The sequence below is a fragment of the uncultured Lutibacter sp. genome (assembly GCF_947495725.1).
GTDB lineage: Bacteria > Bacteroidota > Bacteroidia > Flavobacteriales > Flavobacteriaceae > Lutibacter.
The window spans coordinates 115,344-171,818 of record NZ_CANLZZ010000004.1 but is presented as its reverse complement, the minus strand read 5'-3'; the positions used below and the strand labels follow the sequence as shown (position 1 = coordinate 171,818).

Below are 56,475 nucleotides of genomic sequence, written 5' to 3'. Positions count from 1 at the left end.
TGGTGCAGATACAGATAACTGGATGTGGCCTCGCCATACAGGAGATTTTTCTATGTTTCGTATTTATGCCGATGCAAATAATCGCCCAGCAAAGTATTCAAAAGATAATGTTCCTTACAAACCAAATCATTACTTACCAATTTCTTTAGATGGAGTTGAAGAAAATGACTTTACCTTGGTTTTTGGATTCCCAGGTCGTACAAATGAGTATTTACCGGCAGTTGGAGTTAATCAAATTGCAAATGTTATAAATCCTGCTAAAATTGAGATTAGAGATACCGCATTAAAAGTTGTTGATTCTTATATGCGTAAGGATCCTGAGATTAAAATTAAATACGCTTCTAAATTTGCTTCTATTGCAAATTATTGGAAAAAGTGGATTGGGGAAAGCCAAGGAATTAACAATACCAATGCAATTGAAAAAAAGAGAGAATTAGAAGCCGAATTCTCTAAAATAGTTAAGGAAAAAGACTTAGTTGGATATTCAACTCTTCTTTCTGATTTTGAAAAATTATATAAAGAAATCGAAAGTGTTTCTTTGGCTCGAGATTATTGGATTGAAGTTGCTTATAGAAATGTTGAATTGTTAAGTATTACTTTTAGCTTATATCAATTAGAGCAGGCCTATTTAGGAGGTGGAAATAATGCTTTTGAAGGTAATAAAGCAGGGGTTTTGGCATCATTACAAGGTAAATTTAAAAATTACAGTGCACAAGTAGATAAGCCAGTATTTGAAAAATTAGTTGCTTTATATGCTAAAAAATCTCCAAAAGAGTTTTTACCATCAACTATGGTTAATGTAGATTTTTCAACTTTAGCAAATAACATTTATAGTACGTCCAAATTAACAACTTTTGAAGGAGTAGAAGAATTATTTAAGGGGTCTTCAGAAGAGGTAATTAAAAAATTAAACGAGGATAGTGCATATATTTTTGGAAAAGAATTGCACAATGCATTTTATAAAAAAATTGAACCTACTTATCAGCAAATTAATTTAAAATTGGCAGCTGTTCAAAAAAAGTATATGAAAGCTCTAATGGATGTTTTTCCAAACAAAAGATTTTTTCCAGATGCAAACAGTACTTTAAGAGTAAATTATGGAATGGTTAAAGGGTACAATCCAAAAGATGGTGTTACTTATAATACAACTACTTATTTAAAAGGAGTAATGGAAAAACATAAACCTGGGGATTATGAATTTGATGTTCCACAAAAATTACAAGATTTATATAAATCTAAAGATTACGGACAGTATGGTGAAAATGGAAAAATGCCCGTAAACATTTTAACTACAAATCATATGACTGGTGGAAATTCTGGTAGTCCTGTTGTGGATGCAAATGGTAATATGATTGGCTTAGCTTTCGATACTACTTGGGAAGGAACAATGAGTGATTTGCATTATGATGCGGATATTGTTAGAAGTATTATGGTTGATGTGCGTTATGTGTTATTTATTATTGATAAATATGCAGGAGCTAAAAACCTTATTGAAGAAATGAAATTAGTGCATCCGAAAAAATAAGATGTAAAAAATAAAATAAAAAAAACTCCAAAATAAAATTTGGAGTTTTTTTTTATTAAATAAAGTTATTTAAAAATTTAAGCTAATATTCCAGCTATAGTTTTCTTTTGGAGCTAAAGTTAATAACCCATCTTTATTATTAACGCTATTTGGTGCGCAAGTCATTGGTTCAATAGCTATACAATCTCTAGTGTCAGGTGTATAAAACTGTAAAAAACTGTTTGGAGTTTTTGAAGAAAAGTCAATATTTATATCATATTCATCCGTTTTAAAAGAAACGTTTGATTCTTTTGTAATAAAACAGTCATCTAAAAAAGTATCGCCTAATTCAAGAGGAGTTTTAAATTTTAATGGAGTTTCTTGTTTTGGAATCATTTGTTCGTCAACAACATATTGATTATCGGCATTAAAGTTTATAACACTTGTTCCTAAATTTTTCGCATTAAAATATGGATGCCATCCAATTCCATAAGGGAAAGAAGTTTTCCCTATATTTAATACATTAAAATCAATAGACATATTTGAGTTTGAAAAACTATAAGTTATTTCTATTTCATAAGGAAAAGGAAAACCTTCACTTGTTCCATTGTCTGAATAACTAAAAGTTACACTTGCATTTTTTTCAGAAACTTTTTGTGACTTTACAGAAAAACTTTTGTTAAAAATATGACCGTGAAGTCTGTTGTTTAAATTAGTTTCATTTACTTCTAATAGGTAATCTTTATTTTCAAAAGAATACTTTCCGTCTTTTACTCTGTTTGGAAACGGAAATAAAAAAGAGGAATTAAACTTGGTTTTGTATAAATCTAAACCAGCTTGGTCATTTGTTATTCCATCAATAATTGAAACATTGTTAACAGAAAGTTCTTGAATTGCTGCCCCAAGATTTGGATAAATTATACTTTTCAGGTTTAAATTTTCATTAGAAATTACTACTTGATTTAATAGAGGATTTTCGTTTTTGGTAGTTTTAATACTATACATTATCGTTTGAGTTTGTTTTTTTTTGTAATCGTTTAGCATCTTTTAGGCATTTATTTAGCATCCATTCTAACTGTCCGTTAGTAGATCGAAATTCATCAGCAGCCCATTTCTCAATAGCTTTGAGCATATCTTCATTTATTCGTAATGCAAATGCTTTTTTCTTTGCCATATTTATTTTAGATCGTTTACAAAGGTCGTAATTATATTTGAAAAATCCGTCATAATTGGTAGTTCAGGATTGTTGTAGGATTTCATATTTTCTGATAAATCGCCTTTAATTTCTTTAAAAATGTGATTCATATGTTCAATCACTTCAAGTTTTGAGTTTTTTGCTGATTTGTGCAGTAATTCAGCATCTTTTATGCTAATTTGTATGTCGTTGCTGCCATTTACAATTAATACGGGGATATTAAGCTTTTCAATTTCAATTATTGGATTGTATTTTATCCAAGAAACTAAAAATGGTTGTACCGATTTATTAAATAAGGCACTAAGCATTATGTTATATTCATTAACCGTTTTTCCTTTTTTTAGTTTTTCTAAAATTCTTGAAGTTTCGTCCTCAAGATTTGGAGCTTGTTTTGCTATTTGTTCAAGTATAATTTTATCAATTGTTCTTCCTGCACCAGCTAATGAGATAAACGCATCGGCATTAATTGCCGAAGCAATCATTCCAACCAAACTTCCTTGGCTATGACCAGCTACAATTACATTAGAGAATTTATTTTCATTTTTAAAATATTGAAGTACAGCTTTTGTTTCATTAATTAAATGTTCAAAGCGTAAGGAGTTTACCTTATTTATTTCTTCTTTTTTATTAGAAACTACACTTTTGTCATACCTATAACTTGAAATATTTTTTTCCGCTAAGGCCTTTGCTAAAAATTTCAAAGAATTATTATTTGTTGCAAAACTATTTCCATTTCTATCTGTTGGTCCAGATCCAGGAATAATAATCACCAAAGGTGTTTTGCTTTTGGAATTAACGGTTAAAAGAGTGCCGTTTAGAGTAGATTTACCTGAATTAATGGTCAATTCATTCTCCATATAATTTTGTCCAAATACAGAAGCGGAAATAAATAATAGTATATATGCTAATACTCTAATCATTATGTTGGTTTTTATAATAACGTAAAGCTTGTTCAGCTTTTTCTTTTAATTGGGTTCCAAAAAGAATTTTTTTTCCTGATTTTAATTCAATTTGAATACCTATATTTCCTGAAACGTTAAAAGCTGTTCCTCTTTTTTTGAAAAATATTCCACCTTTAAAACCCCATCCACCATATTCTAAAATTGGATTGTATTTACGAACGTATATTTTCTCAATATCATTCCAAGGAATCTGTTGAGGTTTTATGTGAATAGGAAAAAATTGATATGTAATTCCAGTTTCATCTATTCTAGTTTTTAATTTGAATAGAAATATAAGTGAAATAACTAAAATTACAACTCCAATACCTAAAACAGCACCTAAGTTAGCCTGAATACTTTTATCTACTTTTAGGTTCCATTCTTTTACAATTGCCATTATTGGAAGAATTGTACTAATTAATAAAATTACTAGTATCCAAGTTTGGGTAAATTTTTGTGATTCTTCAAAAACACGCATTAAATTCTATCTTAATGATTTAGAGTTCCTGTATTTACAATTGGAGTTGTGTCTTTATCGGAACACAGCACAACCATTAAATTACTAACCATTGCAGCTTTTCGTTCTTCATCTAAATCAACAATATTGTTGTGTCCTAGTTTGTCAATTGCCATTTCAACCATGCTTACAGCTCCTTCTACAATTTTATGACGTGCCGCAATTATGGCTGTTGCTTGTTGACGTTTTAACATAGCGTTTGCTATTTCCTGAGCATAAGCTAAATAACCTATTCGAGCTTCTAATACTTCAATTCCTGCCATATCTAATCTTTCAGAAAGTTCTTCTTCAAGAGCTTCACTAACTTCATTTACACTTGCGCGTAATGTTATTTCTTCATCTTTACCATCATCCTCAAAGTTATCATATGGATAAAGACTGGCTAATTTTCTTACGGCAGCATCCGATTGAACACGCACAAAATTCTCGTAATTATCAACATCAAAAGCAGCTTTATAGGTATCTTTTACTTTCCAAACCAAAATGGTACTAATCATTATTGGATTACCAAGTTTGTCGTTAACTTTAACTCTTTCACTATCAAAATTACTTGCTCTTAAAGAAATACCTCTCTTTTTGTAAAAGGGATTTGCCCAATAAAAGCCATTTTCTTTTACAGTTCCAATATATTTTCCAAATAATAGTAGAACCTTTGAAGTATTTGGGTTTACTAAAAAGAAACCTGGGATTGTTATTACAGCTAGAACAATTGAACCTAGTATGAGCCATGTAAGTTCTTTAAAAATGCCGGTAATTATGCCCGCTATAAACAAAGCGACTAGAAATAGCATAAAATAGCCGTTTGAAACTTTTATTAATTTTTCTTGAGTCATATGAAATTATTTAAAGTGATATTAAAATGATATCATAAAGATATAAAATAATTTTAATTGAGCAAATTTTTATGATATCATTTATTTTTTACCTTTGCCAAAAGTTCAATAAATGAAATACCCAAAGAAGATTTATATCGTAATTGCTTTCCTATTTACTTTTTCGTTAATACATAGCGGAAATCCAGAATGGGGATTAACTGGGCATAGAGCAATTGGTGAAATTGCTAATGATTATTTAAAAGGAAAAACAAAACGAAAAATAGCTAAACTATTAAATGGTCAAAGTTTGGCTTTGATATCAACATTTGGTGATGATATTAAATCGGATAAACGCTATGGAGAGTTCTATACTTGGCATTATGTAAATATGCCATTTGGAGTTAAATATGAAGATGCTGAGAAAAATCCAAAAGGCGATTTAGTTACAGGTATTAAAAAATGTCAAGAGGTTATTTTAAGTAAAACATCCAGTACTGAAGATAAAGTTTTCTATTTAAAGTTATTGGTTCATTTTATAGGTGACTTACATCAACCAATGCATGTAGGACGATCTGAAGATAAAGGAGGAAATACAATTCAGGTGCAATGGTTTGATAATGGTACAAATTTACACTCGGTTTGGGATTCTAAAATGCTTACTCATTATAACATGACATATTCGGAATTAGCTCAAAATACCGATGTTATTTCAAAAAAGCAGGTGAATTATTTACAAACAGGAAGTATTGAAGATTGGGTTAATGAAACTCAACAACTTGCAATTAAAGTATATGGTTCGGCTAAAGTAGGAGAAAATTTACGTTATAATTATATGTATGAAAATTTTGAGTTGGTAAGATCTCAGTTGCATAAAGGAGGAATTCGATTGGCAAAAGTACTTAACGACTTATTTGCCTAATAAATAAAATATTACTTGTTGTAAGTATTCCAGCGTCTTTTTTCTCGTTCTAAAAGTGATTTAAATTTATTTGGAATTTCAATTTTTAAATGAATTGGAGCCATTGTTTTCGGATGTAAAAAAATAATTTCAGTTGCGCTTAAAAACAACCCTTTGCCTTTATGAATAGTGTCTTTATTTCCATATAATTTATCACCCAAAATTGAATGTCCAATTGATGATAAATGAATTCTAATTTGATGAGTTCTACCAGTTTTAGGAAAAACCTTTAAGCAGGTTAAATTTTTATATTTTAAAGATTTAATAATTGATATTATTTCGAAATTTGTTATTGCAGTTTTATTTTCTATTGACGAATTTATAATACCACTTTTATTTATTTCTCCAATTGCAATTGTGCTATACGTTTTTTGTATGGACTGATTGCTAAACTGTTTACCCAATTCAATTTGAGCATTTTTTGTTTTTGCAACAAGTAAAATTCCCGATGTTTGATTGTCTAATCTATGAACTGGAGTTGGTACGGCTAATGCGTCGGGTAAATTACTTTCTTTTAAATTAAAAGTTAAAGCATTGCTAATTGTTTTAAAAGCATTTCCACTAACAGTAATTCCGGCAGGTTTATTTATTGCTGCAATATGTTCATCTTCATAAACAATCTCTAATCTGTATTTGTAAACTTTGTGTTTCTTTTTCGGATCGTCTAGTAATTCTAAAATTTGTCCTGGTTGTATCCAAGAATACGTGTGCCCAATAGCGCCATTCAATAATATTCTTTCAGCCTTTATTGCTTTTTTTATACCGCTTTTTGACGGAATGAATAAAGCAAAAACTTTTGTTGCATATTCTTGTAGTCTTATTTTTTGAGTTCCATTTGGAACGGTATGTGAATTAATTATTTTGATTTTTATTTTTTTTTGAAAAGTAAGTTATTATTATAAAGGTATTAAAATTAACCTTCATTGTTTTTAACAACGTTATAATAAATCTTTGGATTTAAGTATTTCGATAATTTCGGTATAATCAAATGCTAGTTTAAGCCTAGTAGCTTGTTCGTAAGAAAACCAATTATAATCGCTAACTTCTTCTTCCTGAATTTTAATTTCTCCAGACCAATTACCTAAAAACCGATAAAATTCTCTTTGTTGCCAAACACCAGTTTTAATAATTTCTGTTGGAGAAAAATGTAAGTTACATTCTTCTTTTACTTCTCTAATTACATTTTGTTCAGCGGTTTCACCTTTTTCTGCTCTTCCACCTGGACATCCCCAAAAACCAGGATAGCGATCGGTATAGTTGGAGCGTTGTAATAAAAGTATTTTTTTTCTTTGTAAAATTATTCCAGAAGCTGCAAGAACCATTTTTTTATATTATTGTTGAATGATTCCAATAGTGGCAGTTTGCCCAGTTGTTAAATTCCATTCTTTAGAAGAAATTAAATTGCCATTTGCATCATATACCGCTAACTCTGCAGTATTTGGACCAGATAATCCTTGATTTAAAGCTTGAAAATCGATTCTATTATAACCTTTTTCTAAATCTATATAATACACATAGTAATTAGATTTTAAACCAATATTATCACTAACAATTTGCTCATTTAGGTAAATTCTTATTCTGTCACCATCTATGGCGCTATAATCTCTACATTCAATTTTTACCGATTTTGTACTGCTTGTTATTGTACCTAAACTAAAATTACTTTTAAGCTTAGCGTGAGTAATGTCCTTACCTTTCCAATATTTTTTACCAATTATATCATTATTTTCGGGTAATGTTTCCATTAAAAACGTGCTATTTGAATTGGATTTGTTGGTGTTTAAGTTTTTATTAATGACATCGATATCTAATTTTTTATCTATTCGAAGGTCTATATTTTGATTAGATGCTGGTTTAAAAGATTTTGCTTGTAATTGATTTGTACTTTTAGTAGTGTTAATTTCATTATCTATTCTTTTTATTTTAGGCGTGTCCGTTTGTGCAAAAACAGCAATAGAAGCGCTGAAAAATAACAAAAGACTAATAAATATTTTTAATGAAATGTTCATACTTAGATTTTAACTAATTTACTTGCAAAAAAAATGCCAATGTTATAAATAGTTGGTTTTTGCGTAAAAATACTAAAAAAAAGCCTTAACAATTGTTAAGGCTTTTCTAAATATATAAGTTTTAAATTTATTTTATCATTTCAAAACTACGTTTTATAAAAGTAGTTAAATCCTCACCTTCAAGTAAGCCTTGCGAAAGTTTAGCTAAATCAAAGGCTTGTTGAATTAAGCGCTCTTGTTTCTTTTTAGTTTTAGTGTTTAAAATTTCACCAACTAGGTCATTGTTAGTATTTACAACTAAATTAAACATATCAGGGAAGTTACCCACTCCCATCATTCCTCCACCACCTGAAGCTTGCATTTCTTTCATTCTACGCATAAATTCTGGTTGTGTAATCATAAACGGATTAGCATTAGAATCCATTGCTTCTAATTGAACGGTGTAAGTTTCCTTAGGAATAGCTTCTTCAATTATTGGTTTTAATTTATCTTTTTCTTCATCAGAAAGTTTACTAATTTTATCTTCGTCCTTTTTAATCAAATTGTCAATATGATCAGAATCTACACGAACAAATTGAATATTTTCTTTACTTCCTTCAAGTTTTTGAATTAAGTGAGAAACAATAGGAGAATCTAATAAAAGTACCTCATATCCTTTTTCTTTTGCAGCCTCAATATAACTGTGCTGTGTCTTTTCATCAGAAGCATATAAAATTACAAGTTTATCATCTTTGTCTGTTTGAGCGGGCTTTATTTTCTCTTCTAATTCAGAAAAAGTAAAATAAGTTTTGTCAACAGTAGGGTACAATGCAAATTTGTCAGATTTTTCGAAGAATTTTTCTTCTGAAAGCATTCCATACTCAATAATAACTTTAATATCATTCCATTTAGCTTCGAAACCTTCACGGTCATTTTTAAACAAGCTAATTAATTTATCTGCAACTTTACGTGTAATGTAACTTGATATCTTTTTAACGGCTCCATCAGCTTGTAAATACGAACGAGAAACATTTAAAGGAATATCTGGAGAGTCTATTACACCACGTAACATTTGTAAAAAGTCTGGTACAATTCCTTCAACATTATCAGTTACAAAAACTTGGTTTTGGTATAATTGAATTTTGTCTTTAGTTGGGTCTACACTTTTACTAAGTTTAGGGAAATATAAAATTCCTGTTAAGTTAAAAGGATAATCAACATTTAAATGAATGTTAAACAAAGGCTCCTCAAACTGCATAGGATACATTTCTCTGTAAAATGCTTTATAATCTTCATCATTTAGTTCAGTTGGATTTTTTGTCCAAGCTGGGTTCGGATTATTTACAATATTATCAACTGTAATTTTTTCAGGTTCTGCGCCTTCCTCAGCTCCCTCAGGTAATGGTAAAGTTTCTTCCTTTGTTCCAAATTTAATTGGAATAGGCATAAATTTGTTATACTTATTTAAAAGCTCTGTAATTTTGTTGTCTTCTAAAAACTCTAAAGAATCATCATCAATATGTAATACAATTTCAGTTCCTCTTTCCGTTCTATCTGTTTCTTCTAAAGTGTATTGTGGGCTTCCATCACATTCCCATCTTACAGCTTTTGAACCTTCAACAAATGATTTTGTGAATATTTCAACTTTTTCCGCTACCATAAATGAAGAGTAGAAACCTAAACCAAAGTGTCCAATAATTCCTGAATCTTCAACTTTATCTTTGTATTTTTCAACAAATTCTTCTGCTCCAGAAAAAGCTACTTGGTTAATGTATTTTTCAACTTCTTCACCAGTCATCCCAATTCCTTGGTCAATAATTCTAATTTCCTTTTTTTCTTTATCAACTTTAATTTCAAGTATAGGGTTTCCAATATCTCCTTTAACTTCACCTAAAGTAGATAAATGTTTTAATTTTAAAGTTGCATCTGTTGCATTCGATATTAATTCACGTAAAAATATTTCGTGATCAGAATACAAGAATTTTTTAATAATAGGAAAAATATTTTCAGCAGTTACATTAATATTTCCAGTTGCCATATTTTATATTTTTTTTAGTTTATTATTTAATGCTTTTATCTTGTCAAATAGAATACCAAACTTGTATCTGTGACATTATGACATATTCAAAGTGAAATTATGTTCCTTTTTACTATTTTTAGCTTTTAAACACTAAATATGAATAACGAGGAATTTATTACCATAGAAGGTTTTAAGCATATAAGACATCAACAAGAAGTATTTTCTGAGGAAGAAATGATTCAACGTTCAAAAAAATATTTCACATATAATAATAAAAGAAGATCTATTAGAGATTTTTCTAATAAAGCTGTTCCGTTAGAAGTAATTGAAAACATTATTAAAACAGCTTCAACTGCACCTTCAGGAGCAAATAAACAACCTTGGACTTTTTGTGTTGTTAAAAGTGCTGAAATTAAAAGTAAAATTAGAAAAGCGGCCGAGGAAGAAGAGCGAAAAAGCTACGCTGAGCGAATGAGTGAAAGTTGGTTAAATGATTTAAAACATTTGGGAACGGATGCTAATAAACCGTTTTTAGAAAAAGCTCCTTATTTAATTATTGTTTTTAAGCGAGCTTATGAAATAGATAAAAATGGTGAAAAACATCAGAATTATTATGTTAATGAATCTGTTGGACTTGCTTGTGGAATGTTAATTGCAGCAATTCATAATGCGGGTTTAGCTACTTTAACTCATACACCTAGCCCAATGCGATTTTTAGAAAAAATATTAGAAAGACCAAAAAATGAACGGGCGTTTTTGTTGTTACCTGTGGGTTATGAGGCTAATAAAGTTTTTGTGCCCGATATTAAGAGAAAGGGAATCAATGAAATAATGGAACTTTATTAAATTAAGTTAAATGTAACTACTAAGCTAACTTTATTGTTGTACAACAGTCATTATTTTAGTAAGTTTGAGATAGTTTAAATTAAATATAATAGTATGTATAATTCTAAAATAACAGGGCTGGGGTATTATGTGCCGGATAACATTGTTACAAATGATGATTTATCAAAGATTATGGATACCAATGATGAGTGGATTCAAGAACGTACCGGTATAAAAGAACGCAGATGGATTAAAGAAGGAAGTGATGATACATCGGCCGTTATGGGAGCAAAGGCATCAAGAATTGCAATTGAAAGAGCTGGGTTAACAGCTGAAGATATTGATTTTATTGTTTTTGCAACATTAAGTCCTGATTATTATTTTCCTGGTTGCGGTGTGCAAATACAAGACATGCTGGGATTAAGAACAGTTGGGGCCGTTGATATTAGAAATCAATGTTCAGGATTTGTTTATGCGATGTCTGTTGCAGATCAATTTATAAAAACAGGAATGTATAAAAATATTTTGGTTATTGGATCGGAATATCATTCTGGAGGTTTAGATAAAACCACTAGAGGAAGAAGTGTTTCTGTAATATTTGGAGACGGGGCAGGAGCGGCTGTTTTATCTAGAACGGAAGATAATTCGAAAGGAATTTTATCGAGTCATTTACACTCTGAAGGAAAACACGCCGAAGAACTAACTGTTATTGCACCAAGCATTAGACATTGGGTTCCTGAAATTTTAAAAGAAAATGACGAAAATGATGAGTCTTATTTCCCTTATATGAATGGTACTTTTGTTTTTAAACATGCAGTTGTTCGTTTTTCTCAAGCAATTAATGAAGGGTTGCAAGCTAATAATTTAAAAGTTTCGGATATTGACATGTTAATACCGCATCAAGCAAATTTGCGTATTGCACAATTTATTCAAAAGAAGTTTAATTTATCAGACGATCAATTGTTTAATAATATTCAAAAGTATGGAAATACTACGGCAGCTTCTGTAATAATAGCATTAACTGAGGCTTGGGAAAAAGGTAAAATTAAAGAAAACGATTTGGTTGTATTAGCAGCCTTTGGAAGTGGTTTTACTTGGGGAAGTGTTATAATGAGATGGTAGTGAAAAAAATATATGTTAAAAAAAGCCTCTAAAATACTTTTTAGAGGCTTTTTTTAGCATAGAATAATTAATTTATGAATAAAAAAACTTTAGTATTAGGAGCGTCAACAAATCCAAATCGATATTCAAATATAGCTGTAAAAAAATTAGTAAACAATGGAATTAATGTTGTTGCAATTGGTAAAAAGAAAGGAAAAATAGGGGATGTTGAAATTTTAAATTTTAAAAAGAAATTTGAAAGTATAGATACAGTTACCATGTATTTGAATAAGCACAATCAAATTGAATATTATAAGTACATTTTAAAGTTAAATCCAAAAAGAGTAATTTTTAATCCTGGAACCGAAAACGAATATTTCGAAAATTTACTACGTCAAAATAACATTTATTTTGAGCACAGTTGTACGTTAGTGTTATTAAGTATTGGTAAATATTAGAATATTTCAAAAACCTTTCCCGTTTCAGCTAAATATGTGTTTTCAAAAATTTCCTGAGCTTCTGTTTTAAAATCTTCAATGTTTTTATATCTACCACTGTAATGGCCTATAATTAATTGCTTAACCTTGGCTTGTTTTGCAATACTAGCTGCTTGGGAAGCAGTAGCATGTTTTGTTGTGTATGCTAAAGACTCTTTATCTTTTAAAAATGTAGATTCATGATAAAGGCAATTGACCTCTTTAATAATATCTATAATTGGCGGGAAATACGAAGTATCACTACAAAAAGCATAACTTTTGGGTGTGTTAGGTTCTAATGTAAGCTCGTTGTTTTTAATTATATTTCCGTTATTTAAAATAAAATCTTTTCCGTTTTTTAGGTTTTGATAATCACAAATTTCAATTTCGTCAACGTTTTTAATTGTACTCATATTAAGTTTTCTTTCACCAACCTTTTCTTTGAATAAAAAACCATTGGTGTACACTCTATGATCTAACGGAATAGTAAATACCTCAACTTTTGAATCTTCAAAAATTAATTCACTTTTTTTAGAAGAAAGTTCATGAAAAATTAGAGGATATTGGGTCCAAGAATTCGATATTTTTAATTGAAGGGTAATTGCCTCTTTTATGCCAATTGGTCCATAAACGTGTAGCTCAGACTCTCTATTTAATAGCCTAAAAGTTGAAATTAAACCAACTAGACCAAAAAAATGATCTCCGTGTAAATGAGAAATAAAGATGTGTTTTATTTTTGAAAACTTAATTCCAAATCTCCTTAACTGAACTTGAGTCCCTTCACCACAATCTATTAAAAAATTATGATTTTTTATCTCAAGAAATTGAGCCGTTGGATTTGCATTTACTCGAGGAGTGGCTGAATGGCAGCCCAAAATTGTGAGTTTTAAACTCATCTAATTACAAGTCTTTTAGAAATATTTTCGGAACCGGATTGTAAGGAGTATATATACATTCCGTTAGGTAAATCGTTGCGGTTAAATAAAACCGAATTTCTGCCCGGTCTTGCTTCAAATTTTTCAAGATAAACAGTTTTTCCTACTAAATTTTTAATTGAAAATTCAATAGATTGAGATTTTGAAGAAACAAAATTAATATTAGTTCTTGAAGTAAACGGATTTGGATATGCTGATACAGAAATTAACGTAGAAGTTGATTTGCTATTTTTAATAACATTATTTGTATTTTCTTTTTGCTGCGCAAAAGAAATAGTAAAAATAAATAAAAATGATATTAAAAGTAGTTTTTTCATCAATAAGCAATATTCTTTTTAAAATCCTAATTCTCGTTCAATAGCGTCCATTTCCAAAATATCCAACGCTTCTTTAAATGTTGGCACAATATTTAATTCATCTGGAATTTCATCTATATTTATTCCTGTACAAATAATCACAAAACTTGTGCCGTTTTCTTTATGAGTTGAACTTATATTCAAAAATAATAATAATTCTTCAATTTTAGTGTTAATAATTTCTGAAAAGTCTAAAATTAAATGTTCACCTTTAAAATTATGGTACTCATTCTCAACATTTTTTAGAAATAATTCTAAAGATGCATCTACTGGTTTTATTAAAATAAATTTTTTGTCTTTTGTAATTTTCATTTAATTATGTCTTTCAATTTGTTCAGCCAATAAATAAATAACGGCCATTCTAACTGCAACACCATTCTCAACCTGATTTAAAATAATAGATTGGTCTGCATCTGCAACATCGCTTGTAATTTCTACACCACGATTAATTGGTCCTGGATGCATGATAACAATTTTCTTGCCAATTGAATCTAAAAGTTTTTTATTAATTCCAAATAACTGAGCATATTCTCTTGTTGATGGAAAATAGTTAATTGCCATTCGTTCGTTTTGTACTCGTAAAACATTGGCAACATCACACCATTCTAATGCTTTTCTAATGTTGTATTCTACGCTTACACCTAATTCTTCAATATATTTTGGTATTAAGGTTTTTGGACCACAAACTTTTACTTCGGCACCTTGTAATTTTAGGGCATAAATATTTGAAAGGGCAACTCTAGAGTGTAATATATCTCCTACAATAACAACTTTTTTGCCTGCTACTGTTCCTAGTTTTTCTCTTATAGAATAAGAGTCTAATAGTGCTTGTGTAGGGTGTTCGTGTGTTCCATCTCCGGCATTTACAATTTTAGCATCTACATGTTTCGATAAAAAATCACAAGCGCCAACGTTTGGATGACGCATAACAATTAAATCAACTTTCATAGATAATATATTGTTGGCAGTATCTATAAGGGTTTCACCTTTTTTCACTGAAGATTGACTGGCAGAAAAATTAATTACATCTGCAGATAATCTTTTTTCAGCTAATTCAAACGAAAGTTTTGTTCTTGTGCTGTTTTCAAAAAACAAATTAGCTATGGTTATATCTCTTAATGAAGGAACTTTTTTAATTGGACGATTGATTACTTCTTTAAAATGATCAGCTGTTTTAAAAATTAAATCAATATCAGCCTTTTTTAAATGTTTTATTCCTAGAAGATGTTGTACGCTTAACTGACTCATGATTTAATTATTTGTTATATACACGGCGTCTTCTCCGTTGTTTTCTTTCCAATTTACGGTAACTCTTTCTTTATTTATTACATCAACTTGTCTACCTCTATAATCTGGCTGAATTGGTAGATGTCTACTAAATCTTCTGTCAATTAATACAAGAAGTTCAATATCTGAAGGTCTTCCAAATGATTGAATAGCAGTTAGTGCAGCTCTAATACTTCTTCCAGAGTATAAAACGTCATCAATAAAAACTATATTTTTATTTTCTACGGTAAAATTGATATTCGTTTTATTAGCTTCTAGGGGTTCACCGCGCCTTCTAAAATCATCTCTATAAAAAGTGATATCTAATTGCCCTAAATTTATAGACTTGATATTATAATCGTTCTTTAAAATAGAAACCAATCTTTCTGCTAAATAAATACCTCGTGGCTGAATGCCAATAAGTACGGTGTTTTTGAAATCATCATGGTTTTCAATTAGCTGACAAGCTAATCGATGTAAAATAATGTGAATTTCTTTGGAGTTAAGTAGATTTTTTTTGCTCATTGCAATACCAAACATTGTTTGGAATACAAATATAAACCATTTTGTTAATTAATTTGTTAAAAACATTTAGAAGTTATTATTAAAGAAAGCTTTTGTTCTTGTATTTTTATTTTCATAGAAATTATTTATTCTTGATATATGTCGCTAACTCCAAAAGAAAATAATTTACCGCTTTCAAAATTCGAATCAATGCTAAAAACTAATAGTGTTTATTTTTTCGATTCTATTGAATTTGAGGAGATTATACATTATTATATTGATTCAGGAAAAATATCTTTAGCCAAAAAAGCAATTAAACTTGGGTTAACTCAACATCCAAATTCTGTTTTAATGAAATTACTTAAGGCAGAATTATTGATTTTTGATAATAAATTAGATGAAGCTTCTTGTCTGTTAAAAGAGATTCAAGCAATTGAGCCAACAAATGAAGAGGTTTATATTCAACAAGCAAGTATTTATTCTAAGTTTGATGATCACGAAAAAGCTATAAATGCATTAAAAATTGCATTGGTGTATACGGATGATCAAGTAGATGTTTTATCGATGATAGGAATGGAATATTTATATCTTGATAATTTTGATGATGCAAGGTTAAATTTTGCTAAATGTCTTGAAGTTGATTTTGAAGATTACTCTTCGTTGTATAATGTTATTTATTGTTTTGACATGCAAAATAAGCATCAAGATGCAATAACATATTTAAATAATTATATTAATAAAGATCCTTATAGTGAGGTTGCTTGGCATCAATTAGGAAGACAATATTTTATTGTTGAAAACTTTGAACAAGCCTTAAGAGCTTTTGATTATGCTGTATTAATTGACGAATGTTTTGTTGGAGGGTATTTAGAAAAAGCCAAAACATTAGAGCAGCTTAATAAATTTGAAGAAGCTATTGAAAACTATAAAACAACAATAGACTTAGATGATCCAACTTCATTTGTTTTTCTTAGAATTGGAGAATGTTATGAAAAACTTAATGAAACAACCTTAGCAATTCAATTTTATAAAAAAGCGGTACACGAAGATCCATTGTTAGATAAAGGTTGGTTAGCAATAACCGAATTAACAATTAAAAATAAAAGTTTTAACAAAGCATTATTTTATATTAATAAGGCAATAGAAATTGATGATAAAAATACATTGTATTGGAGAAAATATGCTGAAATTAATTTAAAATTAAATAGGTTTGAAGAATCGGTTGAGGCATTTCAAAATTGTATTGTTTTAAAAGATTATGATATTGCAATTTGGGTAGGTTTAAGTGACGTATTATGTTACCTGGGCGATTATGAAGGTGCACTAATTAACTTGTTAAAAGCCAAAACTTATTTCAATGATTTTTCAGAAATTGAATACAGATTGGCCAGTATCTATTTTAAGTTTAATGAGTTTGAAAAAGGAGAAAAACATTTAACCACAGCTTTGGCAATAGATTTTGATTACCATCATTTAATAAAAGAATTATTTCCAGAAGTATATGCAATAAAAGAAGTGATTGATATCATAGCTAATTATAAAAATTCTTCATTATAAAATATTACATTTGTCTTCAAAGAAATTGAGATAAATGCAACAAAGAAATTTTACAAATTATTTAATTATAGCACTTAAAGGTATGGCTATGGGAGCTGCAGATGTAGTTCCAGGAGTTTCAGGAGGAACCATTGCCTTTATTTCTGGAATTTATGAAGAATTGTTAGGTTCAATTAGCGCAATAAATTTTTCAGCTTTAAAATTATTAAGAAAGAAAGGATTAAAAGTTTTTTGGAAATCCATAAATGGAAATTTTTTACTTTCACTGTTATTAGGAGTTTTTATAAGTATTATTTCTTTAGCAAAACTAATTTCTTGGTTGTTAGAAAATAAGCCAATTTTAGTTTGGTCGTTCTTTTTTGGTTTGGTTTTAGCAAGTATTTTATTTATAGGAAAACAAATTACAAAATGGAATTTAATAACTATTTTACTTTTTGTAATTGGAGCTTCTTTAGCATATTATATTACAACATTACAGCCGTTGATTTCCGAAAATACATCTCCTTACTTTTTATTTGTTGCAGGTGCAATTGCAATATGCGCTATGATATTACCGGGTATTTCCGGTTCATTTATTTTAGTTTTATTAGGAGCCTATAAACCAGTTTTAGACGCAATTCATAATAGAGATTATAAAGTGTTGATTATTTTAGCATCGGGTGCGGTAATTGGTTTATTAACGTTTTCAAAAGTATTAAAATGGTTGTTTCAACATTATAAAAACTTTACCCTAGCAGTTTTAACAGGTTTTATTTTAGGATCTTTAAATAAAATTTGGCCTTGGAAAGAGACCTTAACTTGGCGCGTAAATTCTCACGGAGTTAAAGTGCCCTTTAATGAACAAAGTATATTGCCATTTTCTTATAACGGTGATTCTCAACTAACAATGGCAATTGTGTTGGCTGCAATTGGATTTGCATTAATAATTTTTTTAGAAAAAGTAGCTCAGTTGTCTGAGAAAAAATAGTTATGGCTAAGGAGCGTACCTTATTAGATAAATTTTTCCTTTTTTTAAAAGGACTTTCAATGGGAGCCGCTAATAAAGTTCCTGGAGTATCTGGTGGTGCCGTTTCATTTGTTTTAGGTTTTTATGAAGAAATGATTTATTCATTTCAAAAAATAAACTATAAAGCATTTTTGCTATTAATAAACGGAAGGTTTAAGAGTTTTTATAAATATACAAATGCTACTTTTTTATTATTGGTTTTTGGAGGTAGCACTTTTAGTTATTTTAGTGTTTCATTAGTTTTAGATTTTTTATTAGAAAGATATGAATTGTATGTTTGGAGTTCTTTTTTTGGAATGATTTTAGGTTCTATATATTATATCTCTAAAGAATTTAACGATTGGAGAACAAGAAATGTAGTTTCAATGATTATTGGCGTTGCATTAGGAATAGCAATTAGTTTTATGAACCCAGCTAAGGAAAATGATAACCTCTGGTTTGTATTTGCTTGTGGAATTATAGGTGTTTCTGGAATGACCTTACCTGGTTTGTCGGGTTCATTTATATTAATTTTATTGGGAAATTATGTTTTGCTTTTAGTCGATTCCGTTACAGTTTTGTTTAAAACACTAACAGAAGTTTTTTCTGGTGATTTTGGATTTTTAGAAAATGAAGAGCAATTAAGATATCTTAAAATCATTGCAACATTTACAGGAGGTTCAGCGTTTGGTTTAGTAATTACATCACATATTTTAGGATATGTCTTAAAACGATGGCATCAAATAGTAACCGCAGTTATTATAGGTTTTATTACAGGATCATTAGGTATGGTTTGGCCTTGGAAAAAAGAAGTATACAAAATAATAGATGGTAAGGTTTTATTAGATGTAAACGGCGAAAAAGTAATTCAAAATTTTACTAGGTATTTTCCAAACTTTTCAATTTCTGAAACTTGGATAGCTTTGTTTTTTGTTTTATTGGGTGTAGGTATAATATTGTTAATAGATAAATATGGTGAAGACCGTAAAGAATTTTTAGATGAGCAAATTTAAATTTGGATTATTAGGGAAAAACATTTCGTATTCATTTTCTAGAAAATATTTTTCTGAAAAGTTTGAAAAATTAGGATTAACAAAACTAAAATATGTAAATTTTGATATTCCAGAAATTGAGGAATTTCCCTTTTTATATTACCAACAGGAAGAGGATTTTGGAGGTATAAATGTAACCATTCCGTATAAACAAGCTGTTATGCGATATATGTCTGAAATTGATGAAGATGCCAAAAAAATAGGAGCGGTTAATACCATTAAATTTACAGATGATTATAAGTTAATTGGTTATAATACAGATTTTTACGGGTTTCAAAAATCAATTGAACCTTTATTAAAACCACACCATAAAAAGGCTTTAATATTAGGTACTGGAGGTGCATCAAAAGCGGTTGCATATGCTTTCAAAAAATTAAATATTGAAGTGAGATTTGTTTCAAGAAGATTATCAGATGATAATTTTTTATACTCTCAGTTAAATAAAGATATTTTGAACGAATATACAATTATTGTTAATTGTTCACCCGTTGGTACATTCCCTAATGTAGATGAAGCTCCAGATATTCCATATGAATTTATAAGCGATAAACATTTATTTTATGACCTAATTTATAACCCTGAGGAAACAAAATTCTTACAACTTGGAAAAAGCAAAGGGGCAATAATAAAAAATGGCTTAGAGATGTTAGAACTTCAAGCTGAAAAGTCATGGGAGATATGGAATTCCTAGAAAAAATGGGATTTTGAACGCAACTTTTTTATAGATAGAGCATCTATTATAAAATGGTATTTTAAGTAATACTATATTAAATTATTAATGAATATAATTATTGAACCTTAAACATTTTGATATGTTAGACGAAGAGAAAAAAGTACCAGTACAAGAAAATAATTCAACTCCAAAAACAACTGAATCTATTGATCAAACGGAATCTATTGAACAAGTAAAAGAAGAAATTCAAACAGAAAATAATAATACAAATTCAAATGAAGCCGTTGATGAAATTGAAAACCAATTAGCAGAAAGCGAGGAGCAAACAAATCATCCAGAGGATGAAGTGGCAGATTTTAAAGATTTGTCATTGGAAGAATTAGTTGAAGTATTAGGGAAGCTCGTTAAAGAGGGGCAGGTTCAAAGTATAAATAATAATGTCAACAAAATAAAAGACATTTTTAATGTAAAATTCGGAAAATTATTAAAAGAAGAAAAAGAGAAGTTTTTAGCTGAGGGAGGTAATGTAATAGATTTTCAATACAACAACCCAGTTAAATCTACTTATAATAGTATTCTTTATGATTTTAAAACCAAAAGGAATGAGTTTTATGCAAATCAAGATGCTAAACTAAAATCTAATTTAGAGGAGAAATTAGAATTAATAGAAATATTAAAAGACTTAATAGATAATGCAGATGGAGCAACAATGTATGCGAAGTTTAAGGAAATTCAATCTAAATGGGTTGAAATAGGTCCTATTCCAAGAGCAAAATATAACGACACTTGGCGCACATATCACCATCATGTAGAACGTTTTTATGATTTATTGCATTTAAGTAATGATTTAAGAGACCTAGATTTTAGACATAATTTAGAGGAGAAAATAAAACTTGTTGAAAGAGCTGAAGCACTTGCAAATATTGATGATGTAAATGTTGCATTTAAAGAATTACAAGTATTACATAAACTTTGGAAAGAAGATGTTGGTCCTGTGGCAAGAGAACACAGAGAAGAAATTTGGAATAAATTTAGTGATGCTACAAAAAAAGTACATGATAGAAGACACGAATTTTTTAAAGATATGCGTTCAAAATATGAAGGTAATATTGATAAAAAAATAGAAGTTATAAAAGCAATTGAGGCTATTGATGTTTCAAAAAATGAATCGCGTTCTGATTGGCAAAAAAGTATAAAAGTAATTGAAGAATTAAGAGATAAATTTTTTAAAATAGGAGAAGTACCTAGATCTAAAAGTGATGAAATTTGGAAAAGATTTAAAGATGCAACTAGGAGCTTTAATGTACAAAAAAATAAGTATTTTAAAGAAGTCAAAAAAGAACATTTTGATAATTTAAATAAAAAGAAATTATTAATTGAACAAGCAGAATCTCTTAAAGATAGTGAGGATTGGGATATGACAACCGAGGTGATGAAAAAGATACAAGCCGATTGGAAAAAAATTGGACATGTACCTAGAAAATATTCAGATAAACTTTGGAAAGAATTTAAAAGTGCTTGTAACCATTATTTTGATAGGTTACATAACAAACAAGATGAAGGTAATAAGGAACAAATAGAAGTTTTAAATAAAAAGAAAGAATTTTTAAATGAAATTAAAGCAGCTATAGAAAACCAAGAGGAAATTACTTTTGAAACAATAAATGAATATGTTAATAATTGGAGAGCGTTGGGTGCGGTTCCTTACGAAATGAGACATATTGAAGGTAAGTTTAATAAACTTTTAGATAAGATTGCAGAAAATAGTAGCATTGAAAAGAAAGATGTAGAAATGCTTAAATTTGAAAATTTAGTTAGTGGATATCTGGAGCAAAAGAATTATAGAAAATTAGATTCTGAGCAGTTATTTATTAGAAAGAAAATAGATGAAACCGTTCGAGAAATTCAACAATTAGAAAATAATTTAGGGTTTATTTCAAATGTTTCAGAAGATAATCCTTTAGTGAAAAATGTAAGAAGCCAAATTAATGTTTATAAAGATAAATTAGAAGTTTGGAAATCAAAATTGGAGTATTTAAAACAATTAGAAAACTAAAAAAAAAGCCTGCATTTGCAGGCTTTTTTTATTCGTATTTTAAGTAAGTGGCGACTTCTATTTTAACTTCGCTCCAAGTTTTAGAAATACCATCTTCTCCCGTATGTAAAGCTTCACAAACCTTGTTTAAAGCCGTTAATGCTGCCTGTGCTTGCCAATTGTCTAAATCCATAACAGCTTCTAAAGTCACCATTTGATCACTATTAACAAAAGTTATTGGTAAAGATTGTGTAATACCGTTCATAGCTATATCTACTGTGCCAGAGGTTTCATTTTTAATATGAATTGTTCCAGTAATATTTTGGGTGTCTACCATAGTTCCAAAAAAGAAATTTTTCAATTTTTTATCTCTAATAGTATCTTTTGTAAATAAACTACTAACGGGTATACTAAATTTTAAGTTATTTAAAGCTTCTAAAGAAGTTTTTGCGCTTAAATTAGCTTCTAAAATATTTAATTTGGTAAATTGTCCTTTCACAGGAACTTTTCCGGTAGTCTTATAAGCAATCCAATTAATAGTTGTAGTTTTTGGTTCAACAGTATACACTTTTTCTTTTGTGTCCAATTTAGGTTTCTTCGTTTCTTTACAAGAAATTGATAAGCCTAATACTAATATAAGACTTAAATAGAAATAATATTTTTTCATTTTTTTATAAATATTTAGTTACTAGTTTTATATATTCTAATTTTGCTTCTTCTTCACTTAAATGATTCAATTGAAACCAAGCGTTTAATTTAAAAGCATTTCTTAATTGAACATCTCCGGTTGGTTCTTCGTAATTATTACCTTTTGTAGCTTGTTTATAATAGGCATAAAATTGAAGCATAATGTCTGGGGCAAGCTTTATTTTTGTATTAGATGCTTTTAAATAAGCTTCTTCAAATTCTTCGTTTATATCTTTAGTCATTAAATAAAATTTAGTTTAATAATTAAAGCGAGGCAATAATTTGTTCTCCTCCTTTAACGGTGTCATTTAATTTTACTTCAATTTTTGTGTTTAAAGGTAAAAATACATCTACTCTCGATCCAAATTTAATAAATCCTGCGTCCGCGCCTTGAATTACATTCATATCTACATTTGCGTAATTAACAATTCGCTTTGCAAGTGCTCCTGCTATTTGTCTATAAAGAACTTCTCCAAATGTATTGTTTTCAATTACAATTGTTGTTCTTTCGTTTTCTTCAGATGCTTTTGGATGCCAAGCAACCAAAAATTTACCGGGATGATATTTACTAAATTTTACAATTCCACTTAATGGGTATCTTGTAACGTGCACATTTAATGGAGACATAAAAATTGACACTTGTAACCTCTTATCTTTGAAATATTCCTTTTCAAATACTTCTTCTATAACAACAACTTTCCCGTCAACAGGCGCAATAATTGTGTTATCATTAATGTCAGTTTTACGTTTTGGATTTCTGAAAAATTGTAATATAATAATATAAAGTATTAATATTACAATTGACAAAAGTTTATTTAGCCAATTAATAGATATTAAATTATCTATTAATATGATGCTTAAACCTGCAACAATTGTCGAAATTAAAATTATTTTATAACCTTCTTTATGAAACATAGCTATTGAATAAATTGTAAATAAATAAAAATAAATGGAGCTGCAAAAATAACGCTATCAAATCTATCTAAAAATCCTCCATGTCCAGGTATAAAGTTACTGCTATCTTTTACTCCAGCTTGTCTTTTAAACATAGATTCAATTAAATCTCCCAATACACCAAATATACTAACTATTCCAGCAATTACAATCCATTGTGTTTTAGACATTCCAATAAATTGGTTTGCAATTATAAAACTAACAATAAAAGTAAATATCATTCCGCCTATAAAACCTTCAATTGTTTTATTTGGAGATATACGTTCTAAAAGTTTATGTTTTCCAAAGCTTTTACCAATTAAAAAAGCAAATGTGTCATTTGTCCAAATTAAAATAAAAACCCCTAATATTGTTGTGTTTATATAATTGAATGAAGAATTTAAAAAGGGTATTTGAACCATCATTGTAAATGGAACAACTATATAAATTATAGATAAAAATATTTTACCTAAATGGCTTATTACTTCTTCTTTCTTGGCGAAAAGTATTGATGCAAAAGTGATGAAAATCGATAAAAATAAAGCCAATCCAACGTACTCGAAAATAATTTTTGACGGAATATCTTCTACATTTAAAATGTTACCAAAAACAAAAAGTAGTATTCCAATTAGGTGTGGAAAAACACTTTTTAGATCAATCATTTTCTTAAATTCATAAAGACAAAAAAGCATTAAAATAAAGAAAAGAGATATAAATGTAATTTTACTGTATAAAATCGAGAAGATTAAAATACTGACAAAAATAAGACCTGAAAATGTACGTTTTAAAAGTTTCCCCATAAATTATAAATCTTCGAAAAGCAGTAAATATAAGTTTTTCGTATTTGTATTGCCATAACTCATAAAAGTATCATCATTTGAGTTGAGGTCAAAACTTTTTATAGCACTTATATTACTTGGAATATTGCCTTGGTATCGGGTTTTAATTCCTGTTAAGCTTTCGCCTTTTGATTTTACTAGCTGACTTGTGGTGGCATAAACAATAAAATTTTCTGACAAATCACAAATTTTATGTTCTTTTATTTGATTTGATGAAAATAAAATACTCCCATTTTCGGCAATTAAATGTTCACAACCTAAAAAAATAGGAGCGTTTTGAGAAAACGAATTCTCTACTTTTAGATTCATTGGTTTTATTAATTTTAGTAAATCATTATCATTACAGATAATAGTCTCCCAAGAATTTTCGCCTATAATATTTGTTAAATTTATAATCACATCTTCTAAAGATGTGCAATACAAAAACTTACCTTTATTTTTGATGAAATTTTTTACAAAAATTTGATCTAAAGGTAAGTTCTTATTTTCATTTAAATGCTCTTCTGAAACTTTTGGCTTAGAAGTTTTAAATAATTTTTTGAATAAACTCATTTTTTATTTGAATAAATTCAAAATTAGGAAAATTTATTAATTTAATCCTCTGTTTTTAACGAATTTTCTATACTAGGAGTTTCTTCACGGGTGTCTTCTTTTTTATCAGCCAATTCAGCTTCTGTTTCAAAAGGTCTTTTTCCAAATATTACTTCTAAATTATTTTTAAATATTACTTCTTTTTCTAGTAATACTTCTGCCAGCGTTATAAGCTTATCTTTGTTTTCAGTTAAGATTTTTATCGCTCTTTGATATTGAGTTTCAATAATTTCAGAAATTTCTTTATCAATTGTTTCTGCAGTTTGCTCACTATAAGGTTTTGTAAAATTATAATCTCCTTGGCCCGATGAATCGTAATATGTAATATTTCCAATTTTATCGTTCAATCCATAAATGGTAACCATAGCTCTTGCCTGTCTAGTAACCTTTTCAAGATCGTTTAATGCACCAGTTGAAATTTTATTAAACATTATTTTTTCTGCAGCTCTTCCTGCTAATGTTGCGCACATTTCGTCTAACATTTGTTCGGATTGTACAATTTGTCTTTCCTCAGGCAAATACCAAGCAGCACCTAATGATTGTCCTCTAGGAACAATGGTAACTTTTACTAAGGGAGCAGCGTGTTCAAGCATCCAACTGGCAGTTGCATGTCCAGCTTCATGAAACGCTATAGTTTTCTTTTCTTTTGGGGAAATAATTTTGTTTTTCTTTTCAAGACCACCAACAATTCTGTCAACAGCATCTAAGAAATCTTGATGATGAACAGCTTTTTTACTTTGGCGAGCGGCAATTAGAGCTGCTTCATTACATAAATTAGCAATGTCTGCACCAGAGAATCCTGGAGTTTGTTGCGATAGAAAATCTATATCAACATCCTTATGCAATTTTAAAGGTTTAATATGAACTTTGAAAATTTCAGCACGTTCTTTAATATCTGGCAAATCAACATATATTTGTCTGTCAAATCGTCCAGCTCTCATTAAAGCTTTGTCTAAAACATCTGCTCTGTTTGTTGCCGCAAGAACAATTACATTGGTGTCGGTTCCAAAACCATCCATTTCAGTTAATAATTGATTCAAAGTGTTCTCACGTTCATCATTTCCACCTGTCATATTATTTTTTCCACGTGCACGTCCAATAGCATCAATTTCATCGATAAATATTATTGAAGGTGATTTTTGTTGTGCTTGTTTAAATAAGTCTCTAACACGAGATGCTCCAACACCTACAAACATTTCAACAAAATCAGATCCTGATAATGAGAAAAATGGTACACCTGCTTCACCTGCAACAGCCTTTGCTAATAATGTTTTTCCAGTTCCAGGAGGACCAACTAATAGAGCTCCTTTAGGAATTTTTCCACCAAGTGAAGTGTATTTATCAGGACTTTTTAAGAAATCAACTATTTCTTGTACCTCTTCTTTTGCGCCCTCTAAGCCGGCTACATCTTTAAAAGATGTTTTAACTTTTTGATTTTCATCAAATAATTTGGCTTTAGATTTTCCAATGCTAAAAATTTGACCTCCACCGCCAGAGCCTCCTCCAGACATTCTTCTCATAAAGTAAATCCATAATCCTATTAAAAAGATAAATGGAAGATATACAAATAATTGGTCTAATAAGTTGGTTTTTTCAACATTAGCTGTGTCAAAATCTAAACTGTTAAGTTCCTTTTGTTCACTTAATTCTTTTTCAAAATTTTGAAGATCACCAAAATCATAATAATACATTGGTGCGTTGGCCGAATATAAAGAACCTTTATTTTTCTTATGAGTTTCTTTTTCTAAGGCCTCATTTTTTATATAAATATTAGCAATATCTCTATTAACAATAATAATTTTGTCGATATCATTGTCAGTTAAGATTGTTTTAAATTCATTTTGACTTAAATTTTTAGTGGAAAGACTTTCACTATTTAAAATTTGATAGCCAATAAACAACACTAAAAGAATCCCATAAATCCAATAAAAATTGAATTTTGGAGCTTTAATGTTTTTATTATTTGGTGTGTTTTTCTTTTCTTGGCTCATTTATTTATTGTTTCAATAAGTTGAAATATTTTTTAATTTGAAGAAGGTATTAAAGTAATTTTTGCATCTCCCCAAAGGCTTTCGATATCGTAAAATTCACGAATATGTTTTTGGAAAACATGAACAACAACATTTACATAATCGATTAAAACCCATTCAGAATTGTCTTCTCCTTCAACGTGCCAAGGTTTTTCTTGGCTTAATTTTCCAACTTGTTTTTGGATAATACCTGAAATGGCATTTACGTGTGTATTTGAGGTTCCTGTTGCGATTATAAAATAATCACAAACTGTATTTTCAATTTCTCTTAAATCTAATATTTGTACATCAACTCCTTTAATTTCATCTATCGCTTTTATAATTACAGCAATTAATTCGTCAGCACTTACATGTTTTTTTGTCATTAACTTTTTTATTTGGGTACAAAGTTATTGTTTTTTTATCATAAATTATGAATTGAGTAACTTTGTTAACTATTTTAAAACTCATATGAATATTATCAAAATTAATGCCATTGATTCTACCAACTTATACCTTAAAAAGTTAGTATCAAAAAGTCTGCTTCAAAACTATACTGTAATAGTAACACCTAATCAAACAGAAGGTAGAGGTCAAATGGGAACAAGTTGGGTTTCTGGAGAGGGTAAAAACCTGACATTTAGCTTGTTGGTAAATATTGATAGTTTCGAAATAAACAAACAGTTTTACCTAAGTATGGCAGTTGCACTAGGTATATTTGATGTGTTAAAAACAGATTGCAAGACAACTTTTCATATAAAATGGCCAAACGACATATTGGCAGTAAAAGACAAAGTAGCCGGAGTCTTGATTGAAAACATAATTGGAGGCTCACATATTAAACATTCTATAGTTGGTATTGGACTAAACGTTAATCAAGAAATATTCCCAAAAGAGTTAATAAATGTTTCATCGTTAAAATTAAATTGCGGTAAAAATTATGATTTGGATTTGCTACTTACCAAAATTGTAGAATCCATTAAATATTTTGTTGAGTTTATTAAAAACAAAGACTTTACAAAGCTTAAAAGTTTGTATTTAAGTTATTTATATAAATTAAATAAACCAGCAATGTTTGAAGATAATTTGGGTAATGTTTTTTTAGGGAAAATAATTGATGTAACTCAATCGGGAAGATTAGTAGTAGAATTGCCTGATGAAAAAACTCGCAAATTTAATCTTAAAGAAATCAAATTTGCGAATAGATAAGTTGTAATTATTTATAGGTTACTTGCGTTTTCGGTTAACGTATTAATAAATTTTTGAAGAGGACTTTTTACCATCATTGCCATCATTGGGTTAAAATCACCTTCAAAAAGTAATTGCAAATCACATGTGTTTTCGGTTACTTCATTAATTAAGGCATTTAATGAAAAATTTAATTTACTACTTGCCGCTCCTAAAACAATGCTATCAAATTCGTTCTTCTCTTTTATTACCAATCTAATTTCAGGCATTCCTTTTAAACTGAAAATAAAAGATTCACCATCAACTTCAAATTTATCGGTATTTTCTGGCATTAATTGCTCAAAATTATTAAGGTCTAATAAAAATTCAAAAAGTTCTTTTTGAGATTTATTAATAACTGATTTTTTAGTTTCTAAATTCATAATAAAATTATTGATTCCATTTATCTGGATTCTCTCTCCATTCTTTAAGAGTAGATAATTGTTTTTCAGTGATATAGCTAGAGTCTAAACATTGTTCTAACAAGTGGTTATAATCACTTAATGTTGTTAAATTAACACCTGCTTTATCAAAATTTTCATCCGCAATTTTGAAGCCGTAGTTAAATATTGCAACCATTCCCTTTACAATAGCACCTTCTTCCTTTAAAGCTTTAACCGCATTTAAACTACTTTTTCCAGTGCTAATTAAATCTTCAATAACAACAACATTTTTGTTTTTTTCTAATAAGCCTTCTACTTGATTTTTTCTACCATGCGATTTTGGTTCAGGTCGAACATAAATAAAAGGAACGTTTAAATGTTGTGCTACCAAAACACCAATGGCAATAGCACCAGTTGCTACTCCTGCAATTACATCAGGCTTACCATATTCTTTTTCAATAATGTCAGCTAAGTTTTCTCTCAAATAATTTCTTATTTTTGGAAAAGAAAGCGTAGTTCTGTTATCGCAATAAATTGGCGATTTCCAACCGGAAGCCCAGGTAAAGGGCTCATTAGGTTGTAACTTAATTGCTTTTATTTGTAATAAAAGTTCGGCAGTTTTTTTTGCTGTATCTTTGTTCATAATCATAATGCAAATGTATAAAGTTTTTATTAATGACAATCCTATTATTTTTACTGAAAACAATAATATATCAACAAAATTAAGAGTAAAAAATTTTGAAAATGTTGATATTATTGAATTAGTAAATGAATTATTTGTTTTAAAAAACAACGGTGTATGCCTTATTTGCAAGGATTTAAAAACCTGTTGGAGGGAGTTTAAGAGCAATTTCAAAATTCAAAAAGCTGCAGGAGGAAAGGTGTTAAATCCAAAAAATGAAACCTTGTTTATATACCGATTTGATAGATGGGATTTACCTAAAGGAAAATTGGAAAAGGGAGAAAGCATCAGTCAATGTGCCATTAGAGAAGTTGAAGAAGAATGTGGGGTTTCAGAGTTAACAATTGAAGAAAAATTAAAAACCACCTACCATATATTTCAAAGAAAAGGGAAAACAATATTAAAAATTAGTCATTGGTTTTTAATGAAAACGGAGTTTAATGGTACATTAATTCCTCAAGAAGAAGAAGGAATTAAAAGAGTAGTTTTTAAAAAAGAAAATGAAATTGAAGAAGCTTTAAATAATACTTATGGTAACATTAAACTATTGTTTTAATAAGTAAATTTCTATTCAACAAATCTTTTATTTCGTTATTTGTAACGTTTTCGTAACTCATTCAGTTAAATTTCAATCAACTAGTAAAAAGCGTTATATTTGCAGCTTTTGAAAAATAACTACTTATGACTGAATTTATTAGAAAAAGAGTATCAAATGTTAGAGATGATATATTTTCTGGAATAACAGTAGCTTTGGCTTTGGTTCCAGAAGCAGTAGCTTTTGCTTTTGTGGCAGGAGTGGATCCACTTGTTGGTTTGTATGCTGCATTTATGGTTGGTTTAATAACCTCCATTTTTGGTGGTAGACCAGGTATGATTTCTGGAGCAACAGGTGCTTTAGCTGTTGTAATGGTAAGTTTGGTTTCAGAAGGAAATGCAATGGGAGCGCCAGAAGAAAATTTAGGTTTGTATTATTTATTTGCAACTGTAATTTTAATGGGAATTTTTCAAATGCTTGCTGGAGTTTTAAAACTTGGAAAATTTGTTAGATTAATTCCGCACCCTGTAATGATGGGATTTGTAAACGGTTTAGCAATTGTTATATTTCTGTCTCAACTAGGAATGTTTAAAAAAACAATCAATGGAGAAAAAACTTGGTTGCAAGGAAATCAATTATACCTAATGATTGGTTTGGTTGCTTTAACTATGTTAATAATGTGGGGTTTACCAAAAATTAAGCAAGCAAAAAAACTACCAGAAGCTTTAATTGCCATATTAGTTGTAAGTTTTTTAGCTATTTTCTTGAATTTTGATGTTGCTACTGTTGGATCGTTTATTAAAGATGGAGGCGGAGAAGGTTTAAAAGGTGGTTTACCTACTTTAACTTTAGAAACTTTTTCAAAAGTTCCGTTTACTTGGGAATCTATTAAATTTATTTTACCATATTCATTAATTCTTGCAGCAATTGGTTTAATAGAGTCGTTAATGACATTAAACTTAGTTGACGATTTAACCGAAACTCGAGGTAATGGAAATAGAGAATGTTTAGCGCAAGGAGGTGCCAATATACTTACAGGGTTATTTGGAGGTATGGGAGGTTGTGCTATGATTGGCCAATCCATAATTAATATTAAAGGTGGCGGAAGAGGTCGATTATCTGGAATTGTTGCAGCCGTAATGTTGTTATTGTTTATTTTATTTGGTTCAACTTATATAGAACAAGTGCCGATTGCAGCTTTAGTAGGAGTGATGTTTATGGTAGTTATAGGAACATTTGCTTGGAGTAGTTTTAGAATTATAAACAAAATTCCTAAAGCAGATCTTTTTGTTTTAATATTGGTTTCGGGATTAACAGTATTGTTTGATTTAGCAATAGCAGTAATTGCTGGTGTTATATTTAGTGCTTTAGTATTTTCTTGGGAAAATGCAACTCGAATTAGAGCTAGAAAAAGAATGAAAGAAGATGGAACTAAAATTTATGAAATTTGGGGTCCTCTATTTTTTGGTTCAATAACTGCTTTTTTAGAAAAGTTTGATGTTAAAAATGATCCAGATAAAGTTGAAATTGATTTCGTTGAATCTCGCGTTTCAGATCATTCAGCGGTTGAAGCAATTTTTAATTTAGTGGAAAAATACGAAACGGCAGGGAAGGAAATTCACTTAAAACACTTAAGTGAAGAATGTAAAGTGCTTTTATATAAATCGAGCCCTAAGTTTAGAGGTGTTATTATTGAAGCAATAGATGATCCGCGCTATCATTTAGCTGCAAATCCAGAAAAATTCACAAAAGGTTTATTCGAAAAATAAATTTATTTCATACTATCTAAATAAGAATTCCAATCGGTTTTTTTATTTAGATTATAAATAATAGCCCTATCAAAAACTTCAACCGTTGAAATTTTGTTAGGGTTTATTTTTTTTAGTTGAAAATCTAATCGAGTGTATAAATTTCTTGGGTTTAATTTTAAAAAATCGGTCCAAATAGTTGGTGATATTTTAATAGGATGTCCATTTTTTCCGTTAAAGTTCGGATAAACTATTTCATTATTTTTTGAAATTATTTTATTTAGTTCAAAAGAATTTAAAATAGGAATATCTATTGGGCAAATGATAACGTAAGAGTTAGACGAAACCTTTCTTAAAACTGATTGTAGGGTAGAAAAGGAACCTAACTCGGGTTGTTTGTTAATCGTAGCTTTTACTAATAAATTATTGTAGTTAACAAATTGATGTTGTGCTTTTTTTAACCAAGGAATTGCATTAAAATACTCATTGAAATTATATCCTAAGCCAATATAAACTTCAGTAATATTACTCGAAGATATTCTGTTTAATTGTTCTAAAATCCAATATTTTTCTTTAAAATTTAATAAGCCTTTGTTACTTCCCATACGAGAAGATTTACCTCCGGCCAACAAAATAAAAATATTGTTATTTTCCATAATAAAATTTCAATAATTCGGCAGCAACGCTAATTGCAATTTCTTTTGGAGTTGTGCCACCTAAATCCAAACCTACCGGACAATGAACCGGTGAAATTCCTTCTTTAAAATTTAAATCTCGTTGAAGCATGTTGTTAAACTTATTTTTCTTGGTTTTACTTCCAATAAGTCCAATATATTTAGTTTTAGAATGTAATGCTAATGCTGTTATTTCAAAATCTAATTTATGATCGTGTGTCATAATAACAATATAACAATTTGGTCCCCAATTAATATTTTGTTTATAAAGGTCAAATTCAGTATCAATAAACTTAATAGAATCGTCTATTGAAATATTTTCTCTCCAATTTTTTCTAGTATCTAATAATGATATCTTGAAAGGAGTGTTTTTTAAAATTTCACAAAGTTCTATTCCAATATGGCCAGCACCAAACAAGTATAATTCTGGAGATTGATTCATAGGTTCAATTATTAATTCAACTTTTCCTCCACAACATTGCTCAAATTCTGGACCAAGAGTATAGGAGAACTCTTTTATATTATTTTCATTAATAGATTTTATAGCCTCTTCAATTACTTGAAATTCTAATTTTCCTCCACCAATAGTTCCAAAAATTTCTTTTTCTAAAGTTACAATCATTCTAGACGCAACTTTACATGGTGCAGAACCAAGTACTTTAGTAATTGTTATTAAAGCAACTGGTTGATTTTTTATTTTAAAATTCTGAAGGGTTTCAATCCAATTATTCATATTTTTTATACAATACCGTGGTCAGACAAAGGTAAATTATAATATCGTTTTCCAGTTAATTTATAAATAGCATTTACAATTGCTGGAGCAATAACTGGAACACCTGGTTCCCCAACTCCAGTTGATTTTTCTGTACTCTCAACAATTTCAACATGAACTGTTGGTGTTTCATTCATTCTTATCATTTTATAATCATGGAAATTACTTTGTTCAATGGCTCCATCTTTTACGGTAATTTTTCCATAATAAGCTAATGACATTCCAAATATTGCTGCACCTTCCATTTGTGCTTTAATAGTATTTCTATTAACCACAACTCCACAATCAATAGCAGTGTAAACATTATGAACTCTAAGTTTGTTGTTTTTCATAGAAACTTCTACTACAGATGCAACATATGAAAAGAAACTATAATGAACAGCCAATCCATATGCATGTCCTTCAGGCAGTTCTTTTCCCCATTTAGCATTTTTTGCTGCAACTTTTAATACATTTTTAAGTCTAGCAGAATTTAATTTTAAATTTTTTGCTTTGGGGTTTACTATTCGATCCTCCCCAATTAAGTTCAATCGAAAATCTAAAGGGTCTTTACCAGCCGCATATGCTAATTCGTCTGCGAATACATTTATTGAAAACCCATGAGGAATATTAATTACAGAGCGAAGCCACCCAATCCTAACGTGAGCCTTGGCTTTTCCAATTTCAACTTTTACATTTTTTATATTAAATGGAAGATTTGTAGCGCTTCCGCTTTCTCCTCCTGATGCATATTCTACTCCGGGAGCAAAAGTTGAGGAGATTGATGGTAATGCAAACCGGTGCAACCATCCTGTTACATTTCCTTCGTTGTTTAGAGAGGCTTTTAAATACTGAGCACTTACTGTATGGTAGTAACCATGCTTAATTTCATCTTCTCTTGTCCAAACAACTTGTACTGGAGCATTTATTTCTTTTGAGGCAATTGTGGCTTCAACAACATAATCTGGTTTTGATTTTCTACCGAATCCGCCACCTAGAAGTGTCACATTTATAGTAACTTTTTCTTCTGAAGTTTTTAAATAATCAATAACTTCTTTTCTTGAAGCTTGAGGTGTTTGAGTTGATGCCCAAACTTCACAGCTATCGCCCTGAACCCAAGCAATAGCAACCGGAACTTCCATTGGAGCGTGGATTAAATGAGGAAGTTGGAAAGTACTTTCAATAATTTTTGAAGCTTTTTTAAAAGCTTTACTAATGTTACCTTTATCTTTTAAAACCTTTCCATTTTTATGAACGTTTTTGGTAATTTGGTTCATAAATTTTTTTGAATTATAAACTTCATTTTCACCAAAGTCCCATTCTATTTTTAAGGCTTCTTTACCCTTAAAAGCAGCCCAAGTATTACTTGCAATTACTCCAACGCCTCCTAAAGCACCAAAAGGTCTTTCAATTCGTGGTAATTCTATAACGGCTTCAACTCCAGGAATTTTTAAAGCATCAGTTTTATCAAAAGATTTTATAGTTCCAAAAGTTACCGGACATCGTTGAACTGCCATAAATTTCATATTTGGAAGTCTTTTATCTAATCCATAAATGGCACTTCCAGTAACATAATCTTTTACATCAACACTGCTTAAATCCTTTCCTATGTATTTATAATCTTTGGGAGATTTGTAAGTTAAAGTATCTTCTTCAGGTGTTTTAAGTGTTTTGGCAATTTCTACTAAATCTCCAAACCCTATTTTTTTACCACTAGAATGAACAATAAAATGATTCTCGGCGCTACATTCTGAAGTTGAAACGTCCCATTTTTGAGCCGCAGCAGAAATTAACATAGTTCTTGCAATGGCACCCATTTTACGCATGGGTTCAAATAAATATCTTATACTTCTAGATCCGTCTGTATTTTGATCTCCATATTTTTTATCACCTGTTGCTTGTTTTACAGTTACTTTTTCCCAATCGGCATCCATTTCATCTGCAATTATAGAAGGCAAGGAAGTTCTAACACCATTTCCCATTTCTGATCGTGAAGCTATTAAAATTAAGCTTCCGTCAGAATTTAATTGAACAAATAAATTAGGATTAAAATCAATTAAATCTTTAGGTATTTTATCCTTATCTGAAAAAATTGAAGTATTACAAGCTATAATTAAACCTCCTGAAGCCAACCCAATACTTTTTACAAAACTCCTACGACTTATATTTTTTATAGTTTTCATAAATTAGTTTTGTTTTTTAAGTTCAACAGTTTTATGAATTGCTTTTTTTATACGTTGGTAGGTTCCACATCTACAAATGTTTCCTATCATGGCTTCATCAATTTCAGTGTCATTAGGATTGTCATTTTTATCTAAAAGTGCAGTAGCTGCAATTAATTGTCCGGGTTGACAAAATCCACATTGAGGAACATTTAAATCAATCCAAGATTGCTGTAATAATTGTAAATTTTTAGACTTTCCTTCAATGGTCAATATTTCTTTTCCCTCAGCTGCTGAAACTGGTATTATACAAGATTGTACAGGAGAATTATCCAGCAAAACCTTACACGATCCACAAAGCCCTTTTCCGCATCCATATTTTGTTCCAGTTAAACCAATTATATCTCTAATAGCCCAAAGCAAAGGCATTTCGGATGAAACATTAATTTCATGCTTTTCACCATTAATGTGAAGTGTAATCATTTTAAAATAGTTAGTTGTTATTTAAAATTACAATTTAGGTAATTTTAACTTAACTGTTTTTCAATGAATTCTATTTAACAGAATCTTAACGAATAGGGTAAATTACGTAGAAAAAAGCCACTACTAGTTAGAGGTTTTTATCAAATCTTTAATCATAATTACCTCTCCCGGTTGCATTTTACCAATTGTAAAATCTCCTATTCTTACTCTAAGCAATCGTAATGTTGGAAATCCTACAGCAGCTGTCATTTTTCGAACTTGTCTAAACTTGCCTTCGGTTAGGGTTATTGAAACCCAACTGGTAGGACCGTGTCGTTCATCTCTAATTTTTTTTCCTCTATCAGGGAAATTTGGAATTGGTTCAACCTTAAAAGCTTTACAAGGTTTGGTTATGTATTTCCCTTTTTCAAGTCCTATTTCAACACCTTTTTGAAGTTTAATAATAGCATCAGTTGAGATATCTCCATCCACTTGTGCATAGTATTCTTTTTCGAATTTGGAACTTCTTACAAATTGGCTTGTTTTGCCATTGGTAGTTAGTAACAATAAGCCTTCTGTTTTTTCATCTAACCTGCCAATTGCCATGATATTTTTAGGAAAGTCAAAGAGTTTTCCTAATAATTTTTTTTTATGTTTACTTACATCGTTATTTGTAAACTGACTTAAATAGCCAAATGGTTTATAAATAAGATAGTTATAATGAAGTGTGTTAGGCTCTTCCATTTAAAATTTGAAAAACAAGTTCTTTTGTTAGTTGTTTTCCTATAGCTTTTTGTTTAATGTTTTCAAAAGTGTAAACAAAATTGCAACCGTTTTTATATTCGCTACAACCGTAAGCTGTTTTTCCTTTTAAAACAGTTCCTTTTTTACATTTAGGACACTTAATAATATCTGGTATTTTTGTCTTTTTTTCTTCTAGTTTTAGGTTGAAATTAGTATCAAATCGAATAAGTCCTTCAACTTTACCAGTTTCGGTTTTAAAACCTTTTAAGTTAACGGTACATTTTTTTTGAAGTAAACGAATATATTGGTTTTCTGATATTTTTTTATCTAAAAATGTGAATGGAAGTTTTAAATCGCATCCATTTTTATAGTTGCTGCAACCGTATGCGGCTGATCCTTTTAAGATTGTTCCTTTTTTACATTTTGGACATTTTTCTGTTGAAATACCGCCACTTTTATTCTTTTTTATTGAAGACTTTTTTGAAATTTTTGCTGAACTAATTACTGCGGAAATATTAGCTCTTTTGGTTTCTGAACGAACTTCATAAACTAGATTATCTACCATCTTTTTCATATTTTTAATGAAGCTCCCAGCATTAAATTCTCCATGTTCAATCTCTTTTAAACGTTTTTCCCATCGACCAGTAAGTTCTGCCGATTTTAACAATTCATTTTGAATGGTATCAATTAATTGAATGCCTGTTGTTGTTGGTAAAAGTAATTTCTTTTTACGTTCAATATATTTTCTTCTAAAAAGTGTTTCAATAATATTAGCTCTTGTAGATGGTCTACCAATTCCATTTTCTTTCATTAATTCGCGCAAATCATCATCATCAACTTGTTTACCAGCAGTTTCCATTGCTCTTAAAAGCGTTGCTTCAGTAAAATTATTTGGTGGCTTGGTTTGTTTTTCTAAAAATGAAGGCATGTGGGAACCTTTTTCACCTTTTGTAAAAGTTGGTAAAATTCCAGTTTCTTTTTTTGTTTCTCCTGCTGTTTCAAAAACAACTCTCCAACCTTTTTCAATAATTTCTTTTCCCGTTGTTTTAAACGTAACAACATCGGCTTTTCCAATAACAGCTGTATTTGATACCTTACAATCGTTATAAAAAACAGCAATAAAGCGTTTTGTTATTATGTCATACACTTGCTGTTGATTGTATTGCAAATTTATTTGAACACCTGTAGGTATAATTGCGTGGTGATCTGTAACTTTTTTATCGTTAAAAACCTTGTTCGATTTTTTTATCTTTTTACCCAATAAAGGTTGTATTAAGGTATTGTAATTTGAAAGGTTTTTTAAAATACCTGGTACTTTTGGGTAGATGTCATTTGGTAAAAAGGTAGTGTCAACTCTTGGGTAAGTAACTACCTTTTGTTCATATAATTTTTGAACAATTTTTAGAGTTTCATCTGCCGAAAAACCAAACTTATTATTACAATATACTTGTAAACCGGTTAAATCAAATAGTTTTGGAGCGTATTCTTTTCCAGCTTTTTTAGAAATAGAAACAATTTCAAAATCACTTTCTTTTACTTTATTTGCAAAAACTTCTCCTTCTTCTTTTTTCAAAAACCTACCTTCTTCGCAATTAAAAAGAGTATCTCTATATAAGGTTTGAAGTTCCCAATAAGGCTGAGGTTTAAAGTTTTCTATTTCTTTAAAACGATTAACTACCATTGCTAAAGTTGGTGTTTGTACACGGCCAACAGATAAAACTTGCTTAAAACCACCATGTTTTACGGTATATAAGCGTGTAGCATTCATACCTAAAAGCCAATCTCCAATGGCTCTAGAAAACCCGGCATAATATAAATTATCATAATTTTCTGCAGGTTTGAGGTTTTGGAAACCTTCTTTAATAGCCTCAGTTGTTAAAGATGAAATCCACAAACGTTCTACTTTTCCTTTGTAACCAGCTTCATTAATAACCCAACGCTGTATTAATTCTCCTTCTTGTCCAGCATCACCACAGTTTATAATAACTTCTGCTTTATCAAAAAGACTTTTTACAATATTAAATTGTTTTTTTATGCCATCGTTGTTCACAACCTTCACCTTAAATTTTTCGGGTAACATTGGTAAATTATTTAAATCCCAACTTTTCCAATGTGGTTTGTAGTCGTTTGGTTCAAATAGTGTGCATAAATGACCAAAAGTATATGTTACGGCATAACCATTACCTTCAAAATAACCATCACGTTTTGTGTTTGCTCCTAAAACAGTGGCAATTTCGCGCGCAACGCTTGGTTTTTCAGCAATACATACTTTCATTTATATTCTAAATATTATAAGGACTGCAAAGTACTAATTTTTAAGGAAATTATTATTTATATGACCGAAACAATCTTTGATATTGATAATTGGTTTATATTTAGCCTTTTCACCATAATTTGGCATTTAAAAGCCTTTAAACTAAATTAAATTAATGAAGTCATTTACCGTTCAAGAAATCAATGCCATATTAAATGGAGAATTAATAGGAAATACAACTCACAAAATTTCTGGACCTGAAGAGTTGAGTTCAGCAACAATAAATCAGGTTAGTTTTATAGTTAGCAAAAAATATGTCCATTTGTGGAAAGATTCAAAGGCTAGTGCTGTAATTATTAACGATAATTTAAATGTGGATTCTTTTGAAAATAGAGCTGTAATTAAGGTGAAGAATGCAGATTTGGCAATGGCTAAGATGTTAGAGGTTTTTAGTCCTAGTTCACCAGTTTTTGAGGTTGATATTCATCCAACTGCTGTAATTCTTGATTCTGCCCAAATTGGTGAAAATTGTAAAATTGGTGCAAATTGCTATGTTGGACATAATGTTGTTTTAGGAGATGATGTGATTTTGTATCCAAATGTTTCAATTTTTGATGAAACAACAATAGGTAATAACACTGTAATTTGGTCTGGTTCTGTAATTAGAGAACGAAGTGTAATAGGAAGTCATTGTATTTTTCATAATAATGTAAGTATTGGAGCCGATGGTTTTGGTTACAGACCAAGTGATGATGGAAGAGGTTTGGTGAAAATTCCTCATATTGGTAATGTGGTTATTGGAGATGGAGTTGAAATTGGTGCAAATTCTACAGTAGATAGAGCAAAATTTAGTTCGACAATTATAGGAGATGGATGTAAAATTGATAATTTAGTTCAAATTGCACACAATTGTATTTTAGGACGTTCTTGTATAATGGCAGGAAGTAGTGGTTTGGCCGGTTCGGTTACATTGGGCGATGGAGTAATTATTGGAGGGGCTTCATCAGTTAAAGATCATACTAAAATTGGATCTGGAGCAGTTGTTGGTGGTGGATCTGGTGTAATGAATGATGTTCCTGCTGGTACTACAGTAGTAGGTTATCCGGCTGCCGAAGCACGAGATACTTTTAGACAATGGGTGGCTATTAAAAAACTTGGAAAAGCATAAGCTTGTATTGTTATTGATTAATAATGAGTGTTTTATTAACAAAATTTCATCTTTTTTTGTTTATAAAAATATTTAAATTTTTACGGTTTAATAATTTATATTTGTTTAAAAATAAATTCGAATATTAAATTATGCTTAAAGAATTAAGAGAAATAAAACCAGGAATTGGTTTGGGATTTCTAAAATTTGGAATGTCTAGAGATAAAGTGAAAGAGTTACTTGGAGAACCTTCATTTATCGATAAATATTCTCATTCAAATTCAGATAACGATTTAACTGAATCTTGGGAATATGATGAATTGTTTTTATCAATTAGTTTTGATGAAGCAGAAGATTGGAAATTGATGATGTTTTCAGTTACTTCGGATTTTTATGAATTAGAAGAAGTGTCTTTAATTGGTTTAAGTGAATTAAAACTAATTAATCAATTAGACGAAATTGATTTAGGTGAAATTTATGTTGAAGATTGTTCAGAAACTGAAGATGAAAATCAAAAGGTAATTGAAATAGACGAGGTTTCTACAAATTTTTGGCTATCAAATGGTGTGTTGGATGAAATTCAATGGTCCCCAATTTTTATAGATGATGACACTATAAAATGGCCTAAATAAAATTTTAAGATTTTATTGGAGCAAGTTTAAGTTTTTTAATGAAGTTAATAGATTCGTTATTGAAAATTTGAGCTTGCTCTATATTTACTACATGTCCGCAGTTTTTTATTACTAATAACGAAGATTTTAAATGTTGTGACACTACTTTTTTTACTGCTGGTAAAAAAAGATGATCTTCTTCTCCCATAATATAAAATGTAGGAATTTCAGTATCTTTTGTTCTAAAAAAATGTAGAAGTGGATTTATTTCAGAAGTTAATTTAAACCATCGTACAAATTCTTTTTGGTATAATTTTTTTGCTTCATTAACAAAAATTAAACGTGATTTTTTGTGATTTTTTCGAGGCATAATTATAAATGCAAACAATTTGTAAAGCACTAAATAAGGAACAACAGATTTAAATAAAACACCAATTCTCATCAATATTTGAGATTTTAAATTTAGTTGCATAATTGCGCCGCCCATTATCATACTAATTACTCTTTTTGGATGGTTTTCAGCTATATTCCTAATTAAAATAGTTCCAAGCGAAATACCCGAAAAATGAGATTCTTTAATTTTTAAATGATTTAAAACTTCTACAATATCATTTGTAATAGCATCAAATGTATATTTTTCATTAAAAGTGTCTTTTAAAGCGGGGTTGCTATTTCCATGTCCTCGCAAATCTAAAACCAACACATTAAAAAACTCACTAAAGCTTCGTATTTGTTTAAACCAAATGGACGAACTACCTCCAGCACCATGTACAAAGGTTATCCATTCTTTAGAAGTTTTATGTTTATATTCTGTGTAATTTAACATTAAATAATTTTATCTGATATTAACAGATGGATAGCAAATGTAATTAAAATAAAAAAAAGGTTTTGAAATTTACTCAAAACCTTTTTTATGTTGTATCCATTATTAGTTAGATCTAACACTATCTGAAACACAATCAGCATTAACAAGTGCGGATTGGTGATCCCAAGAATAGCTTCCATCACCATTATCAACCCAAGCAGAAACGTATCCCCAAGCATCAGCAAGCGCTCTTTTAATTTTTCCTTTTGCAAGTGGTGTAGTGTCTCCACCACCATTATTTCCACTGCCAAAACTTGACCAATATTTAGTACTATATTTTAAAATTGAACAAATAGCTAGCATACTTGCACCATCATTTGAAATACCTGTTTCTAAATTAATTTGAATGTTATGATTTTTACGTACCGAAATTTCTAGTTTTTCTATTGCTTTATCAAATTCAGAAATTGTTACTTCATTTTTTAAAGAAACTCTTGAAATTTGCGCAAGTTCATTTAAAAAGATAGTCATTTCGGGACTTAAATTTTCAGATTTTGCTCTATAATTTCCGTTAAGTATATTTTCAACTCTTTTTTTATGAAAATCAATACTGTTTTTAATATCTTCAAATTTTAAACCAATATCAAAACTCCCAAAAGTTTCGTCGTAAAAAGATAAGCCGTGTTTAAATCTAGCCTCATGATTTTGATTGTCTTTAATATTATAAACATAAACTAAATAGTTATTATGGGTAATTCCAAATTGATCAAAGTTGAAAGAAGTTTCTTTTAACTTAGAATTTAATTCTTCAAACTGTTCAACGGTTTCATCTGTTTCACAAGAAACAACTGTTGAAATTACTGCTAAAAATAGCATTGTTTTAGAAAATGTTTGTCCGATTTTTTTAGTGATAGTTTTCATAATTGTATATTTTAAAATGATTAATTTTTTAATGGTTTTCTTTTTCCATTTGTTTTATACAATCATATAAACTAGAGTGAGATTTTGTTACCCTTTTTTATTTAAAAAAATACATATTTGTTAAAAAAAAGCAATAGTTATTTAAGATTAAAGTGTCTAAATCTAGCAATAAGAAGCTATTCCCACCAAATAACAAAAAACTTTTGAAATGTTCCGTTAGGAAATTTAACCCAACAAAGTGGGGCTGATTTTTGGTTTACAAATTCCATTATTTTTGAATGAAATTTCGAATATGTAATCCATTTTATGTTGGTTTGAATTTCCTTTAGCCAATTTACTTTGGTAGGAATATAAAACTTGCAATTATCAAATTGGTGTAATTTATTATAACTAATGTAAAATCCATAAATACAATCATTGTTTATAATAGGAAAGGTTTTTTTTAAATCTTCAAGTGGAACAAACAATTGAGCTTTGAAAAATACGGATTGCTGTATTTTTTCGATAGGAATTTGTAATGTTTTAAGATATGGTTTTGTAAAGCTATTATTTAAAAGAGGTAATTGTTTATTTTTAAGTTTGGTTAATTTTAGAAATAAACTATCACGTCTATTTGGTCCAATCCAATGTTCAATTTCAGAGTTTCCAACAGTTGAATCATATAGGTAAAACTTATAAATTAATTCAACATGAATAGGTTGGTTATTTTTTTTTAGAATACAGTCAATTTCACCAACGGTTCTTTTTTTATCCTGTATTTGAAGATTTTCTAATAAAATTTCAATTTGAGGATCTTGTTGAAATTTAAAAAAACAAAACTGTTCAACTCTTTTACCTAATCGAATTTCAGGTTTTGAAAGTGAGCAATATTGTAGGTCATTTTCAGAAGTAATTTTAAACTGATTTAATTGAAAAATAGCATCATTTTCCCATAATAAAGGAGTTTTATTAAAACCTTGGTATTGTAACTGTATATCTTTGGAATTTTCAGTCAAAATTAAGGTTTAAATTAAATTTTAATTTTATTATAAAATGAAGCAATTTTCTTTACTTACTTTTATTTACCAGGTACACTATCTGGAACTAACCCAGATATATCTCCACCATGTCTATAAACATCTCTCACAATACTTGAACTTATAAAAGCAGTATCTGCAGAAGTTAACAAAAACACAGTTTCAATTTTTGAAAGTTTTCTATTGGTTTGGGCTATTGCTTTTTCAAACTCAAAATCTGCTGGGTTTCTTAATCCACGTAAAATAAAATCGGCGTCGATTTTCTTACAATATTCAGTTGTTAAACCTTTATAGGTAGTAACTTTTATTTTAGGCTCATTTTCGTAATATTTTTCTATAAAACTCATGCGTTCTTTTAAGGAAAACATATAATTTTTGTCCGAATTTACTCCAATTGCTATAATTATTTCATCAAACAAAGGTAATCCTCTATTTACAATATCAACGTGTCCTAAAGTTATTGGGTCAAAAGATCCAGGGAAAATTGCTCGCTTCATTTTTTGTTAGTTTTTTAATGCTGATTCAATAGCGTTTTCAAATAATTTAGGTAATGAAATACCGCATTTTCCTGCTTGTTGAGGAATAATACTTGCTGTTGTTAAACCAGGAACAGTATTCATTTCTAAAAAATGTGGTTCATCATTTACAATAATATATTCAGTGCGCGAAAAACCAGTCATGTTAAGTGCTTTATAGGTTTTTACAGCAACTTTTTCAAGTTTGTTTTTTAACTCAGTAGTAATATTTGCAGGTGTAATTTCTTCTGATTTCCCCTCATATTTTGCTTCATAATCAAAAAAGTCGTTATCGGTAATAATTTCAGTTATAGGTAAAACTTTGGTTTTTCCTTCAAAATTAATAACTCCAATAGTAACTTCACGTCCATCTAAAAAAGCTTCAATAAGTATTTCCGAATCTTCCTTGAATGCCTTTTCAATTGCTGGTATCAATTCTATTTCAGTTTTAACTTTAGAGATACCAAAACTTGAACCTGCATTGTTTGGTTTAACAAAACAAGGTAATCCAACTTTTGCAATAATTTCAGAAATGTTTATAGTGTCACCATTGTTTAAAAAATAGGATGTTGCAGTTTTTATTCCATATTGTTTAACTACACTTAGGCAATCTCTTTTATTAAAAGTTAACGCCATTTGGTAAAATGGAGCAGAGGTGTGTTTTATACCAAGCAACTCTAAATAAGCTAAAATTTTTCCATCTTCACCAGGTGAGCCGTGAATGGCATTAAAAACACAATTGAATGTTATTTTCTCGTTATTTATTTTAATCGAAAAATCGTGTTTATTTATTGGAAACTCTTGTCCGTTTTCATCAACATAAACCCATTTGTTTTTTAATACATGAATTGGATATGCATTGTATAATTCTTTTGATAAATTTTGATAAACAACATTCCCACTCTTTAAAGAAATTTCAACTTCCGAAGAGTAGCCACCCATTATTATGGCAATATTTTTTTTCATTTTAAGTTTATAGCTTTAACAATAATTACAAACTTACATAATTCTTGTTTAAAGAAGGAAGGTAAAAAAGTGTTTCATTAAAAAAAGCAATTTGGTTTGTTTTAATTCAAGAAATAACAATTAAGTAATTTGAAATTTATAAAGTATCTTTGCCAAAATTAAAGAAGAAAAATGAGTTTAGTTCAGTTTATTAAATCCAAGGAGTTTTTAAAGCAATTGTTATTTGCTGTTGTAGGATTAGTAATATTTATTTTTATAGTTATGAAATGGGTTAACATTTCAACCAATCACGATCAAAAAATAGAAGTTCCAAATTTGGAAAAAATGAGTTTGAGTGAAGTTGAAAAAACATTATCGGAATTAGATTTAAGGTTATTTGTAATAGATTCGGCAAGTTTTAATCCAGATTATCCAAAAAAATCAGTTATTGATCAAGACCCAGAACCAGGTGATTTCGTAAAAGAAAACAGAAAAATATATTTAACATTAAATCCTTCAGGTTATAGAAATGTTACAATTCCAAACGTTTTAGGAAAAACAAAAAGACAAGTTACTTCACAATTAAGCGCCATTGGTTTTAAAATAAGTTCAAAACCTATTTATGTTTCAGATATAGCAAAAGATGTTGTAAGAGGATTACTTTATAACGGTAAAAATTTGAAAGAAGGAGATGAAATTCCGAAAACTTCGGAAATTACACTTAAATTAGGTGATGGAAATGGAAGTGGGAGATATAGACAATCATCTGATAATTAGAAAGAATGAGTTTAGAGGAAATAGGAGCAGAGAACGAAGAGTTTTATGAACATTTTAAATACGTTGCGCATGTTGGTCAAGAACCTTTACGCGTAGATAAATTTTTAATGAATTTTATTGAAAACGCCACTCGAAATAAAATTCAGCAAGCTGCAAAAGCTGGAAATGTTTTGGTAAATGAAGTTTCGGTAAAACCAAATTATAAGGTAAAACCAAATGATGTGGTTAGAGTTGTGCTATCTCATCCACCGCATGAAAATTTATTGGTTGCCGAAGATATTCCATTGGATATTTTATTTGAAGATGACCAAGTTTTGGTAGTTAATAAACCAGCAGGGATGGTTGTGCATCCAGGTCATGGAAATTATAGTGGTACTTTAGTAAATGCATTAATTCACCATATAGAGAATTTACCAACAAATTCAAATGAGCGTCCGGGTTTAGTTCATAGAATTGATAAAGATACCAGCGGATTGTTAGTTGTTGCAAAAACAGAGTTTGCCATGGCGCATTTATCTAAGCAGTTTTTTGATAGAACAACTGAGCGATTGTATTATGCAATTGTTTGGGGGAATTTAGAAGATGATGAAGGCACAATTGAAGGGAATATTGGTAGAAGTTTAAAAAATAGACTTCAAATGAGTGTTTTTCCAGAAGGTGATTTTGGAAAACATGCTGTAACACATTATAAAGTTATTGAGCGCTTTAGTTATGTTACTTTAGTGCAATGTAAACTAGAAACAGGCAGAACTCACCAAATTAGAGCACATTTTAAACATATTGGGCATACCCTTTTTAACGATGAACGATATGGAGGTGATGCTATAATGAAAGGAACAACCTTTACAAAATATAAACAGTTTGTAGATAATTGTTTTAAGGTGTTGCCAAGACAAGCTTTACACGCAAAAACTTTAGGTTTTGAGCATCCAACAACAGGTGAATTTTTACGTTTTGAATGTGAAATACCCGAAGATATAACGGATTGCCTTGAAAAGTGGAGATCTTATACTGTGAATCAAAAGGAAGATCATTAGAATAAAATTTATGGAAGAATTAACTTTAACAACTCCAGCACTTTTATTTTCAGCAATATCACTAATAATGCTTGCTTATACAAATAGGTTTTTAGCTTATGCTGCGGTTATTAGAAATTTACACGATGTTTATCTAGATAAAAAAGATAAATCATTAATTTATCAAATTGAAAATCTTAGACAGAGAATAAACCTTACTCGATGGATGCAGATATTTGGAATTTCCAGTCTGCTTTTATGTGTTTTAACAATGTTTCTAATTTACATTCATCAGCAAATAATTGCCGTATGGGTATTTGGTATCGCATTGATATTACTTATAATATCCTTAATGCTTTTAATAAAAGAAATTAAAATTTCATCGCAAGCGCTTATGCTTCATATAAGCGATATTGAAAACCATCTAAAGAAAAAATAATAAATTTAGCTATTTCTTTCATTTGAGAATATTTCTTTCACTGCAGCTTGATAATTTCTAGGCGAACCAGCTTTTTTAATTTTTTTATAGGTTTTTTGAGGGTTTGAAAATGATGTTGAAAAGTACTCCCAAAAACCTAACATTTTCATTTTAATTGGAGTTGGTCCAGATAAAGCGGCATCGTATTGTTGGTAAATAGAATCATGAAATTCATTAAAAATACCCCATCTATTTTTAGGGTATTGAGTAGTGTTATTTTTTATCATACTTGGCAAGAAAGGATCAGAAATAAGTCCTCTTCCAATCATAAAATGATTAATAGTTGGAAACCGTTGTTGCATTTCTTTAAATTTGTTTACAGTGGTTATATCGCCATTGTAATACAATTTATGTTTTGTACTTTTTGTACAGCGTTCAAATGCTTCTAAATTAACACCTCCTTTATAAAGTTGTTTTCCAATTCGTGCGTGAATGGCAATGTTTTTTAATGGATATTTATCTAAAATTGGAAAAGTGTCTAAAATTTCTTCTGGATTTTCATATCCCATTCGCATTTTCATAGATATAATTACATCTGTTTCGTTATGTACACGATTTAGTATATTATCAATTTTTGTGGGTTCACATATTAATCCAGAGCCCATCCCTCGTTTTGTAACCATTGGGTAAGGACAACCTAGGTTCCAATTAAGTTCTTTATAACCTAATTCTTGAATGTATTTTACAACAAATAAAAACTGATCCGCATCATTTGTCATTACTTGTGGAATTAAATTTATAGATGTATTGTTCTCTGGGTTTAAGTCAAGTTTATATGAATTTTTAATAATTAATTTTTTATCCAAACGTATATACGGCGCATAATAAGTGTCTATTCCTCCAAAATACTTCTGAAACGCATTTCTAAATCGGAAATCGGTAAAACCTTGTAAAGGTGACGCAAGTAAAGTAATGCTCATAAATTAAATTAAGATGCAAAGATAACAGAAAATAGGTTGGTTTTTACTTTAAGATAAAGCTATAGGTTTTCTTTATTTTGAAATAATTTTAATGAATTGAAATAAACATTATTATATCTAAAATTGAAGTACTTTTACTACAGAATGAAAATAAAAGAACTCATATTATATACTAATAAACTAGATTTACAAATAGACTTTTATACTACTATTTTAGAATTTCCAATTGAAATTTCGACACCAGAATATACAAGTTTTAAAATAGGAGCTTCTATTTTAACTTTAAAGTATAGAAAAGAAGTATCTCCGTATCATTTTGCGCTAAATATTCCTTCGAATAAAGAGAAGGAAGCATTGTATTGGTTAAAAGAACGAGTTGATATTTTAGGTTTTGATAATCAGGAAATTATTGACTTTAAAAGCTGGAATGCAAAAGCAATTTATTTCTATGATTTAGAAAATAATATTATAGAATTTATTTCTCGAAAGAATATGAATTTAAACTCTAATCAAAAGTTTTCGTCGAAAGAAGTTTTTAATATTAGCGAAATAGGAATGGCTTCAAGCCATATAGAAAGTACTTTTAAAAAGTTAAATACAATTAAAAAAATTAATATTTACAGTGGAGATATGGAACAATTTTGTGCTGTTGGTAATGAAAATGGGTTATTTATAGTTGTAAATAATAATCTAAGAAAGTGGTTTCCAACAGGAGATAAAATTGAACAATCAGATTTTATAGTGAAAGGAGATTTTAATTTTGAATTTAAAAAAGGAGAAATAATTGAAATAATGTAAATTTGTTTCAGTCAAAAAAATAGAATATGAAAATAGTAATATCACCTGCAAAATCATTGGATTTTGAAACTAAAGTACCAACAACAAAATTTACAGAAGGAATATTTTTGAAAGAAGCCGAAAGATTAAACAAGGTTTTAAAAAAGAAATCACCTAAAGTACTTTCAAAATTAATGAGTATTTCGCCTAATTTAGGAGAATTAAATTGGGAACGTAATCAAAATTGGGCGTTGCCTTTTACTTTAGAAAATTCAAAACAAGCAGTTTATGCCTTTAATGGAGATGTGTATACAGGGTTAGATGTTGCAACCCTTCCAATAGAGAAAATTGATCAACTTCAAGATAAATTAAGAATTCTTTCAGGGCAATATGGCGTTTTAAAACCACTCGATTTAATGCAGCCTTATCGTTTGGAAATGGGAACTAAATTAAAAGTTGGCACAAAAGAAAACTTATACCAATTTTGGGGTGATAAAGTTACAAAAGCTTTAAATTCTGAATTAGAAAAGGATGAATTGTTTATAAACTTAGCCAGTAACGAATATTTTAAAGTTATAAATTCAAAATTATTAAAATCACCTATTGTAACTCCAGTTTTTAAAGATTATAAAAATGGTAACTTAAAAATTATTAGTTTTTTTGCCAAAAAGGCTAGAGGATTAATGGTACGTTATATAATTGACAATAATATAGAAACAATAGAAGGTTTAAAGGGTTTTAATTCAGAAGGTTATGTGTTCGATTCAAACCTTTCTAACAATAAAGAATTAATTTTTACACGTTAATGCAACTTTTTTTTAAATCGTATTGTTTTTTTATATAAGTTTGCTCCGTTATTTTTAATTAATATTGAAAAAATTATATTTTTTCGGTCGTAACTTTTTTATTAAGAAGTTTTTAAGTTACTATGTGTTTTGGAAGCACAACGAAAAATTAAGACAAATGACAACTTCTATAAACTACATTTTTATTATTTGCAGTCTCTCTGTTTTGACTGTGGATACCTTTTACAATTTAGTATTAAGAGTATAGACTTTTTTTATAAAATGAAATTTCAGCCCATCGGCTGTTCATACAATTATTAAAAATTTATAGCATATATTATTAAAAAATGAATACTAAATACATTGATTTAATAAATCAAACATTTGATTTTCCACAAGAAGAATTTAAGGTAGATTCAAAAAAACATTTGCATTTTCACGAAATCGATACGATGAAACTTGCAGAAGAATATGGTACACCTTTAAAGTTTACATATTTACCAAAAATTAGCGAAAATATTCAAAAAGCAAAAGGTTGGTTTAAAACCTCAATGCGAAATCATAAGTACAAAGCAAAATATCACTATTGTTACTGTACAAAAAGTTCGCACTTTAAACATATATTAGATGAAGCTTTAACAAATGATATTCATATTGAAACATCATCGGCTGTTGATATTGATATTGTTGAAAGTTTAAAAAGAAGTGGAAAATTAACAGATAAAACATTTGTACTGTGCAATGGGTTTAAACGTGATGAATACATTCAAAAAATTCAAGGCTTAATTCAAAATGGTCACAGAAACTGCATTCCAATTATTGATAATTATGAAGAAATAGGATTGCTTACTGAAGGAATGAGAAAAAAATTAAATATTGGAATTAGAATTGCTTCTGAAGAAGAACCAAAATTTGAATTTTATACTTCTCGTTTAGGTATTGGATATAAAAATATTGTAGATTTTTATAGAAGAGATATAAAAGACAACAACAAAGTAAATCTTAAAATGCTTCATTTCTTTATTAATACAGGTATTAAGGATAATGCTTATTATTGGAATGAGTTGAGCAAATGTTTAAAAGTTTATATAAATTTAAAACGTATTTGTCCTACTTTGGACAGTTTAAATATTGGAGGAGGTTTTCCTATAAAAAATTCATTGGCATTTGATTATGATTATGCTTATATGATCGATGAAATTATTTCTCAAATTAAACAAGCTTGTGATGAAGCTGAGGTGCAAGTACCTCATATTTTTACTGAGTTTGGAAGTTTTACCGTTGGTGAAAGTGGAGGAGCATTATATAAAGTACTTTATCAAAAAAAGCAAAATGATAGAGAGCGCTGGAACATGATTAATTCATCTTTTATTACAACTTTACCTGATAGTTGGGCAATTAATAAACGTTTTATAATGTTACCATTAAACAGATGGAATGACAATTATGAAAGAGTATTATTAGGAGGTTTAACCTGTGATAGTGATGATTATTATAATTCAGAACAACATATAAACGCTATTTACTTACCAATGTATAAAGAAGAAAAACCATTATATTTAGGTTTTTTTAATACAGGAGCATATCAAGAGACTATAGGAGGTTATGGTGGATTACAGCACTGCTTAATTCCACAACCAAAACATATTATTATTTCTAAAAACGACGAAGGAAAATTAGAATACAAAGTTTTTAAAGAACAACAAAAACCAAGCGATTTTTTAAAGATATTAGGTTATGAATAAAAGAACTTACGCAGGAATTCCAGAAGAATTTAGTAAAATTGAAACTTCAAAAGTAGTTTTAATTCCGGTACCTTATGATGGTACTAGCACATGGCAAAAAGGATCAGATAAAGGACCAGAAGCTTTTTTACAAGCTTCAGAAAATATGGAGTTATACGATATTGAAACCAAATCTGAAGTATACAAAAATGGTGTTTATTTGGCTGATGCAGTTACCGAAAATTCTTCACCAGAAGAAATGGTAGAAGCCGTTCGTAAGACAGCTAAGTCATACATTCAAAAAAATAAGTTTGTAACTTTATTTGGAGGAGAACATTCAATTTCTATTGGTTCTATTAGAGCTTTTAATGAGTGTTTTAATAATTTAACAGTACTTCAAATTGATGCGCATGCCGATTTAAGAAAAGAATATGAAGGTTCTTCTTGTAACCATGCATGTGCTGTTTATGAAGCAAGTCAAAACACAAATTTAATTCAGGTTGGTATTCGTAGTATGGATATTATCGAAACTACCATAATGGATGAAGAAAAAGTGTTTTTTGCTCATGAGATGGTAGCAGATGATTATTGGGTTGAAAATGCGATTGATTTAATGACTGAGAATGTATTTATAACCATAGATTTAGATGCGTTTGACCCATCTATAATGCCATCGACAGGAACACCAGAACCAGGAGGACTATTATGGTATGAAACATTAGATTTCCTTCAGAAAGTATTCAAAGAAAAAAATGTTGTTGGATTTGACATTGTTGAATTATGTCCAAATGAAAAAGAAAAATCATCCGATTTTTTAGCTGCAAAATTATATTATAAAATGTTAAGCTATAAGTTTGAAAACACCGAGGATGACGATTACGAAAACGAATCAGATTACAAAGATCCAAACCAAAAAAACTCAAAATTTCAAGACGAAGATTATGACTAATAAAGGAGCAATTTCTCAATTTATTGAAAAGTATTACCTGCATTTTAATTCGGCAACAGTTGTTGATGCAGCTAAAGAATATGAAAATCAATTAGCAAAAGGATCAAAGATGCTAGTTTCATTAGCCGGTGCAATGAGTACTGCTGAAATAGGTAAAATATTTGCTGAAATGATTCGCCAAGATAAAGTGCAAATAATATCATGTACAGGAGCAAATTTAGAAGAAGATATTATGAATTTAGTGGCGCATTCTCATTACAAACGTGTTCCTGAATATAGAGATTTAACTCCGCAAGACGAATGGGCATTATTAGAAAAAGGATTGAATCGAGTTACAGATACTTGTATACCAGAAGAAGAAGCATTTAGACGTTTGCAAGAACATATTTTTAAAATTTGGAAAGATGCTGAAGAGGCAGGGGAACGTTTTTTCCCACATGAATTTATGTATAAATTATTGCTTTCAGGGGTACTAGACCAATATCATGAAATTGATCCAAAAAATAGTTGGATGATTGCTGCCGCTGAGGCTAATTTGCCTATGGTTGTTCCTGGTTGGGAAGATAGTACTATGGGGAATATTTTCGCTTCTTACGTATTAAAAGGAGAATTAAAGGCTAGCACTATGAAATCAGGTATTGAATATATGACATTCTTGGCAGATTGGTATACGCAAAATTCGGAAAATGGTATAGGATTTTTTCAAATAGGTGGTGGAATTGCAGGTGATTTTCCAATTTGTGTAGTACCAATGTTATATCAAGATATGGAAAGAACAGATACACCATTTTGGAGTTATTTCTGTCAAATATCAGATTCTACAACAAGTTATGGTTCATATTCAGGAGCAGTTCCTAATGAAAAAATAACTTGGGGAAAATTAGATATTAATACGCCTAAGTATATTATTGAATCTGATGCAACTATTGTAGCTCCATTAATTTTTGCTTATTTATTAAACATGTAATTATGAAAAGAGTTATTGTTGATTATAACAAGTTAACAAATGATATTTTAGATTTGTTGGTTGAAAAATTCCCTGATGGCTATAATTATAAAGATATTATTTCATTTAAAAATAGTAAAAATGAAACTATAAATGCTGTTGAGGTTAGAACTGAAGATACTGTTTTTTTAGTTAAAATTAGTTCAAGATTAGAGGAGACAATGGAAGATTATGATGCCGATGAGGATAATTTTGATGATGTTTTTGATAGCGATTTTGATGAAGAAGTTGATGACGATTAATTATAAAATAAAAAAACCTGCATTTGCAGGTTTTTTTATTTTATAAGGTAAACTTTAAATTAGTATTTAGATTCTTGACCTAATTCTTTAACTAATAAATAATATACAATTGCTCTATATTTGTTTCTGTTAGATTTTCCAACTTTTTCAATTACGGCCGCAATAGCATCATCTAATTTTGGTCCATCAGCAAGTCCTAACTTTTTAATTAAGAAGTTGTTTTTTACAGTTGCTAATTCTTTTTGATCTGAACCAGAAACAGTTTCTGCATCTTTTTTATATATTGAAGGTCCCAATCCTTTAGTAACAGCAGTTAATAAGTCTGCATCAAAGCTTAGTCCTAATTTTTCCATTTCGCCTTTATAAAGGGCTAATTTTTCATCAAATTTACTCATGAGTAACGAATTTTTTTATTTTAATTAATATTCCTTTTACCAAATATAAAAAATATTATCTGTAATTCTAAATAATATTTTAACAATCTGAAAGATTGACACCTACGGCCAATCCACCTTCAGAAGTTTCTTTATATTTAGAATTCATATCCTTAGCCGTTTCCCACATACTCGAAATTACTTTGTCTAAATGAACTTTGGCGTGATTAGTGTCTGAATCTAGTGCTAGTTCGGCAGCATTAATAGCTTTTATAGCTCCCATTGCATTGCGTTCAATACAAGGAATTTGGACCAAACCCCCAATAGGGTCACAAGTTAATCCTAAATGATGCTCCATTGCAATTTCACTAGCCATTAATACTTGTTCAGGAGTTCCTCCTAATAATTCGGTTAAGGCACCAGCAGCCATTGCAGAAGAAACTCCAATTTCTGCCTGACAGCCGCCCATTGCAGCTGAAATAGTAGCTCCTTTTTTAAAAATACTGCCAATTTCTCCCGCAACTAATAGGTAATTTTTGATATGATTAAAATTGGCTTCGTGGTTTTCAATAACCATATAATACATTAATACTGCAGGAATAACACCAGCACTTCCATTGGTTGGTGCAGTAACAACACGGCCTAAGTTGGCATTAACTTCATTAACACTTAAAGCAAAACAGCTAACCCATTTTAATATTTGACGAAAAATAACTCCTGTACTTCTTATACTTTCTATCCATTCTTCAGGATTGCTATAGGGTAACCCCCCAATTAGTTTTTTATGCATGTCAAAAGCTCTTCTTTTTACATTCAATCCACCGGGTAAAATTCCTTCGGTATGGCAACCTGTATACATGCAATCAAGCATTGTTTTCCAAATTCGATTTATTTCAAAATCAATTTCTTGTTCAGAACGTAAAGATTTTTCATTTTCTAAAACTATTTGTGAAATTGATTTTGATTCGTTTTTACAATAAGTTTCTAATTCTTTTGCTTTTTGAATTGGAAAAGGAAAAGTTTTTTGTATTTCTATATTTTCTTTTGCGTGTATTAGTTCTTCCCTTACTACAAATCCTCCACCAATAGAATAGTAGGTGTCTTTTGAAATTTCTATTTCTTTGGAAAAGGCAGTAAATGTTAAGCCATTTGCATGAAAAGGTAAAAATTCAGAATTAAAAGTAATTTCTTGGTTTGGAAGAAATTCAATTTCAATTTCATTTCCGAATTTAATTTTTTTGGACGCTTTAATTGATTCAATAATATTCGAAATGTTTTCAATTGGAATAGTTTCTGGATCCATCCCTGCCAAGCCTAAAATAAGAGCTAAATCGGTAGCATGTCCTTTTCCTGTTAGAGATAATGAGCCATACAAATCTACTTTAATAGATGTTACTTTATAAAAAGTATCAGTTTTTTTTAAATGTTGAATCCAGCGTTCGGCAGCTCGCCAAGGTCCCAAAGTATGAGAACTAGAAGGACCAATACCAATTTTTAACATGTCAAATACAGAAATACACTCCATTAATTATATAATTAAATTGTTATAAATATAGAACAATGTTTATAACAAGAGAAAAGTAAGTGTATTTAGTATTAAACTTAGATTATAAATGACAATTTGAGATTTTAAATGAGCTAATTATGACATCTTGGCATAAAATTTTTAATGGCATAATCATTGACTAATTGTAAGTGTAAGTTTAAAAAAAAATTAAAAACAAAATAAATATATACATTATGAGTAAGATTATAGGAATAGATTTAGGAACAACCAACTCTTGTGTTTCTGTAATGGAAGGGAATGAACCAGTGGTAATTCCTAATGCAGAAGGAAAAAGAACAACACCATCAATTGTTGCATTTATTGAAGGTGGAGAGCGTAAAGTTGGAGATCCTGCAAAACGTCAGGCGGTAACAAATCCATTAAAAACTATTTATTCAATTAAACGTTTTATGGGTAACAAGTATTCTGAATCTAAAATGGAGGCAGAACGTGTACCTTATAAAGTTGTAAAAGGAGATAATGACACACCACGTGTTGATATTGATGGTAGATTATATACGCCACAAGAAATTTCAGCAATGATTCTTCAAAAAATGAAAAAAACTGCTGAAGATTATTTAGGTACCGAAGTAAGTGAAGCTGTTGTAACAGTTCCGGCATATTTTAATGATGCACAGCGTCAGGCTACAAAAGAGGCTGGTGAGATTGCAGGTTTAAAGGTTAGTAGAATTATCAACGAGCCTACTGCTGCGGCATTGGCTTATGGTATGGATAAAAAAGGTGTTGATCAAAAAATTGTTGTATTTGACTTTGGTGGTGGTACGCACGATGTTTCTATTTTAGAATTAGGAGACGGAGTATTTGAAGTATTGTCAACTGATGGAGATACACATTTAGGTGGTGATGATGTTGATCAAAAAATTATTGACTGGTTAGCTGAAGAATTTAAAGCTGATGAAAATATGGATTTACGTCAAGATCCAATGGCTTTACAACGTTTAAAAGAAGCTGCTGAAAAAGCAAAAATTGAATTGTCATCTTCTGCTTCAACAGAAATAAATTTACCTTATGTAACTGCTACAGCTAGTGGACCAAAACACTTAGTAAGAACATTATCTAAAGCTAAATTTGAGCAATTAATTGATGATTTAGTAAAAAGAACAATTGAGCCATGTAAAACTGCATTAAATAATGCAGGTTTATCAACGGGAGATATTGATGAAATTATTTTAGTTGGTGGTTCAACTCGTATTCCTGCAGTACAGGAAGCTGTTGAAAAATTCTTTGGTAAAGCACCAAGTAAAGGAGTAAATCCAGATGAGGTTGTGGCAATTGGAGCAGCTATTCAAGGTGGAGTTTTAACAGGAGATGTTAAGGATGTATTGTTGTTAGATGTTACTCCGTTATCATTAGGTATTGAAACTATGGGTAACGTTATGACAAAGCTTATTGATGCCAATACTACTATTCCAACTAAAAAATCGCAAGTATTCTCAACTGCTGCCGATAACCAACCTTCAGTAGATATTCATGTGTTGCAAGGTGAAAGAGCTATGGCTGCAGACAACAAAACTAT

Annotated in this window: 62 protein-coding genes (2 of these 62 running past the window's edge); 25 read left to right on the top strand and 37 right to left on the bottom strand. The window is 29.5% G+C overall.

The genetic code is table 11. The annotated features are described in order from the left end of the window. A protein-coding gene (locus Q0776_RS10370) for a S46 family peptidase (RefSeq protein WP_366139207.1) crosses the window boundary here: on the top strand, positions 1 to 1,525 show its 3' portion. Its footprint begins 683 nt before the window's first position; only the last 1,525 of its 2,208 coding nucleotides appear in the window; its start codon lies beyond the left edge, outside the window; it ends in the stop codon at positions 1,523 to 1,525. Between the two features lie 69 nt (positions 1,526 to 1,594). Here the strand turns inward: Q0776_RS10370 and Q0776_RS10365 are convergent, their stop codons facing one another. Genes Q0776_RS10365 through Q0776_RS10345 form a run of 5 tightly spaced genes read right to left on the bottom strand, consistent with a single transcriptional unit; the run spans position 1,595 to position 4,990 of the window. Further along, a complete protein-coding gene (locus Q0776_RS10365; RefSeq protein WP_298367829.1) occupies positions 1,595 to 2,509 on the bottom strand; it encodes an aldose 1-epimerase in 915 nt (304 codons plus the stop codon). Continuing rightward, positions 2,502 to 2,678 (bottom strand): Arc family DNA binding domain-containing protein, encoded by a 177-nt coding sequence (locus tag Q0776_RS10360; protein WP_298367826.1) that lies wholly within the window; start codon positions 2,676 to 2,678, stop codon positions 2,502 to 2,504. The genes Q0776_RS10365 and Q0776_RS10360 overlap by 8 nt, the downstream gene beginning before the upstream one ends. 2 nt (positions 2,679 to 2,680) lie before the next feature. Beyond that, a complete protein-coding gene (locus Q0776_RS10355) occupies positions 2,681 to 3,619 on the bottom strand; it encodes an alpha/beta hydrolase (RefSeq protein ID WP_298367823.1) in 939 nt (312 codons plus the stop codon). Next, positions 3,612 to 4,118 carry a hypothetical protein gene (locus Q0776_RS10350; protein WP_298367821.1) on the bottom strand — a complete coding sequence of 169 codons (507 nt, stop codon included), beginning with the start codon at positions 4,116 to 4,118 and terminating at the stop codon, positions 3,612 to 3,614. The genes Q0776_RS10355 and Q0776_RS10350 overlap by 8 nt, the downstream gene beginning before the upstream one ends. An 11-nt stretch (positions 4,119 to 4,129) precedes the next feature. Next, the gene (locus Q0776_RS10345) at positions 4,130 to 4,990 is read right to left on the bottom strand and encodes an SPFH domain-containing protein (RefSeq protein ID WP_298367818.1); all 861 of its coding nucleotides are present in this window, start codon (positions 4,988 to 4,990) and stop codon (positions 4,130 to 4,132) included. 112 nt (positions 4,991 to 5,102) lie between these two features. On the opposite strand from Q0776_RS10345, the gene Q0776_RS10340 reads away from it, so the two are divergent. Continuing rightward, positions 5,103 to 5,891 (top strand): S1/P1 nuclease, encoded by a 789-nt coding sequence (locus Q0776_RS10340; protein ID WP_298367815.1) that lies wholly within the window; start codon positions 5,103 to 5,105, stop codon positions 5,889 to 5,891. Between the two features lie 11 nt (positions 5,892 to 5,902). On the opposite strand, the gene Q0776_RS10335 is transcribed toward Q0776_RS10340, so the two are convergent. From Q0776_RS10335 to htpG, 4 genes are all read right to left on the bottom strand, one after another. Next, positions 5,903 to 6,658 carry an RluA family pseudouridine synthase gene (locus tag Q0776_RS10335; protein WP_298367812.1) on the bottom strand — a complete coding sequence of 252 codons (756 nt, stop codon included), beginning with the start codon at positions 6,656 to 6,658 and terminating at the stop codon, positions 5,903 to 5,905. A 210-nt stretch (positions 6,659 to 6,868) separates the two neighbouring features. After that, positions 6,869 to 7,252 (bottom strand): NUDIX domain-containing protein, encoded by a 384-nt coding sequence (locus Q0776_RS10330; protein ID WP_298367810.1) that lies wholly within the window; start codon positions 7,250 to 7,252, stop codon positions 6,869 to 6,871. A 9-nt stretch (positions 7,253 to 7,261) separates the two neighbouring features. Next, positions 7,262 to 7,939, bottom strand: a complete 678-nt coding sequence (locus tag Q0776_RS10325) for a hypothetical protein (RefSeq protein WP_298367809.1) — start codon at positions 7,937 to 7,939, stop codon at positions 7,262 to 7,264. Positions 7,940 to 8,066: 127 nt separating this feature from the next. Next, on the bottom strand, positions 8,067 to 9,956 hold the full coding sequence (gene htpG / locus Q0776_RS10320; protein ID WP_298367807.1) for a molecular chaperone HtpG: 1,890 nt from the start codon (positions 9,954 to 9,956) through the stop codon (positions 8,067 to 8,069). Between the two features lie 138 nt (positions 9,957 to 10,094). Between htpG and Q0776_RS10315 the strand changes: the two genes are divergently transcribed. The 3 genes from Q0776_RS10315 to Q0776_RS10305 all read left to right on the top strand — a co-directional run bounded on the left by Q0776_RS10315 (position 10,095) and on the right by Q0776_RS10305 (position 12,322). Next, positions 10,095 to 10,784 carry a nitroreductase family protein gene (locus Q0776_RS10315; protein ID WP_298367804.1) on the top strand — a complete coding sequence of 230 codons (690 nt, stop codon included), beginning with the start codon at positions 10,095 to 10,097 and terminating at the stop codon, positions 10,782 to 10,784. Between the two features lie 93 nt (positions 10,785 to 10,877). Beyond that, complete coding sequence (locus tag Q0776_RS10310) at positions 10,878 to 11,885, top strand: beta-ketoacyl-ACP synthase III (protein WP_298367801.1); 1,008 nt, start codon at positions 10,878 to 10,880, stop codon at positions 11,883 to 11,885. Between the two features lie 74 nt (positions 11,886 to 11,959). After that, positions 11,960 to 12,322, top strand: coding sequence for a CoA-binding protein (locus Q0776_RS10305; protein ID WP_298367800.1), 363 nt, complete (start codon positions 11,960 to 11,962; stop codon positions 12,320 to 12,322). Here Q0776_RS10305 and Q0776_RS10300 read toward each other — a convergent pair. From Q0776_RS10300 to pyrR, 5 genes are read right to left on the bottom strand one after another with little or no spacing between them, the layout of a single operon-like run. Further along, positions 12,319 to 13,236, bottom strand: a complete 918-nt coding sequence (locus tag Q0776_RS10300; RefSeq protein WP_298367798.1) for a ribonuclease Z — start codon at positions 13,234 to 13,236, stop codon at positions 12,319 to 12,321. The two genes, Q0776_RS10305 and Q0776_RS10300, sit on opposite strands and share 4 nt — an antisense overlap. Beyond that, a complete protein-coding gene (locus Q0776_RS10295; RefSeq protein ID WP_298367795.1) occupies positions 13,233 to 13,592 on the bottom strand; it encodes a T9SS type A sorting domain-containing protein in 360 nt (119 codons plus the stop codon). Before Q0776_RS10295 ends, Q0776_RS10300 begins: the two co-directional genes overlap by 4 nt. Before the next feature lie 18 nt (positions 13,593 to 13,610). Continuing rightward, positions 13,611 to 13,943, bottom strand: a complete 333-nt coding sequence (locus Q0776_RS10290; protein WP_298367792.1) for a hypothetical protein — start codon at positions 13,941 to 13,943, stop codon at positions 13,611 to 13,613. Continuing rightward, entirely contained in the window at positions 13,944 to 14,879 is a 936-nt protein-coding gene (locus Q0776_RS10285; RefSeq protein WP_298367790.1) for an aspartate carbamoyltransferase catalytic subunit, read from the bottom strand. 3 nt (positions 14,880 to 14,882) lie between these two features. Beyond that, the gene (gene pyrR, locus Q0776_RS10280) at positions 14,883 to 15,422 is read right to left on the bottom strand and encodes a bifunctional pyr operon transcriptional regulator/uracil phosphoribosyltransferase PyrR (protein WP_298367788.1); all 540 of its coding nucleotides are present in this window, start codon (positions 15,420 to 15,422) and stop codon (positions 14,883 to 14,885) included. 189 nt (positions 15,423 to 15,611) lie between these two features. Here pyrR and Q0776_RS10275 point away from each other — a divergent pair, with 189 nt between their 5' ends. From Q0776_RS10275 to Q0776_RS10255, 5 genes are all read left to right on the top strand, one after another. Next, the gene (locus Q0776_RS10275) at positions 15,612 to 16,958 is read left to right on the top strand and encodes a tetratricopeptide repeat protein (protein WP_298367785.1); all 1,347 of its coding nucleotides are present in this window, start codon (positions 15,612 to 15,614) and stop codon (positions 16,956 to 16,958) included. Between the two features lie 34 nt (positions 16,959 to 16,992). Continuing rightward, positions 16,993 to 17,925, top strand: a complete 933-nt coding sequence (locus Q0776_RS10270) for a DUF368 domain-containing protein (RefSeq protein ID WP_298367784.1) — start codon at positions 16,993 to 16,995, stop codon at positions 17,923 to 17,925. Between the two features lie 2 nt (positions 17,926 to 17,927). Beyond that, complete coding sequence (locus tag Q0776_RS10265) at positions 17,928 to 18,956, top strand: DUF368 domain-containing protein (RefSeq protein WP_298367782.1); 1,029 nt, start codon at positions 17,928 to 17,930, stop codon at positions 18,954 to 18,956. Continuing rightward, on the top strand, positions 18,943 to 19,686 hold the full coding sequence (locus Q0776_RS10260; protein ID WP_298367781.1) for a shikimate dehydrogenase: 744 nt from the start codon (positions 18,943 to 18,945) through the stop codon (positions 19,684 to 19,686). The genes Q0776_RS10265 and Q0776_RS10260 overlap by 14 nt, the downstream gene beginning before the upstream one ends. A 121-nt stretch (positions 19,687 to 19,807) precedes the next feature. Then, complete coding sequence (locus Q0776_RS10255; RefSeq protein ID WP_298367780.1) at positions 19,808 to 21,724, top strand: DUF349 domain-containing protein; 1,917 nt, start codon at positions 19,808 to 19,810, stop codon at positions 21,722 to 21,724. 28 nt (positions 21,725 to 21,752) lie between these two features. Here the strand turns inward: Q0776_RS10255 and Q0776_RS10250 are convergent, their stop codons facing one another. From Q0776_RS10250 to rsfS, 7 genes are read right to left on the bottom strand one after another with little or no spacing between them, the layout of a single operon-like run. Continuing rightward, complete coding sequence (locus Q0776_RS10250) at positions 21,753 to 22,370, bottom strand: YceI family protein (protein WP_298367777.1); 618 nt, start codon at positions 22,368 to 22,370, stop codon at positions 21,753 to 21,755. A 4-nt stretch (positions 22,371 to 22,374) separates the two neighbouring features. Further along, positions 22,375 to 22,632 carry an acyl-CoA-binding protein gene (locus Q0776_RS10245; RefSeq protein WP_298367774.1) on the bottom strand — a complete coding sequence of 86 codons (258 nt, stop codon included), beginning with the start codon at positions 22,630 to 22,632 and terminating at the stop codon, positions 22,375 to 22,377. A 22-nt stretch (positions 22,633 to 22,654) separates the two neighbouring features. Then, positions 22,655 to 23,305 carry a phosphatidylserine decarboxylase family protein gene (locus Q0776_RS10240; protein ID WP_298367772.1) on the bottom strand — a complete coding sequence of 217 codons (651 nt, stop codon included), beginning with the start codon at positions 23,303 to 23,305 and terminating at the stop codon, positions 22,655 to 22,657. Positions 23,306 to 23,307: 2 nt separating this feature from the next. Continuing rightward, positions 23,308 to 24,123 (bottom strand): phosphatidate cytidylyltransferase, encoded by an 816-nt coding sequence (locus tag Q0776_RS10235; RefSeq protein WP_298367771.1) that lies wholly within the window; start codon positions 24,121 to 24,123, stop codon positions 23,308 to 23,310. Positions 24,124 to 24,126: 3 nt separating this feature from the next. After that, complete coding sequence (locus tag Q0776_RS10230; protein ID WP_298367770.1) at positions 24,127 to 24,714, bottom strand: hypothetical protein; 588 nt, start codon at positions 24,712 to 24,714, stop codon at positions 24,127 to 24,129. Positions 24,715 to 24,755: 41 nt separating this feature from the next. Further along, entirely contained in the window at positions 24,756 to 26,744 is a 1,989-nt protein-coding gene (gene ftsH, locus Q0776_RS10225; protein WP_298367769.1) for an ATP-dependent zinc metalloprotease FtsH, read from the bottom strand. A 32-nt stretch (positions 26,745 to 26,776) separates the two neighbouring features. Next, a complete protein-coding gene (gene rsfS, locus Q0776_RS10220) occupies positions 26,777 to 27,148 on the bottom strand; it encodes a ribosome silencing factor (RefSeq protein WP_298367767.1) in 372 nt (123 codons plus the stop codon). Between the two features lie 85 nt (positions 27,149 to 27,233). On the opposite strand from rsfS, the gene Q0776_RS10215 reads away from it, so the two are divergent. Continuing rightward, complete coding sequence (locus tag Q0776_RS10215; RefSeq protein ID WP_298367765.1) at positions 27,234 to 27,971, top strand: biotin--[acetyl-CoA-carboxylase] ligase; 738 nt, start codon at positions 27,234 to 27,236, stop codon at positions 27,969 to 27,971. An 11-nt stretch (positions 27,972 to 27,982) separates the two neighbouring features. Here Q0776_RS10215 and Q0776_RS10210 read toward each other — a convergent pair whose 3' ends face one another. Both Q0776_RS10210 and pyrE read right to left on the bottom strand, forming a co-directional pair. Beyond that, the gene (locus Q0776_RS10210) at positions 27,983 to 28,372 is read right to left on the bottom strand and encodes an SRPBCC family protein (RefSeq protein ID WP_298367763.1); all 390 of its coding nucleotides are present in this window, start codon (positions 28,370 to 28,372) and stop codon (positions 27,983 to 27,985) included. A gap of 7 nt (positions 28,373 to 28,379) precedes the next feature. Beyond that, positions 28,380 to 29,021 carry an orotate phosphoribosyltransferase gene (pyrE, locus tag Q0776_RS10205; protein WP_298367761.1) on the bottom strand — a complete coding sequence of 214 codons (642 nt, stop codon included), beginning with the start codon at positions 29,019 to 29,021 and terminating at the stop codon, positions 28,380 to 28,382. 7 nt (positions 29,022 to 29,028) lie between these two features. Between pyrE and Q0776_RS10200 the strand changes: the two genes are divergently transcribed. After that, positions 29,029 to 29,610 carry an NUDIX domain-containing protein gene (locus Q0776_RS10200; RefSeq protein WP_298367759.1) on the top strand — a complete coding sequence of 194 codons (582 nt, stop codon included), beginning with the start codon at positions 29,029 to 29,031 and terminating at the stop codon, positions 29,608 to 29,610. A gap of 125 nt (positions 29,611 to 29,735) precedes the next feature. Beyond that, positions 29,736 to 31,358 carry a SulP family inorganic anion transporter gene (locus tag Q0776_RS10195; RefSeq protein ID WP_298367757.1) on the top strand — a complete coding sequence of 541 codons (1,623 nt, stop codon included), beginning with the start codon at positions 29,736 to 29,738 and terminating at the stop codon, positions 31,356 to 31,358. A gap of 2 nt (positions 31,359 to 31,360) precedes the next feature. Here the strand turns inward: Q0776_RS10195 and Q0776_RS10190 are convergent, their stop codons facing one another. From Q0776_RS10190 to Q0776_RS10165, 6 genes are all read right to left on the bottom strand, one after another. Beyond that, positions 31,361 to 31,993 carry an NTP transferase domain-containing protein gene (locus Q0776_RS10190; protein WP_298367755.1) on the bottom strand — a complete coding sequence of 211 codons (633 nt, stop codon included), beginning with the start codon at positions 31,991 to 31,993 and terminating at the stop codon, positions 31,361 to 31,363. Beyond that, positions 31,983 to 32,744 (bottom strand): xanthine dehydrogenase accessory protein XdhC, encoded by a 762-nt coding sequence (gene xdhC, locus Q0776_RS10185; RefSeq protein WP_298367753.1) that lies wholly within the window; start codon positions 32,742 to 32,744, stop codon positions 31,983 to 31,985. Before xdhC ends, Q0776_RS10190 begins: the two co-directional genes overlap by 11 nt. Positions 32,745 to 32,749: 5 nt before the next feature. Next, on the bottom strand, positions 32,750 to 34,945 hold the full coding sequence (locus Q0776_RS10180; protein WP_298367751.1) for a molybdopterin cofactor-binding domain-containing protein: 2,196 nt from the start codon (positions 34,943 to 34,945) through the stop codon (positions 32,750 to 32,752). Between the two features lie 3 nt (positions 34,946 to 34,948). Continuing rightward, positions 34,949 to 35,407 carry a (2Fe-2S)-binding protein gene (locus Q0776_RS10175; protein ID WP_298367749.1) on the bottom strand — a complete coding sequence of 153 codons (459 nt, stop codon included), beginning with the start codon at positions 35,405 to 35,407 and terminating at the stop codon, positions 34,949 to 34,951. A 123-nt stretch (positions 35,408 to 35,530) separates the two neighbouring features. Beyond that, a complete protein-coding gene (locus tag Q0776_RS10170) occupies positions 35,531 to 36,130 on the bottom strand; it encodes a pseudouridine synthase (protein WP_298367747.1) in 600 nt (199 codons plus the stop codon). After that, complete coding sequence (locus tag Q0776_RS10165; RefSeq protein ID WP_298367745.1) at positions 36,117 to 38,405, bottom strand: type IA DNA topoisomerase; 2,289 nt, start codon at positions 38,403 to 38,405, stop codon at positions 36,117 to 36,119. Before Q0776_RS10165 ends, Q0776_RS10170 begins: the two co-directional genes overlap by 14 nt. A gap of 154 nt (positions 38,406 to 38,559) precedes the next feature. Here Q0776_RS10165 and lpxD point away from each other — a divergent pair, with 154 nt between their 5' ends. Both lpxD and Q0776_RS10155 read left to right on the top strand, forming a co-directional pair. Next, a complete protein-coding gene (gene lpxD / locus Q0776_RS10160) occupies positions 38,560 to 39,552 on the top strand; it encodes a UDP-3-O-(3-hydroxymyristoyl)glucosamine N-acyltransferase (RefSeq protein ID WP_298367743.1) in 993 nt (330 codons plus the stop codon). A 131-nt stretch (positions 39,553 to 39,683) separates the two neighbouring features. Then, positions 39,684 to 40,163: a hypothetical protein gene (locus Q0776_RS10155; protein WP_298367741.1), complete on the top strand. Its 480-nt coding sequence runs from the start codon at positions 39,684 to 39,686 to the stop codon at positions 40,161 to 40,163. 4 nt (positions 40,164 to 40,167) lie between these two features. Here the strand turns inward: Q0776_RS10155 and Q0776_RS10150 are convergent, their stop codons facing one another. The 5 genes from Q0776_RS10150 to Q0776_RS10130 all read right to left on the bottom strand — a co-directional run bounded on the left by Q0776_RS10150 (position 40,168) and on the right by Q0776_RS10130 (position 44,365). Then, positions 40,168 to 40,968: an alpha/beta hydrolase gene (locus Q0776_RS10150; protein ID WP_298367739.1), complete on the bottom strand. Its 801-nt coding sequence runs from the start codon at positions 40,966 to 40,968 to the stop codon at positions 40,168 to 40,170. Positions 40,969 to 41,070: 102 nt separating this feature from the next. Continuing rightward, complete coding sequence (locus tag Q0776_RS10145; RefSeq protein WP_298367737.1) at positions 41,071 to 41,868, bottom strand: hypothetical protein; 798 nt, start codon at positions 41,866 to 41,868, stop codon at positions 41,071 to 41,073. 176 nt (positions 41,869 to 42,044) lie between these two features. Continuing rightward, entirely contained in the window at positions 42,045 to 42,863 is an 819-nt protein-coding gene (locus Q0776_RS10140; protein WP_298367735.1) for a DUF1853 family protein, read from the bottom strand. A 62-nt stretch (positions 42,864 to 42,925) separates the two neighbouring features. Then, positions 42,926 to 43,381 (bottom strand): pantetheine-phosphate adenylyltransferase, encoded by a 456-nt coding sequence (gene coaD / locus Q0776_RS10135; RefSeq protein WP_298367732.1) that lies wholly within the window; start codon positions 43,379 to 43,381, stop codon positions 42,926 to 42,928. Positions 43,382 to 43,387: 6 nt separating this feature from the next. After that, on the bottom strand, positions 43,388 to 44,365 hold the full coding sequence (locus tag Q0776_RS10130; protein WP_298367730.1) for a D-alanine--D-alanine ligase: 978 nt from the start codon (positions 44,363 to 44,365) through the stop codon (positions 43,388 to 43,390). 171 nt (positions 44,366 to 44,536) lie between these two features. On the opposite strand from Q0776_RS10130, the gene Q0776_RS10125 reads away from it, so the two are divergent. The 3 genes from Q0776_RS10125 to Q0776_RS10115 are packed head-to-tail and all read left to right on the top strand — an operon-like array spanning position 44,537 to position 46,576. Then, positions 44,537 to 45,121 carry a PASTA domain-containing protein gene (locus tag Q0776_RS10125; RefSeq protein ID WP_298367727.1) on the top strand — a complete coding sequence of 195 codons (585 nt, stop codon included), beginning with the start codon at positions 44,537 to 44,539 and terminating at the stop codon, positions 45,119 to 45,121. A gap of 5 nt (positions 45,122 to 45,126) precedes the next feature. Beyond that, positions 45,127 to 46,158, top strand: a complete 1,032-nt coding sequence (locus Q0776_RS10120) for an RluA family pseudouridine synthase (RefSeq protein ID WP_298367724.1) — start codon at positions 45,127 to 45,129, stop codon at positions 46,156 to 46,158. Positions 46,159 to 46,168: 10 nt separating this feature from the next. Continuing rightward, complete coding sequence (locus tag Q0776_RS10115; protein ID WP_298367722.1) at positions 46,169 to 46,576, top strand: DUF2721 domain-containing protein; 408 nt, start codon at positions 46,169 to 46,171, stop codon at positions 46,574 to 46,576. A gap of 5 nt (positions 46,577 to 46,581) precedes the next feature. Here the strand turns inward: Q0776_RS10115 and Q0776_RS10110 are convergent, their stop codons facing one another. Beyond that, positions 46,582 to 47,535: a tRNA-dihydrouridine synthase family protein gene (locus Q0776_RS10110; protein ID WP_298367720.1), complete on the bottom strand. Its 954-nt coding sequence runs from the start codon at positions 47,533 to 47,535 to the stop codon at positions 46,582 to 46,584. 144 nt (positions 47,536 to 47,679) lie between these two features. Here Q0776_RS10110 and Q0776_RS10105 point away from each other — a divergent pair, with 144 nt between their 5' ends. From Q0776_RS10105 to Q0776_RS10080, 6 genes are all read left to right on the top strand, one after another. Continuing rightward, positions 47,680 to 48,333 carry a VOC family protein gene (locus Q0776_RS10105; protein ID WP_298367718.1) on the top strand — a complete coding sequence of 218 codons (654 nt, stop codon included), beginning with the start codon at positions 47,680 to 47,682 and terminating at the stop codon, positions 48,331 to 48,333. A 26-nt stretch (positions 48,334 to 48,359) separates the two neighbouring features. Beyond that, entirely contained in the window at positions 48,360 to 49,118 is a 759-nt protein-coding gene (gene yaaA / locus Q0776_RS10100) for a peroxide stress protein YaaA (protein WP_298367716.1), read from the top strand. Between the two features lie 326 nt (positions 49,119 to 49,444). Next, a complete protein-coding gene (locus tag Q0776_RS10095) occupies positions 49,445 to 50,842 on the top strand; it encodes an arginine decarboxylase (protein ID WP_298367714.1) in 1,398 nt (465 codons plus the stop codon). Further along, positions 50,835 to 51,770, top strand: coding sequence for an agmatinase (speB, locus tag Q0776_RS10090; protein ID WP_298367711.1), 936 nt, complete (start codon positions 50,835 to 50,837; stop codon positions 51,768 to 51,770). The genes Q0776_RS10095 and speB overlap by 8 nt, the downstream gene beginning before the upstream one ends. Beyond that, positions 51,763 to 52,737: a deoxyhypusine synthase family protein gene (locus tag Q0776_RS10085; protein ID WP_298367709.1), complete on the top strand. Its 975-nt coding sequence runs from the start codon at positions 51,763 to 51,765 to the stop codon at positions 52,735 to 52,737. Before speB ends, Q0776_RS10085 begins: the two co-directional genes overlap by 8 nt. Before the next feature lie 2 nt (positions 52,738 to 52,739). Continuing rightward, complete coding sequence (locus tag Q0776_RS10080) at positions 52,740 to 53,018, top strand: hypothetical protein (protein WP_298367706.1); 279 nt, start codon at positions 52,740 to 52,742, stop codon at positions 53,016 to 53,018. A gap of 59 nt (positions 53,019 to 53,077) precedes the next feature. Here Q0776_RS10080 and Q0776_RS10075 read toward each other — a convergent pair whose 3' ends face one another. Continuing rightward, complete coding sequence (locus tag Q0776_RS10075) at positions 53,078 to 53,413, bottom strand: DUF2853 family protein (RefSeq protein ID WP_298367703.1); 336 nt, start codon at positions 53,411 to 53,413, stop codon at positions 53,078 to 53,080. Between the two features lie 79 nt (positions 53,414 to 53,492). Beyond that, positions 53,493 to 54,917, bottom strand: a complete 1,425-nt coding sequence (locus Q0776_RS10070) for an L-serine ammonia-lyase (protein ID WP_298367701.1) — start codon at positions 54,915 to 54,917, stop codon at positions 53,493 to 53,495. Positions 54,918 to 55,132: 215 nt separating this feature from the next. Between Q0776_RS10070 and dnaK the strand changes: the two genes are divergently transcribed. Next, a protein-coding gene (gene dnaK / locus Q0776_RS10065) for a molecular chaperone DnaK (protein ID WP_298367698.1) crosses the window boundary here: on the top strand, positions 55,133 to 56,475 show its 5' portion. 565 nt of this gene lie beyond the right edge of the window; only the first 1,343 of its 1,908 coding nucleotides appear in the window; its start codon is at positions 55,133 to 55,135; the stop codon falls past the right edge of the window.

What these genes read in the sequence shown, in the direction of transcription:
- yaaA (WP_298367716.1), top strand. Translation starts at nt 48,360, where the DNA reads ATGAAAATAGTAATATCACCTGCAAAATCATTGGATTTTGAAACTAAA.
- coaD (WP_298367732.1), bottom strand. Translation starts at nt 43,381, where the DNA reads ATGAAGCGAGCAATTTTCCCTGGATCTTTTGACCCAATAACTTTAGGA.
- Q0776_RS10170 (WP_298367747.1), bottom strand. Translation starts at nt 36,130, where the DNA reads ATGGAAGAGCCTAACACACTTCATTATAACTATCTTATTTATAAACCA.
- Q0776_RS10200 (WP_298367759.1), top strand. Translation starts at nt 29,029, where the DNA reads ATGTATAAAGTTTTTATTAATGACAATCCTATTATTTTTACTGAAAAC.
- Q0776_RS10245 (WP_298367774.1), bottom strand. Translation starts at nt 22,632, where the DNA reads ATGACTAAAGATATAAACGAAGAATTTGAAGAAGCTTATTTAAAAGCA.
- Q0776_RS10165 (WP_298367745.1), bottom strand. Translation starts at nt 38,405, where the DNA reads ATGAAAGTATGTATTGCTGAAAAACCAAGCGTTGCGCGCGAAATTGCC.
- Q0776_RS10365 (WP_298367829.1), bottom strand. Translation starts at nt 2,509, where the DNA reads ATGTATAGTATTAAAACTACCAAAAACGAAAATCCTCTATTAAATCAA.
- pyrE (WP_298367761.1), bottom strand. Translation starts at nt 29,021, where the DNA reads ATGATTATGAACAAAGATACAGCAAAAAAAACTGCCGAACTTTTATTA.
- Q0776_RS10285 (WP_298367790.1), bottom strand. Translation starts at nt 14,879, where the DNA reads ATGAGTCAGTTAAGCGTACAACATCTTCTAGGAATAAAACATTTAAAA.
- Q0776_RS10255 (WP_298367780.1), top strand. Translation starts at nt 19,808, where the DNA reads ATGTTAGACGAAGAGAAAAAAGTACCAGTACAAGAAAATAATTCAACT.
- Q0776_RS10330 (WP_298367810.1), bottom strand. Translation starts at nt 7,252, where the DNA reads ATGGTTCTTGCAGCTTCTGGAATAATTTTACAAAGAAAAAAAATACTT.
- Q0776_RS10355 (WP_298367823.1), bottom strand. Translation starts at nt 3,619, where the DNA reads ATGATTAGAGTATTAGCATATATACTATTATTTATTTCCGCTTCTGTA.
- Q0776_RS10345 (WP_298367818.1), bottom strand. Translation starts at nt 4,990, where the DNA reads ATGACTCAAGAAAAATTAATAAAAGTTTCAAACGGCTATTTTATGCTA.
- Q0776_RS10250 (WP_298367777.1), bottom strand. Translation starts at nt 22,370, where the DNA reads ATGAAAAAATATTATTTCTATTTAAGTCTTATATTAGTATTAGGCTTA.
- Q0776_RS10340 (WP_298367815.1), top strand. Translation starts at nt 5,103, where the DNA reads ATGAAATACCCAAAGAAGATTTATATCGTAATTGCTTTCCTATTTACT.
- Q0776_RS10110 (WP_298367720.1), bottom strand. Translation starts at nt 47,535, where the DNA reads ATGAGCATTACTTTACTTGCGTCACCTTTACAAGGTTTTACCGATTTC.
- Q0776_RS10070 (WP_298367701.1), bottom strand. Translation starts at nt 54,917, where the DNA reads ATGGAGTGTATTTCTGTATTTGACATGTTAAAAATTGGTATTGGTCCT.
- Q0776_RS10210 (WP_298367763.1), bottom strand. Translation starts at nt 28,372, where the DNA reads ATGAATTTAGAAACTAAAAAATCAGTTATTAATAAATCTCAAAAAGAA.
- Q0776_RS10175 (WP_298367749.1), bottom strand. Translation starts at nt 35,407, where the DNA reads ATGATTACACTTCACATTAATGGTGAAAAGCATGAAATTAATGTTTCA.
- Q0776_RS10125 (WP_298367727.1), top strand. Translation starts at nt 44,537, where the DNA reads ATGAGTTTAGTTCAGTTTATTAAATCCAAGGAGTTTTTAAAGCAATTG.
- Q0776_RS10075 (WP_298367703.1), bottom strand. Translation starts at nt 53,413, where the DNA reads ATGAGTAAATTTGATGAAAAATTAGCCCTTTATAAAGGCGAAATGGAA.
- Q0776_RS10275 (WP_298367785.1), top strand. Translation starts at nt 15,612, where the DNA reads ATGCTAAAAACTAATAGTGTTTATTTTTTCGATTCTATTGAATTTGAG.
- Q0776_RS10115 (WP_298367722.1), top strand. Translation starts at nt 46,169, where the DNA reads ATGGAAGAATTAACTTTAACAACTCCAGCACTTTTATTTTCAGCAATA.
- Q0776_RS10120 (WP_298367724.1), top strand. Translation starts at nt 45,127, where the DNA reads ATGAGTTTAGAGGAAATAGGAGCAGAGAACGAAGAGTTTTATGAACAT.
- Q0776_RS10310 (WP_298367801.1), top strand. Translation starts at nt 10,878, where the DNA reads ATGTATAATTCTAAAATAACAGGGCTGGGGTATTATGTGCCGGATAAC.
- Q0776_RS10080 (WP_298367706.1), top strand. Translation starts at nt 52,740, where the DNA reads ATGAAAAGAGTTATTGTTGATTATAACAAGTTAACAAATGATATTTTA.
- Q0776_RS10295 (WP_298367795.1), bottom strand. Translation starts at nt 13,592, where the DNA reads ATGAAAAAACTACTTTTAATATCATTTTTATTTATTTTTACTATTTCT.
- Q0776_RS10190 (WP_298367755.1), bottom strand. Translation starts at nt 31,993, where the DNA reads ATGGAAAATAACAATATTTTTATTTTGTTGGCCGGAGGTAAATCTTCT.
- Q0776_RS10195 (WP_298367757.1), top strand. Translation starts at nt 29,736, where the DNA reads ATGACTGAATTTATTAGAAAAAGAGTATCAAATGTTAGAGATGATATA.
- Q0776_RS10360 (WP_298367826.1), bottom strand. Translation starts at nt 2,678, where the DNA reads ATGGCAAAGAAAAAAGCATTTGCATTACGAATAAATGAAGATATGCTC.
- Q0776_RS10235 (WP_298367771.1), bottom strand. Translation starts at nt 24,123, where the DNA reads ATGGGGAAACTTTTAAAACGTACATTTTCAGGTCTTATTTTTGTCAGT.
- Q0776_RS10180 (WP_298367751.1), bottom strand. Translation starts at nt 34,945, where the DNA reads ATGAAAACTATAAAAAATATAAGTCGTAGGAGTTTTGTAAAAAGTATT.
- Q0776_RS10325 (WP_298367809.1), bottom strand. Translation starts at nt 7,939, where the DNA reads ATGAACATTTCATTAAAAATATTTATTAGTCTTTTGTTATTTTTCAGC.
- Q0776_RS10350 (WP_298367821.1), bottom strand. Translation starts at nt 4,118, where the DNA reads ATGCGTGTTTTTGAAGAATCACAAAAATTTACCCAAACTTGGATACTA.
- xdhC (WP_298367753.1), bottom strand. Translation starts at nt 32,744, where the DNA reads ATGAATAATTGGATTGAAACCCTTCAGAATTTTAAAATAAAAAATCAA.
- Q0776_RS10300 (WP_298367798.1), bottom strand. Translation starts at nt 13,236, where the DNA reads ATGAGTTTAAAACTCACAATTTTGGGCTGCCATTCAGCCACTCCTCGA.
- Q0776_RS10155 (WP_298367741.1), top strand. Translation starts at nt 39,684, where the DNA reads ATGCTTAAAGAATTAAGAGAAATAAAACCAGGAATTGGTTTGGGATTT.
- Q0776_RS10265 (WP_298367782.1), top strand. Translation starts at nt 17,928, where the DNA reads ATGGCTAAGGAGCGTACCTTATTAGATAAATTTTTCCTTTTTTTAAAA.
- speB (WP_298367711.1), top strand. Translation starts at nt 50,835, where the DNA reads ATGAATAAAAGAACTTACGCAGGAATTCCAGAAGAATTTAGTAAAATT.
- rsfS (WP_298367767.1), bottom strand. Translation starts at nt 27,148, where the DNA reads ATGACAAAAAAACATGTAAGTGCTGACGAATTAATTGCTGTAATTATA.
- Q0776_RS10290 (WP_298367792.1), bottom strand. Translation starts at nt 13,943, where the DNA reads ATGAAAATTACAAAAGACAAAAAATTTATTTTAATAAAACCAGTAGAT.
- Q0776_RS10230 (WP_298367770.1), bottom strand. Translation starts at nt 24,714, where the DNA reads ATGAGTTTATTCAAAAAATTATTTAAAACTTCTAAGCCAAAAGTTTCA.
- Q0776_RS10095 (WP_298367714.1), top strand. Translation starts at nt 49,445, where the DNA reads ATGAATACTAAATACATTGATTTAATAAATCAAACATTTGATTTTCCA.
- Q0776_RS10315 (WP_298367804.1), top strand. Translation starts at nt 10,095, where the DNA reads ATGAATAACGAGGAATTTATTACCATAGAAGGTTTTAAGCATATAAGA.
- Q0776_RS10240 (WP_298367772.1), bottom strand. Translation starts at nt 23,305, where the DNA reads ATGTTTCATAAAGAAGGTTATAAAATAATTTTAATTTCGACAATTGTT.
- Q0776_RS10270 (WP_298367784.1), top strand. Translation starts at nt 16,993, where the DNA reads ATGCAACAAAGAAATTTTACAAATTATTTAATTATAGCACTTAAAGGT.
- Q0776_RS10305 (WP_298367800.1), top strand. Translation starts at nt 11,960, where the DNA reads ATGAATAAAAAAACTTTAGTATTAGGAGCGTCAACAAATCCAAATCGA.
- Q0776_RS10260 (WP_298367781.1), top strand. Translation starts at nt 18,943, where the DNA reads ATGAGCAAATTTAAATTTGGATTATTAGGGAAAAACATTTCGTATTCA.
- Q0776_RS10215 (WP_298367765.1), top strand. Translation starts at nt 27,234, where the DNA reads ATGAATATTATCAAAATTAATGCCATTGATTCTACCAACTTATACCTT.
- ftsH (WP_298367769.1), bottom strand. Translation starts at nt 26,744, where the DNA reads ATGAGCCAAGAAAAGAAAAACACACCAAATAATAAAAACATTAAAGCT.
- Q0776_RS10150 (WP_298367739.1), bottom strand. Translation starts at nt 40,968, where the DNA reads ATGTTAAATTACACAGAATATAAACATAAAACTTCTAAAGAATGGATA.
- Q0776_RS10085 (WP_298367709.1), top strand. Translation starts at nt 51,763, where the DNA reads ATGACTAATAAAGGAGCAATTTCTCAATTTATTGAAAAGTATTACCTG.
- Q0776_RS10105 (WP_298367718.1), top strand. Translation starts at nt 47,680, where the DNA reads ATGAAAATAAAAGAACTCATATTATATACTAATAAACTAGATTTACAA.
- Q0776_RS10130 (WP_298367730.1), bottom strand. Translation starts at nt 44,365, where the DNA reads ATGAAAAAAAATATTGCCATAATAATGGGTGGCTACTCTTCGGAAGTT.
- lpxD (WP_298367743.1), top strand. Translation starts at nt 38,560, where the DNA reads ATGAAGTCATTTACCGTTCAAGAAATCAATGCCATATTAAATGGAGAA.
- pyrR (WP_298367788.1), bottom strand. Translation starts at nt 15,422, where the DNA reads ATGAGCAAAAAAAATCTACTTAACTCCAAAGAAATTCACATTATTTTA.
- Q0776_RS10145 (WP_298367737.1), bottom strand. Translation starts at nt 41,868, where the DNA reads ATGAAAACTATCACTAAAAAAATCGGACAAACATTTTCTAAAACAATG.
- htpG (WP_298367807.1), bottom strand. Translation starts at nt 9,956, where the DNA reads ATGGCAACTGGAAATATTAATGTAACTGCTGAAAATATTTTTCCTATT.